The following is a 57,671-nucleotide window of genomic DNA, read 5'->3' on the forward strand; positions in this document are numbered from 1 at the left end:
CTCTAACAACATGTGGTGGATCCTGCCGACTATCGCGATCGTGGTGATTGCCGTGATGTTCTGGTGGCGTGCGAACAAGAACACCGAGCAGATGCGGCGGGTGATAGACCCCATAAAACTCAAGCTGCCGATATTCGGGAAGCTCTCCACCAAGATCGCTGTCGCGAGATTCGCGCGCAATCTTTCAATGATGCTCAATGCGGGGGTTCCGATTATCCAGGCGTTGTCGATCACCGGCCAGGCATCGAACAATTGGAAGATCGAGCAGGCTGTCCGCGAGATTCAAGAATCGATCAGGCAGGGCAAATCGTTTGCGGCGCCGCTTGCGAAGGCGGCCGTGTTCCCGCCCCTGGTACCGCAGATGGTGTCGGTCGGCGAGGAATCTGGCACGCTCGTCGACATGCTTGCGAGCATCGCTGACTTCTATGAGGACGAGGTGGAGACCGCGACCACCCAATTGTCGTCGACGATCGAACCGATTCTCATCGTCGGCGTAGGCATCATCATCGGAGGCATGGTGATTTCGCTGTATCTGCCCATCTTTACTCTTTACGGAGACCTGGCAAAGCAAGGGTAGCGATTGCGGACCAGTCCGGGTCAGGAGACTGAGTCAGACCGTAACGCGCAGTACCTCTTCGATAGTCGTCAGTCCCTGCGCGACCTTAGACCAGCCGTCCTCACGCAACGAGATCATGCCCTCCTTGAGGGCGACCTGGCGTATCTCGGTGCCGGTAGCGCGTGTCACAACGAGCGCCTCGAGCCCATCGCTGAGAGTCATTACTTCGTGGAGGGCGACGCGGCCGCGGTAGCCGGTACTGGAGCAGGCCGGGCAACCCAAAGTTGCCGCCTTGTAGAGCTGGGGGACGTCGTCGGGATCGTGCGGGAATCCCAACGCGGCGAGAACCTCGGAAGGCTCGGCGAAAGGCTCCCGACAGCGCATGCACAGGCGACGCGCAAGACGCTGGGCGATGACGGCGGTCAGTGCAGTCGCGACAAGGAATGGCTCGCAGCCGATCTCGATGAGACGGGTCAAGGCGCTCGGAGCGTCGTTCGTGTGGAGAGTGGACAGCACCAGGTGACCAGTCAAGGCCGCCTCGATCGAGATGTTCGCCGTCTCGAAGTCGCGGATCTCACCGACAAGCACCACATCGGGGTCGCTGCGAAGAATTGAGCGCAGCGCGTTGGAGAACGTGAGCCCCGCGCGATTGTTGACCTGGACTTGGTTGATGCCGGCAATACGGTACTCGACTGGGTCCTCAACCGTAATCACGTTGATCTTGGGGTTCGCGATCGCGCGAAGCGCGGTGTAAAGGCTGGTGGACTTTCCCGACCCGGTAGGACCAGTCGCGAGAATCATCCCGTGGGGTCGCGTGATGGCTTCGCGGAAACGCGTCTCATTTACCCCTGAGAAGAGGAGATCCCTCATCGTCATCACCTGACCAGTGTTGTCCAGGATTCGCATGACGATTTTTTCGCCCCACACGGTAGGGAGGGTCGCGACTCGAAGGTCGACGGATCGGCCGTCGTGGGTTACCGAAAGGCGTCCATCCTGCGGCTTGCGCTTCTCGGCGATATCGATCGAGGACATGATCTTCAAACGCGAGATGATGCCGTCCTGGATCGTTCGGTCGGCCTTCTGCATCTCATGTAGGACGCCATCGATCCGGAACCGGACAGTCAGCTGCTTCTCGCCCGGCTCGACATGGATGTCGCTGGCGCGGTCGTTGATCGCCTGCGCGATGAGCAGGTTTACGAAGCGCACGATCGGCGCGTCGTTGTCCTGCTCTTCGAGAGACTCGGTCATCGCGGACTTGCTCGACTCGCTGGACTCTTCGATCGTCGTCGAGAGCTCGTTGAGCTCCTCATCGGAGCGCAGGAACCGCTCGAACATCTGCGCCAGCGCGTCTTCGGCGACGACAACGGGCTCGACGAACAGGTCGGTGAGGCTCGCGACGTCATCCAGCGCCACGATGTCATTCGGGTCGAGGATGCCGACCGTCAGACGATTCCCGCGGCGGTCGATGGGGATGAGCCCGTACTTGCGGCACAAGTTGCCGGGCACCAGCCCGATTACGCTCGGATCGAGCGCCATATTCGACAGGTCTACATACCGATGCCCGGTGTGCAGCGCGATGGCCTCGGCGAGCTGGGCGTAGCTGACCAGCTGCTGCGCCACGAGATACGGCGCAAGCTCGGGAGTGTCACCGACCTCGGCGAGCGCGGCGGACATCTCCGGTGCACGCACCGCTCCGGTCAGCACGAGCGTCTGCGCGAGTCCCCGCATGGCATTCTCCCCACTTGGCCGACGATGGCCGTTTTCCCCTCACCGATTCTACTGGGGCTGTACGAGGTGCGTTTCGTCTCGGTCGCTGGCGCTCCCGCGCTCAACGACCGGGGTGGGGGACATGCTTGCCCGCTACTCTGGCGGCATGTCCGAGCCACCGGCATCCGTCCGTCGTCCGCTCATTCCGCGACTCATCGCGTGGGCGCTCACGCTCAAGCCGACGCGGGTGTGGCTGCACTATTCCGAGCGGCGGGGGTTCATGCTCGCCGACTCGATCACGTACCGCGCCCTGTTCTCGATCTCGGCGGGTGTGCTGCTTGGGTTCACGCTCGCGGCGCGCTGGCTGGGCGACAACCCGCAGGCATGGCAGGCGCTGATCGACGCGGTGGATGCCGTCATTCCGGGATTGGTCGGCGAAGACGGCGTTTTCGACGTGTCGACCATCGAGGCGCCGGCGAGCTTCACGATCGCCGGCATCGTCGCGCTCGTGTTCCTCGTCCTTTCGGCGATCGGCGCGATCGGGTCGCTGCGGGCAGCGCTGCGCACCCTCTCGGACGAGGTGCACGACGACGCGTTCTGGATCTGGGTGATGGTGCGCAACTTTCTGCTCGCCCTCGCGATCGGCGCCGGGTTTCTGCTGTCGGCCATTGCGGCGCTGTTCGGCAGCGCCTTCCTCCAGGTGATCGAGCAGTGGACCGGCATCGACGCGACTGCCTACTCGGGCCTGCTCACCGGGTTCGGCGCGGTCGCGGTCGTCTTCGTGCTCGACACCGCGCTGTTCGCGCTCGTGTTCATCTCACTGAGCGGGTTGCACGTACGGGCACGCACTCTGTGGGTTGGAGCCCTGCTCGCGGGCGTAGGGCTGACGGTGCTGCAGCAGCTCTCCGGCCTGTTCGTGCAGGGGGCCGACAACAACCCGCTGCTGGCCTCGTTCGCGGTGCTCATCGCCCTGCTGCTGTGGGTCAACCTGTCGGCCCAGGTGATTCTGATCGCCGCGACCTGGATCATCATCGGCGCGCGCGAAGACCAGGATCGCATCCGCGCGCGCTTTGGCGCGCCGACCTTCGAGATGCGGCGCGTGCGCAAGGCGGAGGACCGGGTGCGGGCGGCAACGACCGAACTGCAGCGGGCTCGCGAGGTGGAGCGCAAAGCGCGCGAGGCGTCGGGTGGGTCGCCGGACGCTTCGACAGGCTCAGCGACCGGCGCGGGCTCAGCGACCGGCGCAGGCTCAGCGACCGGCGGCAATGACTGAGCGGGTTCCGGTCTACCTCGCCGGCCAGGTGCGGGCGGCGGAGCGGCCGCTGCTCGCCGCGGGGGAGCCCCTCATGGATCGCGCGGCAGCTGCGCTCGCCGCGGTGATCCGCGAGGAGTTTCCGGACGCTTCGACAAGCTCAGCGACCGGAAGCGGCTCAGCGACCGGAAGCGGGTCACCGACCGGAAGCGGCTCAGCGACCGGGAATGGCTCAGCGACCGGGACGACCTCAGCGACCGGATCGCCGCGCATCCTCGTGCTCGCGGGCTCCGGGGACAACGGCGGCGACGCTCTGCTGGCCGCGGCAGCGCTCGCCGACACCTTCGACGTCGAGGTGCTGTGCGTGGGCTCCCGGGTGCACGAGCGCGGCCTGGCCGCGGCCACGGCGGCTGGAGCGCGGGTGGTCGAGGCCGTCGGGGACTACGCCCTCGTGATCGACGGCATCCTCGGGATCGGTACGAGCGGCGACCCGGCGCTGCGCGGCACGGCAAGAGTCGCAGTCGAGGCTCTTCTTCCCGCGGTGCGGGCCGGACGCACGCGGGTGATCGCGGTCGACCTGCCGAGCGGACTCCACCCCGACACCGGGCTCACGGGCGACGACGTCGTGCTGCCGGCGAACGTCACGGTGACCTTCGGCGCGGTGAAGGCCGGGCTCGTGCGGGGGAGAGGGCCCGAGCTTGCGGGCCGGATCGTGTTCGTCGACCTCGGGCTGGGGCCCGGATTTGTCGGCGACGCTTCGACAAGCTCAGCGACCGCGACAGGCTCAGCGACCGGGGGGCTGGGCGAGGCATCCGTCTTCCGCGTCGTTCAGGGCTGAGACTGGCGCTGCGACACTCACTTGAGCACGTGCCCGCTCAACGGCCGGGTCCCCACACCCGGCCGTTGAGCCCCCAGTCTGACAAGCCCCCAGTCTGACGAGCCCGTGAAATGCCGCCAGCCAAGTCGCGAGCGTACCAAGCGCGAAGGCGGCGCAGACTTGCCTTTTGCTCAGGTTGAGTCCAGTTTTTGGGGTGGTCAACGCGATTCCGGTTGCGGCGGTGAGTTGCGTGGCGGGCTCGGAGGGCGAGGCATTCGTTTTGCGAGTCATCGGGTGACGGGGCGCAACCGACGGAGAAGTGACGACGATGTAAACTCTCGCCCCTCAGACCCCGTTCGGAGGGAAGAGCCGAACAACATTCGGTAACGTCGTAGGGTGCCCGAAGACAACAAAGCCGCTGCCACTGCCTCGACCAGCCTGATCGGCGCGACGCATCCGCTTGCTCTCGCCCCGGTGACGGCACCGCCCGCCAGCGTCGATGGGTTCGTCAAGGAGTTCCTGCAGAACCTCAACTTCGAGCAGGGCGTCGCGCTGTCATCGTCGAGCGCAAACGACCGCTACCTGGCGCTCGCCTACACGGTGCGCGACTACCTCATGGCGCGCTGGCTCGAAGACCAGCGCCGTCAGCGTGTGGCCCAGGCCAAGGGCGTCTGCTACCTGTCCGCCGAGTACCTGCTCGGCCGCCAGCTCGACAACAACCTGCTCGCGTCACGCCTCACCGACATCGCGACCGAAGCGATGGCCGCGTGCGGCATCGACATCGAAGAGCTGCGGCAGCAGGAGGTCGAGCCGGGGCTCGGCAACGGCGGCCTCGGGCGGCTCGCGGCCTGCTTCATCGATTCGCTCGCGACCATGAGCGTCCCGAGCATCGGCTACGGCATCCGCTATGAATACGGAATCTTCCGCCAGACCTTCGAGGGCGGCCAGCAGGTCGAGCAGCCCGACGCGTGGCTCACGCTCGGCTCGCCGTGGGAGTTCCCGCACCCCGAAGCCGCCCAGATGATCTCGTTCGGCGGCCACACCGAGCACTACGACGACGACGGCGTGACCCGCAACCGCTGGATCCCGGGCTGGAACGTCAAGGCCGTGCCCTACAACTACATGGTCCCCGGCTACCACAACGGGCGCGTCAATACTCTCCGGCTGTGGCGCGCGGTCGCGACCGACTCGTTCGATCTGCGCGTCTTCAACTCGGGCGACTACGAAGAGGCCGTTCGCGCGCAGACCTACGCCGAGAACATCTCGAAGGTGCTGTACCCCGAGGACTCAACCCCCCAGGGCAAGGAGCTGCGCCTGCAGCAGCAGTACTTCTTCGTCGCAGCGTCGATCGCCGACTTCCTCAGCTCGCAGCTCACCCCGGACTTCGACCTCACGAAGCTTCCCGACCGGGTGATCTTCCAGCTCAACGACACGCATCCCGTCATCGCCGTCCCCGAGCTCATGCGCGTGCTCACCGACGAGAAGAAGATGGACTGGGATGCCGCGTGGGCGATCACGCAGAAGTGCTTCGCGTACACCTGCCACACGCTTCTTCCCGAGGCCCTCGAGGTGTGGTCGGTCGACCTGCTCGGCCGGCTGCTGCCCCGCCACCTCGAGATCATCTACAAGATCAACGAGGACTTCATCGACGAGGTGCGCGAGCGCTTCGGCGACGACGAGCTGCGCATCCGCGACATGTCGATCATCGGCGAGCACCCCTACCGCTCGGTGCGGATGGCGTACCTCGCCACCGTCGCGGGCTCGAAGGTCAACGGCGTCGCGGAGCTGCACTCCCAGCTGCTGCGCGACAAGGTGCTGCCCGACTTCGACGAGTTCTTCCCGGGCAAGTTCACCAACGTCACCAACGGCGTCACGCCCCGCCGGTTCGTGCGGCTCGCGAACCCGGGGCTCGCTTCGCTCATCACCGAGACGCTCGGTGCGGGCTGGACCGTCGACCTGGAGCGGCTGCGCGGGCTCGAGGCCTTCGCCGAAGACCCCGAGTTCCGCGAGCGATTCGCCGCCGTCAAGACGGCCAATAAGACGCGCCTCGCCGACGTGCTGCGCGCCCGCGACGGGTTCGAGCTCGCCGAGGACCACATGCTCGACGTCATGGTCAAGCGCCTCCACGAGTACAAGCGGCAGATGCTCAAGCTCCTGCACATCGTGACGCTGTACGAGGGCGTTGCGTCCGGGCGGGTTGCGGCATCCGAGATCCAGCCGCGCACGTTCGTCTTCGGCGCGAAGGCGGCGCCCGGCTACGTGAACGCCAAGCGCATCATCCACCTCATCAACGCCGTCGGCTCGGTCGTCAACGACGACCCGCGCGTCGAGGGCCGGCTGAAGGTGCTGTTCCCGCCGAACTACAACGTGACGCTCGCCGAGCGCCTCGTGCCCGCGGCCGACCTCTCCGAGCAGATCTCGCTCGCCGGCAAGGAGGCGTCCGGCACCGGCAACATGAAGTTCGCCCTCAACGGCGCTCTCACGATCGGGACGGATGACGGCGCCAACGTCGAGATCCGCCAGCTCGTCGGCGACGACCACTTCTTCCTCTTCGGCATGACCGAGCCCGAGGTCGAGGAGCTGTGGGCGAAGGGCTACAAGCCCGCGGACTACTACCAGCAGGACGACAGCCTGCGCCGGGCGATGGACATGATCGCGTCGGGCGCGTTCTCGGACGGCGACCGCTCGGTGTTCGAGCCGGTCATCTCGAACCTGCTGTACGACGACCGGTTCATGGTGCTCGCCGACTACGCGACCTACATCGAGGCGCAGGCGAAGGTCGACGCCGCGTACGCCGACCAGGATGCGTGGACGCGCTCGGCGATCCTCAACGTCGCCCGCTCGGGGTTCTTCTCGTCCGACCGGTCGATCCGCGACTACATCGACAGGATCTGGCACACCCCGCCGATGCTGTGAGGCGGGGCGCCCGCATTGCGAGCCTCGCGGGGCGCACAACTCCTGCAATCTCGCGCGCTCCGGGCGCGTTGGACGCGGAATCCCGGGCGGGCTCCCGCGTGACGGTCGCGGATTGCAGGAGTTATGCGCCGCCGTTGGAGCGACCCGCGGCGGGTTGGCGGGTCGGTTAGCGCGCGTAGCGCTGGGCGAACGCCCGCAGGATGCTGCCCGTGTGCGTGACCGGAAGGCGACGCACCGCGGCGAGGGTCGCCGAGAGTTCGTGGGGCGCGAAATAGCCGTGCCCGGCATACGCGTGGATGCGCGTCGTGATGCCGTCGACGTCGAGCTCGGGGTGGAACTGGGTCGCGTACACATTGCGGCCGACCCGGAACATCTGCACCGGACACGCCTCGCCTGACGCGAGCAGCGTCGCCGACCGGGGGAGCGCCGACACCGCCTCCTTGTGGCCGACGAACGCCGTGAAGCTGTCGGGCACGTCCGCCAGCAGGGGATCGGATGCCCCGGCCTCGGTGCGCGAGAGCTCGACGACGCTGATCGGCTCGCGGTACGTGCGGTCGATGACGGCGCCCTGGTGCACGCCGAGCGTGCCGATGCCGTAGCAGGCGCCGAGGAACGGGAAGTCGCGGGCGACGACTTCGTCGAGCAGAGTCTGGAACTCCGCCTCGACGCGGCGCTGCACGGGCGACTTGTTCGCATACGGGTCCGAGGCGTTGAACGGCCCGCCGCCGACGAAGATCCCGGAGTAGTCGTCGAGGTCCACCGCCGGCAGGGGCGTGGCCTCCAGGCGCACGCGCACGAGGTCGCGCTCGTCGAGACCGCTGTAGCGGAGGAAGAGCGCGTACTCCTCGTCGGCCGGTCCGTCCTCGGAGCGGGTGGCAAGGAGCAGGAAGGGCTTCACTGGCCTGATTCTAGGGGACCTTCCCTGGGGGTCGGCCCCGCGCGCGCAGGCGTGCTTTCCCGCCTATCGTGGAGGGGAAGTCACCTTCGACGACGCAGGGAGAACTGACATGTCCACGATCGCCTGGATCGGTCTCGGCCATATGGGGGCGCCGATGTCGGCCCACCTCGTCTCGGCAGGGCACACCGTGCGCGGGGTCGACCTCAACCCGGCCGCGGCGGAGGCTGCGGCATCCCGCGGTGTCACGATCGTGGGCTCGATCCGCGAGGCCCTCGACGGCGCCGATGTCTGCTTCACGTCGCTGCCGATGCCGCAGCACGTGCGCGCGGTCTTCGACGGCCCCGACGGGATCTGGGCGCACGCTGCGCCGGCGACGCTGCTGCTCGACACCTCGACGGTCGACATCGAGACCTCACGGTGGTGCCACGCGGAATCGGATGCCCGCGGCTTCGTGTTCGTCGATGCCCCGATCTCCGGCGGCACCGCGGGAGCAGAGGCGCACAGCCTGACCTTCATGCTCGGCGGGGCTCCGGCCGACGTCGCGCGGGTGCGCGCGATTGTCGAGCCGATGGCCGGCTCGGTCATCTCGTGCGGTGAGGCGACCGCCGGGATCGCGGCCAAGCTCGTCAACAACATGATGCTGTTCATCGGGGTCATGGCCGTCGCCGAAGGGTCGCAGCTCGCCGAGCAGCTCGGCCTGGATCCGCAGGTGTTCTGGGAGGTCGCGAACGTGTCGTCCGGTTCGTCCTGGCCGCAGCGCACCTGGTACCCCGTGCCGGGCGTGGTGGAGAAGGCGGCAGCGAACCGCAACTTCGACGCGACGTTCTCGGTGGACCTCGCCCGCAAGGACTGCGGCCTCGCCGTGCAGGCGGGGGAGGCGACCGGCGTGCACCTGCCTGCGGCGCACCTCGCGCTCGCGCAGCTCGAGGAGCTCACCGCGCGCGGCCTCGGCCACAAGGACTGCACGCTCGTGACCCTGCTCGCCACCCCCGACGGAACCCTGCGCGGCTACGACCCGGCGGCGGGCTGACCCAGCGGGCGCGTTCTCGTCGCGGCATCCCGATCCGTCGCTCACTGCGGTCTAGGCTGAGCGCCAGGAGGAATACATGGCCATCGCACACCTTCACGGCGGACCGCTCGACGGGCAGCTGCTCCCGCTGGAGAAGCCCGAACTCGACTCGCTCATCGTTCCCTACGGCGAGGGGCAGATCGTGTACCAGCGTGCGGGCGGACTGGAGCGCACCGGTCAGGGCGACGGACCCACCGAGGCGGAGTTCTGGTTCGTCGAGGCGACGGACGAAATCGGCCCGTCGAACGACGACTGATCGTGGGCGCGCCAGCGCAGGACGACGGGCGGACCCACTCCTTCGAGGTCGAGGCGAAGTTCGACGTCGACGAAGCGACACCGCTGCCTGACCTCTCGGGGCTGCCCGGAGTTGCGCGCATGGGCGCACCGGAGCCGCGCGACCTCGACGCCCGCTACCTCGACACCGAGGACTACGCCCTCGGGCGTGCCGGCTACGCGCTGCGTCGCCGCACCGGCGGACCCGACGCGGGCTGGCACATCAAGGGCCCCCTCCAGGACGGCGCCCGCCTCGAGACGCACTGGCCCTTGACCGACGACGACGGCATCCCCGAGGTGGTGCGGACAGCCGTTTCGGAGTTGACGGATGCCGCGCTCTACTCGATCGCGCGCATCCGCAATGACCGCACGGCCTATGCGCTGCTCTCGGCCGACGACGGCGTCGTCGTGGAGTTCGTCGACGATCACGTCATCGGGCGCGATGAGCGGCGCGGCGTGGAGCAGTCCTGGCGCGAATGGGAGTTCGAGCTCGGACCGGCGGCGCCGGATGATCCCGAGGAGCGCACCGCGCTCTTCGCGTCGATCAGGGACGCCGTGGAGGCTGCCGGTGGCCGGCCCGCGGCATCCGCGTCGAAGCTCGCCCGCACCCTCGGGGTCTGAACCTTGACTAGACGCGCACCCCTCGGAATCGTGGGGGTGCTCGTCGCAGTCGGGGTCGGCGCAGTTCTCGCCGGCTGCACATCTGGGAACGGGACGGCGCAAGCGCCGAGCCCGAGCGCCACACCGATCGTGCTGATCGGAGACTCGATCCCGTACAACTCGCCGGACGACTGTCCGGGATGCGATGGCTTCGCAGACGCCTACGCGGCGGCCCTGACCGAGGCGCGGGGCGAGTCGTACATCGCCGACAACCACTCCCGGCATGACGGGGCGAAGACCACCGACATCCTCGAGCAGGTCGAGTCGGGGGGGCTCGATGAGGCACTTGGGCAGGCGGCCATCGTCATCGTCTCCGCGGGGTTCAACGATCAGGCGCCCTTCGGTCCGGGGGCGCCGTGCTACGACTCGGGCATCGACCTCGACTCCATCGACGGCGCGGCGCAGGCACTCGCCGGGACGACCTCGAAATGCTTCGCCACCCAGAACGCGGCTACTGGCGCAGACCTCCATGACCTCCTCCAGGGCGTGCGTTCGCGGGCACCGGAGGCGGTGGTCCTCGCGCTCACGTCGTACAACTCGTGGACCGGATGGGCCGACTTGGACGCAGCGGGCCCCAGGACTGCGGCGCTCGTGACCTCGAAGGTGGCGGAGGGGCTGGCCTCGTGGCGGACGATCGTCTGCGACGAAGTCGCGGCCATCGACGGCGAGTGCGTCGATCTCCTCGGCTCGTTCAACGGGGCCGAAGGCACGGACCCGGCGGGGGACCTGCTCGCGGCGGACTACACCCACCCCTCGCAGGCCGGCAACGACCGCATCCTCGAGGAACTGCTTGCCGTCGAAGGCTGAAATGCCGCTTCGAAGCTCGCCCGCTCGCCCGCTCGCCCGCTCGCTCGCGCGCCCGAAACCGCCATTCGCGGCCGTTTGTCGCGGTAGCGGATGGCGGTTTCGGCAGCGCGTGCGCGACCAGGCGCCGGAAGGCCCCGGGAACGACGAAGGCCCGGGCGAACCCGGGCCTTCGACAACCAGATCTACAGGTTGATCATGTGGCCGGCGAGGCCGTGGAAGGCCTCCTGCACGGCTTCGGACAGCGTCGGGTGCGTGTGCACGTTGCGCGCGGCCTCGAGGGCGGTGAGGTCCCACTTCTGCGCGAGCGTGAGCTCGGGAAGCAGTTCCGACACGTCGGGCCCGATCAGGTGCCCGCCGAGGAGCTCGAGGTGCTCGCCGTCCGCGATGAGCTTGACGAAGCCGATCGGCTCGCCCAGGCCGTTCGCCTTGCCGTTGGCCGAGAACGGGAACTTCGCGACCTTCACGTCGTAGCCCGCGTCGCGCGCCTGCTGCTCGGTGAGCCCGAACGAAGCGACCTGCGGCGAGCAGAACGTCGCGCGCGGCATCATGCGGTAGTCGCCGAGCGCCATGGTCTCGGCCTTGCCGATCGTCTCGGCGGCGACGACGCCCTGCGCCTCGGCGACGTGCGCGAGCTGGAGCTTCGCGGTGACATCGCCGATCGCGTAGATATGGGGGACCGACGTGTGCATGAAGTCGTCGATCTCGATCGCGCCGCGATCGGTGAGCTTGACGCCGGTGTTCTCGAGTCCGAAGTTCTCGACGTTCGGAGCGAAGCCGATCGACATCATGACCTTGTCGGCGTCGATCGACGCCTGCGCGCCGTCCTTCGGCGTGTAGGTCACGGTGACGCGATCACCGTGGTCGACGACCGTCTCGACCTTGGTGGAGGTGAGGATGTCGACGCCGTACTTCTTGTACTGGCGGGCGAGCTCCTTCGAGACGTCTTCGTCCTCCATCGGCAGGACCCGGTCGAGGAACTCGATGATCGTGACCTTGACGCCGTAGTTGACGAGCACGAAGGCGAACTCCATGCCGATCGCGCCGGCGCCGACGACCACGATCGACTTCGGCAGGTCGCGCGCGAGGATCTGCTCCTCGTACGTGACGACGTTGCCGCCGAGCTCGACGCCCGGCAGGAGCCGGACCTTTGAGCCGGTCGCGATGATCGCGTTGTCGAAGGTGACGCGCTCCGACGAGCCGTCGGCCTTCTTGACGTCGATGGTGTTGGCGTCCACGAACCAGCCGCGGCCGTCGTACTCGGTCACCTTGTTCTTCTTCATCAAGAAGTGGATGCCCTTGACGTGCGTCTCCGCGACCTTGCGGCTGCGATCCCACGCCACCCCGAAGTCGAAGGTCACGTCGCCAGAGATGCCGAACAGGTCGGCCTTGTGGTTGAACGTGTGCGCGAGGTCGGCGTTCTTGAGGAGAGCCTTGGAGGGGATGCAGCCGACGTTGAGGCAGACACCGCCCCAGTACTTCTCCTCGATGACCGCGACGGAGAGGCCGAGCTGAGCGCTTCGGACGGCCGCGACATAGCCGCCGGGACCGGCACCGAGGATGACGACGTCGTAGTGAGGCATACTTCCAGCCTATCGGTCGGTGGACGGCGACGAGCCCTCGTCAGAGGGCGCCGGCGGCAGGGCGGTGGCGGCCTCGAGGGCGCGCTTGCGACGGGCACTCGACACCAGGAGATACGTGACGGCGCCTGCGATCGCGACCAGCAGAATCGCCCCGACGATCCACGGCCAGGAGTCGTCGGCGTCCGCGTCCTCGTCGGTCACCGGAACGGCCGACTCGGTCGCGCTGGGCGATTCGGTCGGGGCCGACGAGACAGTCGCGCTCGGAGTAGGAGTGGGGGTCGGGGTGGGCGCCGGTGCGGTAACCGTGAAGGTGTACTCGCCGGAGATCGGGTGGCCGTCGCTGGAGACCACCTTCCACAGCACCGTAATCGCGCCGCTCGCCGTGCCGGCGAGCGGCTGGGTGACAGTCGTGTCGGCGATGACCGGATCGCCGTTCGCGAGGGATGTGCCCGCAGCATCCGTCACCTGCAATTCGGTCGCTCCCGGATCGGTCGCGAGCTCGCCCGAGAAGGTCAGCGTCAGCTGCGCCGGCAGCGCCTCGACGGCCGCACCCGCGACCGGATCGGTGGAGACCAGCTCATCGTGCGCGCTCGCGGGGGCGGCGATGAGGAAGACGGATGCCCCGGCAAATGCGATGGCGGCGATCAGAGCGAGCAGGGAGCGGCGTTTGTGAATTCTGTGTGACGACACTCGTCCGAGCCTACCGGGGGCTTCAATCGCCGCCGGGGCAGGCTTACCATGGCGGCAGGCGGGTGCACCTGCCCCGCTCTCAGTGCGACGTCGGAAAGTGGTGCGGGAATGGACTCGATGATGATGGACATGATGTCGAAGGACATGATGTCGATGCCCGGTATGGACATGATGGACATGTCGGTGATGCAGGCCTGTATGGACGCCTGCTCGGCCTGCGAGCAGGCCTGTGTGGTGTGTTCGACCCAGGGAATGTCGTGCGCCTCGGTGTGCATGAACTGCGCGGACATGTGCAACACGATGATGCGCACCATGATGCGGATGCAGGGCATGACCCCGGCCGCCATGATGTCGATGCTCGACGCGTGCATGGCGATGTGCATGAACTGCATGGACGAGTGCATGAAGCACGCCGACCACAGCGAGGTCTGCAAGATGTGCGCTCAGGCCTGCAAGGCCTGCATGGACGCCTGCATGGCCATGAAGAACATGATGATGGCAGCGGCCTGACGCCCTGCCGAATTCAAGAAGCGCTGCGGCCTAGCGGTCGCGGAAGATGTTGAATCGCCGGGTGCCGACCGCAAGCACGTCGTAACGGTCGTGCAGCGCGACCGGGGCACCCGGATGCACCTGCCCGTCTGCTCCGGCGCCGTTCCACACGGTCAGACCCGAGCCGTCCAGGCTGCGCAGGGCGATGGTCCCGTCGGCGTGCACTTCTTCGACGATCGCATCGAGCCAGTCGGACGGCGTCGCAGCGGCCAGCCGAGACTGGATGAGGTGCAGCGCGTGACCGGGTGCGAACGTGGTGCAGGGACTGCCGTGGATGCACATGCACGCCGAACGCTCACGCACCTGAAGGGGCGGAACATGGCGGTGCGGGGTCGACACGACGGGTCTCCTGTCATTAGGTTCGATTAGTCACCAGGGTATGCAGGCGGGTCCGCCGGGGCATCTGTCGTGACACACGGCGAAACAGTCGCCGGGCCGCGATTCCGCCCGTGAACTTCCTGTGGTGGCCTGCAGGTGATCGACTAGGCTGGTTCGAACGAAGGGGAGCAGCGTGGAGGAAAGTGGCCGACCGGACGAGATCCGCCGCTCTGCCGAACCGGCGGGCGACGGAAAGTCCGAGGATCGTGCCGTCGATACGACGCAGACATTCGGGCACGACTCGGATCTGTCGTTCGTGCCGTTCGGCGCCGACCTGAGCGAGACGGAGCTCGACGCCATCGGCGCGCTCCCGTCTGGCGCGGCCATCCTCATCGTGCGCTCCGGCCCGACGGCGGGGGCCCGCTACCTGCTCGACACCGACGTGACCACGGTGGGGCGGCATCCCGAGGCCGACATCTTCTTCGACGACGTCACCGTCTCGCGCCGGCACGCCGAGATCACCCGCGAAGGCAACGCCTTCGAACTGGTCGATCAGCGGTCGCTCAACGGCACCTACATCGACGGCGAGCGGGTCGACCGCGCGCATCTGAGCAACGGCTCCGAACTTCGCATCGGCAAGTTCCGCCTCAACTTCTTCGTCTCGCCCGCCGACCTCACTCAGGCGGCGGACGGCTGATGCCGGCAGCATCAGCCCGCGAACGATCCTCGTCCGCGGGGCTTCTGAGCATCGGACAGGTCCTCGCGCGGCTCGCTCCGGAGTTTCCGACGCTCACCTCGAGCAAGCTCAGGTTCCTCGAGGTGCAGGGCATCGTCACGCCGGTGCGCACCGAATCGGGCTACCGCAAGTTCTCTCCCGACGACCTCGAGCGGCTGCGCCTCGCGCTGACGCTCCAGCGCGATCACTACCTGCCGCTCGTCGTCATCCGGGAGTACCTGGAAGACGTGGATGCCGGCCGCAACCCCGCACCGCCCGCCTCGGCGGCGCCGCCGTCGATCGTGCCAGCCCCACGCCGCTATCGCCGCGAAGAGCTGCTGTCGGCGGCAGGGGCCGCCCCGCAGCTGCTCAACGACGCCATCAGCACCGGTGTCATCGTCGGCGCCGAGACCTACACCGATCAGCAGCTGGCCATGCTGCGATCGCTCGTCGCGCTCGACCGGCACGGCATCGAGCCCCGCCATGTGCGGACGCTGCGGCAGAGCGCCGAGCGCGATGTCGCCCTCGTGGAATCCGCACTCTCGCCCCTGCTCCGGCGGACGGATGCCGGGTCTCGGGCTCGTGCGAGCGAACTGGCGCCGGAGCTGGCCAAGCGCCTCGAGGACGTGCGCGCGATGTTCGTCCGCGGCGCCCTGGACCGTCTCATGTCCTGAGCCGCCATCGCGACACGCCGACCCCTTCGGGGCCGATGTCGTTGCCCCCGGAGGGGGCCTGATCTAGCGTTGAAGTATCGGACGAACGGGGGAGGATCCGCATGACTGACCGCGATGCCGACGAACCCCGATTCGACGCCGATCTGCTCTTCACCGATGGTCTCCCGCAGATGGACGACGAGGTGGGCTACCGCGGTGCGGTCGCCGCCCGCGCCGCCGGGATCACCTACCGGCAGCTGGACTACTGGGCCCGCACCGAGCTCGTCGAGCCCACGGTGCGCGGTGCGAGCGGGTCGGGATCGCAGCGACTGTACGGGTTCCGCGACATCCTGGTTCTGAAGCTCGTCAAGCGCCTGCTCGACACCGGAATCTCCCTGCAGCAGATCCGCACGGCCGTCGACCAGCTTCGGGCTTCCGGCATCCGCGATCTCGCCGGCACCACGCTCATGAGCGATGGGGCGTCCGTGTATCTCTGCACCTCGAACGACGAGGTCATCGACCTCGTGAGCCGCGGTCAGGGTGTGTTCGGTATCGCCGTCGGCAAGGTGCTGAGCGAGGTGGAGTCGACGCTCGTCGACTTCGACGCCCAGTCGCCCGACCCGGTCGACGAGCTCGCGGCACGCCGCACCGTCCGCACCGCGTAAGCCGCGGCATCCGGTACCTGAGCCTGTCGAAGGGCCGCCGGACGCTTCGACAAGCTCAGCGACCGGCGACGAAGCGCGGAGCGACCGGCGGCGAAGCGCGGGGCGACCGGCGACGAAGCGCGGAGTGTCAGGCGCGGGCGTCGCCCGGGACCGGAATCCGGCCGGTGCGCATCACGCGGTCGAGCAGCGCGTCGAAGTCGGCCGCGAGCTCCTGTGCGGAATCGCCGGGCCAGATGTGCAGCGGCTTGGCGGCACCCTGAGCCTGCTGGAGCGAGGTGCGCTCGGGCAGCTGCGGCGAGAGCACCAGCGGGCCGAACATGTCGCGCAGCTCCTTGATGCGGAACTGGTGCTCGATCGACTGCGGGCGCACCCGGTTGACGACGATGCCGAGGGGCTGCAGGCGCGGGGAGAGCCCGCGGCGGATCTCCTCGATCGCGCGCAGCGCGCGATCGGCGGCGGCGACCGAGAACAGGCCGGGCTCGGTGACGACGATGACGCGGTCGCTCGCGGCCCAGGCGGTGCGGGTGAGCGCGTTGAGCGACGGTGCGCAGTCGATCAGCACGAGGTCGTAGTCGGCCTCGATCGTCGCGAGCGCCTCCTCCAGCTTCCACACGTCGCGCACGCTCGGGTGCGGTCCGTCGAAGTTGATCGCGGAAGGGCTGCCGATCATGACATCGATCGTCCCGGGGTGGACCTTGGCCCAGCCGCTCGAGGTGATCGCCTGACGGACGACCTTCTCCTTCGGGTTTCCGAGGACGTCGGCGACGTTCAGACGGCCGGCCACCTGGATGTCCATGCCCGTTGAGACGTCGGACTGCGGGTCGAGATCGACGACGAGTGTCCGCACCCCGCGCGCGAACGCCGCTGAGGCGAGCCCGAGAGTGACGGTCGTCTTGCCGACCCCACCCTTGAGTGAGCTGACGGAGAGTACGTGCACAAGGGTCCACGTTACCTTCCCCTAGGCTGAGAACACACTCAGCCCCCCGAACTAGATCGCCCAGCGAGGTGCGCATGTTCCGAAAGATCCTGGTCGCGAACCGCGGTGAGATTGCCATTCGAGCATTCCGCGCCGCATACGAATTGGGTGCCCGCACGGTCGCGGTCTTCCCCTTCGAGGACCGTGGCTCGCTGCACAGACAGAAGGCCGACGAGTCGTACGAGATCGGCGAGCCGGGTCACCCGGTGCGGGCCTACCTCGACGTCGAGGAGATCATCCGCGTCGCGCTGCACGCAGGCGCCGACGCGATCTACCCGGGCTACGGGTTCCTCTCCGAGAATCCGGAATTGGCCGCGCGCGCGGCCGAGAACGGCATCACGTTCATCGGGCCGACGTCGGACGTGCTCGAGATGGCGGGCAACAAGGTGACCGCGAAGGAGCACGCGATCGCGGCGGGCGTTCCGGTGCTGCGCTCCACTCCCGCGTCCGATGACGTCGACGCCCTCGTGGCGCAGGCCGAGGCCATCGGCTTCCCGATCTTCGTCAAGGCCGTCGCCGGCGGGGGTGGGCGCGGCATGCGGCGCGTCGCGACCGCCGAGGAGCTGCCGCCCGCGATCGCCGAGGCCATGCGCGAAGCCGGCGCGGCCTTCGGCGACGAGCGAGTCTTCCTCGAGCAGGCCGTGCTTCGGCCGCGGCACATCGAGGTGCAGATCCTCGCGGATGGCGCAGGCGGCACCGTGCACCTTTTCGAGCGTGACTGCTCGGTGCAGCGGCGTCACCAGAAGGTCATCGAGATCGCGCCGGCGCCTAATCTCGACGAGGGTCTCCGCCAGCGCATCCACCGCGACGCGATCGCCTTCGCCCGGTCGATCGGCTATGTCAACGCGGGCACGGTCGAGTTCCTCGTCGACACGGCGGGTGAACGGGCAGGCGAGCATGTGTTCATCGAGATGAACCCGCGCATCCAGGTCGAGCACACCGTGACGGAGGAGGTCACCGACGTCGACCTCGTGCAATCCCAGATGCGCATCGCGGCAGGGGAGACGCTCGAGGATCTGGGCCTGACCCAGGACAGGATCGTGCTCCGAGGCGCCGCGCTGCAATGCCGGATCACCACCGAAGACCCCTCGCAGGGCTTCCGGCCAGACACCGGACGCATCACGACCTACCGGTCTCCGGGCGGCGCCGGCATCCGACTCGACGGCGGCACGACGGCGGCGGGCTCGCAGATCAGCCCCCATTTCGACTCGATGCTCGCGAAGCTCACCTGCCGCGCCCGCGACTTCCCCTCTGCTGTCGCGCGCGCCAAGCGCGCGCTCGCCGAGTATCGGATCCGCGGCGTCGCCACCAACATCCCGTTCCTGCGGTCGGTGCTCGACGATCCGGCGTTCGTCGCCGGCGATCTGAGCACGTCGTTCATCGACGATCGTCCCGAGCTTCTGAAGGCCAATCCTTCGCGAGACCGCGCGACGAAGCTGCTCAACTGGCTCGCCGACGTCACCGTGAACCGGCCCTACGGCGAGAAGCCGGTGTCCATCTCGCCGGGAAGCAAGCTGCCCGATATCGACCTGTTCGCCCCGCCACCAGCCGGCAACCGGCAGCGACTGCAGGAGCTCGGACCGGCCGGCTTCGCCCGGTCGCTGCGCGAGCAGACCGCGCTCGCCGTGACCGAGACGACGTTCCGGGACGCGCACCAGTCGCTGCTGGCCACGCGCGTCCGCACGCGCGATCTCGTCCGCGTCGGGCCGCACGTGGCGCGCATGACACCGCAGCTGCTGTCGATCGAGGCGTGGGGCGGGGCCACCTACGACGTGGCGCTGCGATTCCTCGCGGAGGACCCGTGGGAGCGGCTCGACGCACTGCGCGAGGCGATCCCCAACGTCCCCATCCAGATGCTTCTGCGCGGCCGCAACACGGTCGGATACACTCCTCGCCCCGTCGAGGTGACGAACGCGTTCGTGCGCGAAGCGGCCGCGACCGGCGTCGACATCTTCCGCATCTTCGACGCGCTCAACGACGTGTCGCAGATGCGCCCGGCGATCGATGCCGTGCTGGAGACGGGAACCACCGTCGCCGAGGTCGCGTTCTGCTACACCGGCGACCTGCTCAACCCGTCCGAGGATCTGTACACGCTCGACTACTACCTGCGCCTCGCGGAGCAGATCGTCGAGGCCGGCGCGCACATCATCGCGATCAAGGACATGGCGGGGCTCCTGCGGCCGGCCGCGGCATCCCGTCTCGTGAGTGCATTGCGCGACCGCTTCGACCTTCCGGTCCACGTGCACACGCACGACACCGCGGGCGGACAGCTCGCGACGCTGCTCGCCGCGAGCGAAGCCGGAGCGGATGCTGTCGACGCCGCCGCTGCCCCCCTGGCAGGCACCACCAGCCAGCCCTCGCTGTCGGCACTGGTCGCGGCTCTCGCGCATACCGAGCGCGACACCGGCCTCGATCTGCAGGCAGTCAGCGACCTCGAGCCTTACTGGGAAGGCGTGCGCCACCTTTACCGTCCCTTCGAGTCCGGTCTGCCTGGCCCCACTGGGCGCGTGTACCACCACGAGATCCCTGGTGGACAGCTGTCGAATCTGCGTCAGCAGGCGATCGCCCTCGGGCTCGCCGACGAGTTCGAGCGCATCGAGGACATGTACGCCGCGGCCGACCGGATCCTGGGACGCATCCCGAAGGTCACCCCCTCGTCGAAGGTGGTCGGTGACCTCGCACTCGCACTCGTCGCCGCGAACGCCGATCCCGCCGACTTCGAGGAGAATCCCCAGGCCTACGACATCCCCGACTCCGTCGTGGGCTTCATGGCCGGCGAGCTCGGTGACCTGCCCGGCGGGTGGCCCGAGCCGTTCCGCTCGAAGGTGCTGGCGGGCCGTGAGATCTCGATCGACGTCGTGCCGATCAGCAGCGAGGAGAACCAGGCGCTGGACGGCGATGCCCTCGAACGCCGCCGCACCTTGAACCGCCTGCTGTTTCCCGGCCCGGCGAGTGACTTCGAGCGCAACCGCGAGGCGTACGGCGACCTCTCCGCGCTCGGCACGCCGGACTACCTCTACGGGCTCAAGCCGGGCGAGGAGCATGTCGCAGAGATCGACCCAGGCGTCCAGCTGTACGTCGGGCTCGAGGCGATCGGCGAAGCCGATGCGAAGGGCATGCGCACAGTCATGACGACGCTCAACGGGCAGCTGCGCCCGGTGTTCGTTCGGGACCGCAGCATCGCCGTCGAGTCGCGTCAGGTGGAGAAGGCCGACACCTCCAAGCCCGGGCAGGTCGCCGCCCCGTTCTCGGGTGTGGTCACGCTCAAGGTCGCCGTCGGCGATGCCGTCGTCGCGGGCCAGCCGGTCGCCTCGATCGAGGCGATGAAGATGGAGGCCGCGATCACCGCCGCGGTCGACGGCGTGGTCGAACGGGTGGCGATCGGTGCCACCCAGCAGGTCGAGGCAGGCGACCTTTTGGTCGTCCTCCGTCCGGCGCAGTAGCCTGGAAGACGGGCCCCGGTGCCCGCCGACCCTCCTGGAGACCACTCAGTGACGCCTGATCGCAACGAACAGCACCCCGTCGAAGAATCCGAGAACAGCGTTCTCGGTGATACCGGTGGAATCGACACGACCGGCTTCGGCATCCTCGGAGGCGCGACGGAGCAGGTCAGCGTCGTCATGCCGACGGACTCCGACGACGATCTCGACGATGACGTGCTCGACGATGAGGTCTCGCCGTTCGAGGTCCAGGACGTGGGCGCTGAAACGTCCGACGGGTCCGCCGGGCAGGAGCCGATCAGCGAAGAGATCGTGGCCGAGATCATTCCGATGGGCGACGACACCGACAGCTACGTCGACACCTCGGCGGAGGTTCTGGAGTCGGCGGACGAGTACGCATTCGCATCCGACGTGGAGGGGGATCCCGTGAGCGACATCGAGACCGGACGTGAGTTCGACGACGAGCGGGCCGCCGAAGCGGCACCCATCGATCAGGACGAGGCGGCCGCCTGGTCGTTCGACTCCGCGTCGACGGTCGAGCCCGAGGAGCGGGTGCCGACGACCGGCGCCGTCCCGACCACGTCGGGGTCGATCCCCTCGACCCGCCGCAAAGCCCACCACGAGGCATCCGACCGCGCGACCGCCGTCGAGCGCGTGCCGGCGCGCACCGACCTGAGCCTCAGCTCCAAGCGGCTCGGCGAGCTCGGCGCGAGCCGCGAGTCCGCCGATCTGCTGACGGCCGACCGCCTGCTCGACCCCCACCAGGTGGTGCGCTCCGAGCCCGAAGGCGCGTGGCAGAACTTCCTGTACACGATCACCGGGCACCGCGTGAACCTCGGCGACGGCAAGCGCGCACGCGCGCGCAAGGAGCTCGACCAGCGGATCGCGGCGCCCATCAGCGGCGGCGCGCGGTTCGTGCCGGTGCTCTCGCGCAAGGGCGGCGTCGGCAAGACCACGGTCACGACCCTGCTGGGCATGGCCCTCGCGGATGCCCGCGACGACCGGGTCATCGCGGTGGACGCCAACCCCGACCGCGGCACCCTCGCCGACCGCGTCGCCCGCACCAGCGGCAAGACCGTTCGCGACCTGGTGCGCGCCCGTGGCGAGATCACCGGCTACGCGCAGGTGTCCGCGATCGTCGCCCGCGACGAGACTCGGCTGGACGTGCTCGCATCGGATGCCGATCCCCGCGTGTCCGAGGCCTTCAGCGATCGCGACTACAACGATGTCGCCTCGCTCGCCGCGCACTACTACTCGTTCGTCCTGACCGACACCGGCACCGGGATCGTGCACTCTGTCATGGCGGCGACGCTCGACCGCGCCGACCAACTCGTGGTGGTCTCCGGCCTCAGCGTCGACGAGGCGCGGCTGGCGTCCGAGACGCTCACCTGGCTCGAGACGAACGGCTACGCCGAGCAGGTCCGCGGCGCCGTGGTCGTGCTCAACAACGCCCGGCCCGGCCTGCCGCTCGTGCAGCAGGACGAGTTGGAGACGCACTTCAAGACGCGGGTGCGCGCGGTCGTTCGGGTGCCGTACGACCCGCACATCGCGGCAGGCAGCGCCATCACCTTCCGCGATCTGCGTCCCGAGACGCGCCTGGCGGCCCGCGAACTGGCGGCCACCGTCGTCGAGGGTCTGCGCGCTCTGGCACCCGCGGCCTGACCGTGGCAGTCCGGCCGATCCGGCTGTTCGGCGACCCCGTCCTCCGGACGCCGAGCGCTGCCATCACCGACATCGACGAGGGCATCCGAGCGCTCGTGCAGGACCTCATCGACACGGTGGAGCTGCCCGGCCGCGCGGGCGTCGCCGCACCGCAGATCGGTGTGGGGCTGCGCGCGTTCAGCTACAACATCGACGGCGACATCGGCTACATCCTCAACCCCGAGGTGGTGGAGGTGTCCGGGGAGCCTGAGCCCACCGGCGAAGGCTGCCTGTCGGTGCCCGGCCTCTGGCACGACGCGCTGCGGCATCCGTGGGCGAAGGTCGTCGGCATCGACCTAGACGGCAACGAGGTCGTCCTGGAGGGTGAGGGTCTGCTCGCGCAGGCGCTCCAGCACGAGACCGACCACCTGGACGGCAAGCTCTACCTCGACCGGCTTCCGCCGGAGACACGGCGCATCGCGATGCGCGAGATCCGCGAGAGCGACTGGATGTGAGAATGGCCCGGGGCGCTGCCCCGGGCCATTCCGTTCCGCTCGGTCAGCCGATCGACACGTTGGTCGTCGACACCGGCACGTCGTAGATCGCGTCGACGTCGGACGCGAAGTCGGTCATGATGACGTTCCGCTTGATGCTGAGCTTCGGGGTCAGGTGACCGCTGGCCTCGGTCCATTCCGTCGGCAGGATCGTGAACTTGCGGATCGACTCGGCGCGCGAGACCGCCTTGTTCGCGTGATCTATGGCCTTCTGAACTTCAGCCCGCACGGCGCTGTTCTTGGATGCTTCTTCGAGGGTCATGTTCTTGTCGAGGCCGTTGTTGCCGAGCCACGTCGGGAGCATCTCGCTGTCGAGCGTGATGAGCGCCGCGATGAACGGCTTCTGGTCGCCGACCACGACGACCTGCCCGACGATCGGGTTCGCGCGGATCGGATCTTCGAGCACCGCCGGGGCGACGTTCTTGCCGCCTGCGGTGACGATGATCTCCTTCTTGCGTCCGGTGATCGTGAGGAAGCCCTCCTCGTCGAACGAGCCCAGGTCGCCGGTCTTGAACCAGTCGCCGTCGAACGCCTCGGCCGTGGCCTCGGGATTGCGCCAGTACTCCTTGAAGACGTCGATGCCGCGCACCTGGATCTCGCCGTCGTCGGCGATGCGCACGCCGACGCCCGGCAGAGCCGGACCGACCGAGCCGATCTTGGACTTCGTGGCCAGGTTGATCGTGGCGGGAGCCGTCGTCTCGGTGAGGCCGTAGCCCTCGAGGATGACGAGCCCGAGGCTGTGGAAGAAGTGGCCGAGTCGCGAGCCCAGCGGGGCGGATCCCGACACGGCGAACACCACGCGGCCGCCCATCGCCTCGCGCAGCTTGCTGTAGACGAGCCGATCGAACAGCGCGAATTTGATCTTCGTGAAGACGGGGATCTTCTTGCCGGCCTGGAGCAGCTTGGAGTGCTCGACGGCGGTGTGCGCGGCGGCGCGGAAGATCTTGCCCTTGCCGCCCGCCTCTGCCTTCTGCTCGGCGGAGTTGTACACCTTCTCGAACACGCGCGGCACGGCCAGCAGGAAGGACGGCTTGAACGAGCCGAGCGAGGGGAGGAGCTGCCTGGTGTCGGGCTGGTGCCCGGTCTTCACGCCGGAGTGGATCGCGAGGATGGAGATGAACCGGGCGAAGACGTGCGCGGTCGTGATGAACAGCAGGGTGGATGCGCCGGGCGCTTCGACGACCTCGCTCATCGCCTTCGCGGAGTTGCGGGACAGCTCGACGAAGTTGCTGTGGGTCAGCACGCACCCCTTCGGGCGACCGGTCGATCCGGAGGTGTAGATGAGCGTGGCGATGTCCGCACCGACCGCGAGGTTGCGGCGCCGCTCGATCTCGGCATCCGGGACTTCCTTGCCCCGGGTGATGAGCTTGTCGAGGTCGCCGCTGTGCATCGACCAGGTGTGCTGCAGGAGCGGAACCTCGTCGCGGATCTCGTCGAGACGTGCGCTGTGCTCCGGCGACTCGACGATGCTGGCGATCGCTCCGGAGTCGGTGAGGATCCAGGAGATCTGGGCGGGTGAGCTCGTCTCGAAGATCGGGACCATGACCGCGCCCGCATAGAACAGCGCGAAGTCGACGAGCGTCCAGTCATACGTGGTGCGCGCCAGGAACGACACTTTGTCACCCGGCGCGAGCCCGGCCGCGACGAAGCCCTTCGCGAGGGCGATCACCTGACGCTGGAACTCCGCGGCGGTCACATCACGCCAGCCCTCGCCCTCGGGCACTGCGAACAGCGCCAGCTGCGGGGTCTTCTTCACCCGCTCTGCGAGCAGGTCGGTGATGTTCGCCTGGGGATCCGCGGGAACGATGGGGGGGACTTCGAACTGGACCACGGCGACTCCTTCGTAACCGGCACTTAACTCCGGTGCTGTGTGCCTGAAGTCTATCTCCGAGGGGCCTCCTCCTCCCGGTATGCGGTGGTGCTCCCGGATAGACTTCGAGGCGCCGCTGCGCCCCGCTGCGGTCTGAAGGGAACGGCGTGCTCAAGGTCGGAATCGACATCGGTGGAACCAAGATCGCGGGCGGCGTGGTCGACGAGGAAGGGCATATCGTCGAGCAGCTGCGGGTCGAGACGCCTACCGACACGTCGGCGCTCGAAGACGCCGTCGTCGACATGGTGCGTCACCTCGATCGCGGGCATGAGATCGCCGCTGTGGGCGTCGCCGCCGCCGGGTTCGTCGACCGTGCCGGCACCACCGTGATCCATGCGCCGAACATCGACTGGCACAACGAGCCCCTCAAGGCGAAGCTCGAGTCGCGCCTCGAGATGCCGGTGACGATCGAGAATGATGCGAATGCGGCCGGCTGGGCGGAGTTCCGCTTCGGAGCCGGGCGCGGCTACCAGGACGTCGCCATGCTGACCCTCGGCACCGGAGTCGGAGGCGCCGTCATCTCCGGTGGCGCGCTCTACCGCGGCGGCCACGGCATCGCCGGCGAACTCGGGCACACCCGGTTCGTTCGGGAGGGGCGACCGTGCGGCTGCGGACAGAACGGATGCCTCGAGCAGTATGCGTCGGGACGCGCACTGCAGCGCGAGGCCAACGCCATCGCCGACGAGGGCGGAGTGGGCGCGGCACTTGCCGCGGTCCGCGCGTCGAAGGGGACCATCGGAGGGCCCGCGATCTCTCGTCTCGTGCTCGCCGGAGACCCGGGCGCCCTCGAGGCGCTGCGCCGCGTGGCCACCGCGCTCGGTGAGGCTTGCGGCGGTTTCCAGGCCGTGCTCGACCCCGAGCTGTTCATCATCGGCGGGGGAGTGGCGCAGCTCGCAGATGTGCTGCTGGAACCGGTCCGCATCGCGTATGAGACGTCGCTGCCCGGCTACGGCGATCGGCCGATCGCGGAATTCGCGATCGCTCACCTCGGCAACGATGCCGGAATCATCGGCGCCGCAGACCTCGCGGGGAACGGGTAGCGATGTTCTACTGGCTGATGAAGTACGTGGTGATCGGACCGATCGTGAAGGCGATCTTCCGACCGTGGATCGTCGGCCGCCGCAACATCCCGCAGACCGGCGCCGCGATCCTCGCGAGCAACCACCTGTCGTTCGTCGACTCGGTGTTCCTGCCGCTCATGATCGACCGTCCGGTGGCGTTCCTCGCCAAGAGCGACTACTTCACCGGCAAGGGCCTCAAGGGGTGGGCGACTCGCGTGTTCTTCAAGGGCACCGGGATGATCCCGATCGACCGTTCGGGCGGCAAGGCCTCCGAGGCATCCCTCAACACCGGACTGCAGGTGCTGGGTCACGGCGATCTGCTGGGCATCTACCCCGAGGGCACGCGCAGCCCCGACGGCCGGCTGTACCGCGGCCGGACCGGCATCGCCCGGATGGCCCTCGAGGCGCACGTGCCGGTCGTGCCGGTCGTAATGGTCGACACCGACACGATGATGCCGATCGGGCGCAGGATGCCGCGCATCGCACGGGTCGGAGTGGTGATCGGCGAGCCCCTCGACTTCTCGCGCTTCGAGGGGATGGCCGGCGATCGCTACATCCTCCGGTCGGTCACCGACGAGATCATGGTCGCGCTCCATCGCATCGGGTCGCAGGAGTACGACGACGTGTACGCCAGCACGGTGAAGGACCGGCTCAAGAGCAGGCCGGCCGCGTCATAGCGATCCGGTGCAGACGGGCGCGCCGATAGACTTGGCGGATGCCCTCGCAGCTCGACTCCCTGGACCACTGGCGCACGCTCCCGATCAAGCAGCAGCCGAACTGGCCCGACGCCGACGCCGTTTCGGCGATGTCCGCCGAAATCGCCACGTTGCCGCCGCTCGTCTTCGCCGGTGAGGTGGATCAGCTGCGCGAGCGACTGGCTCGTGCCGCGGCCGGACGCGCCTTCCTGCTGCAGGGCGGGGACTGCGCCGAGACGTTCGCCGGCGCCACCGCGGAGCAGATCCGCAACCGGGTCAAGACCGTGCTGCAGATGGCGGTCGTGCTGACGTACGGCGCATCGATGCCCATCGTGAAGATGGGACGGATGGCGGGGCAGTTCGCGAAGCCGCGCTCGAGCGACACCGAGACCCGCGGGGAGGTCACCCTTCCCGCCTACCGCGGCGACATCGTCAACGGATTCGACTTCACCGAGGGCTCCCGCACGGCCGACCCGCAGCGTCTGCTGAAGGGCTACCACACGGCCGCGTCGACCATCAATCTCGTGCGCGCGTTCACGCAGGGTGGCTTCGCGGATCTCCGCGAGGTGCACTCCTGGAACAAGGGCTTCGCACAGAACCCCGCGAACCAGCAGTACGAGCGCCTCGCTCAGGAGATCGATCGGGCGATCAAGTTCATGGAGGCCGCCGGCGCCGACTTCGACGAGCTGCGCCGCGTCGAGTTCTACACGGGCCACGAGGGTCTGCTGATGGACTACGAGCGCCCGATGACGCGCATCGACTCGCGCACCGGCACGCCGTACAACACGTCGGCGCACTTCGTCTGGATCGGCGAGCGCACGCGCGACCTCGATGGCGCCCACATCGACTACTTCTCGAAGATCCGCAACCCCATCGGGGTCAAGCTCGGACCCTCGACGACCGCGAGCGACGTGCTCGAGCTGATCGACAAGCTCGACCCCGAGCGCGAGCCCGGCCGGCTGACTTTCATCACCCGGATGGGCGCGGGCAAGATCCGCGATGCCCTGCCGCCGCTGCTGGAGGCCGTCCGCGACTCGGACGCACTGCCGCTGTGGGTGACCGACCCGATGCACGGCAACGGCATCACCACCCCGACCGGCTACAAGACCCGCCGGTTCGACGATGTGGTGGACGAGGTGCGCGGCTTCTTCGAGGCCCACCGGGTGGTCGGCACGTTCCCCGGCGGCATCCACGTCGAGCTCACCGGCGACGATGTCACCGAGTGCCTCGGCGGCTCCGAGGAGATCGACGAGGCCGCCCTCGCGACGCGCTACGAGTCGCTGTGCGACCCGCGCCTGAACCACATGCAGAGCCTCGAGCTCGCGTTCCTCGTCGCCGAGGAGCTCGAGAAGCTCTGACCCTCAGCGGCGAGGCTTACAGCGCGGCTTTGATCCGGAACGTGACGACGGTGCCCTTGGTGTGCTTGGAGTCCGCGGGCGGATCCTGCGCCTCGACCTGCGTGACGGGGTCGGGGAAGAGGTCCCAGCTGCTGTTGTAGTCGTACTTGAACCCGGCGTTCTCGAGCTCAGCCTTGGCCTGATCCCGGGTCATGCCGACGATGTTCGGCACCGGGAACAGCGGCGGACCGGACGAGATGACGAGCGTCACGGCGTCGTTCGGCTGCCAGGGCGCGCCACCGTCCTTCGGGTCCATCCGGATCACGAGACCCTCGTCGATCGACTCGTTCGTCTCCTCGTAGGTCCCGGCGATCTGCAGGCCCTTGGCGTTGAGCGCCGCGGTCGCGTCGCCGACGCTCTTGCCGGTGACGTCCGGCACGGGGCCGACCGAGACCGAGAGCACCGCCGAGTCGCCCTCATGAAGAGTGCAGCCCGGGGTGCAGTCGATGGCCGGCTCACCCGAGCGGGGAGTGACGGATGCCGCGGTGACGCTGTTCTCCGCGGCATCCGTGAAGAACAGCAGATCGTCGCCGACCTGCACGAGAGCCGCTTCCAGAGTCGCGCGCGCCTGATCCGCCGGGAGCCCCCCGAGGGCCGGGACCACATGGTCCTGCGGGCCCTTCGAGACCAGGACCGTCACGGTGGACTCCTTGTCGACCGGCAGTCCGGCGCCGGGCTCGGAGCCGGTCGTCGTTCCGGCGGGGATGTCGAAGTCGAAGACGTCTTTCTGGACCCCCGTCAGCCCCTCCTCCTGCAGCACCGCCTGCGCGTCCGCGAAAGTCATCTTCGAGACATCCGGCACCATCACCATCGACCCGGGTCCGGAGCCGAACCACCACCCGATCAGGGCGGCGAGGGCGGCGAGCAGGATCACCACGGCGATCAGCCACCCGCCACGGCGCGCGCGCCGCCTCGTCATCAGGCGCAGCTGGGCGGCGTTGTCGACGTCGTCGATGGTGGCCATCGGCCCGGTGACGGCGGACGGGATGACCTTGGTCAGCTCGGTCTGGGCACCGCCCTCATCGTGGATGACCCCGATGGGCACCGCGCGGGCGACCTGCGGATGGATGCCGAGCTCGCGCTCGATCTCGCGGAACCGATCGAGCATCGCCCGTGCGTCGACCGGGCGGTCGTCGGGGTTCTTCTCGGTCGACCAGAGCACGAGCTCGTCCAGCTGCTCGGGGACGCCGGGGTTCTTGACGCTCGGCCGCGGGACCGAGTCGGTGGCATGTTGGAAGGCGATCTGCATCGGCTGCTCGCCCTTGTACGGCTGTTCGCCCGTGAGCATCTCGTAGAGCATGATGCCGAGCGCGTAGATGTCGCTGCGGGCATCGGCCGTCCCACGGGTGACGAGCTCGGGGGCGAGGTAGGCGATCGTGCCGAGCAGCTGCGCTCCGGTCGCGGTGTTCGCGCTCGTGGCGCGCGCAAGCCCGAAGTCGCCGATCTTGATGCGCCCGTCGTCGGCGAGCAGGATGTTCTCCGGCTTGACGTCCCGATGCACGATTCCGGATCGGTGCGCGGCGGCGAGGCCGGCGAGCACGGCATCCATGATCGTGATCGTCTGCGGGATCGTGAGCCGGCGCTGCTCGCGCAGCAGCTCGCGCAGGGTGATGCCCGGCAGGTACTCCATGACCAGGTAGGCCATGTCGCCGTCCTGGCCCTGATCGAACACGTTGACGACGTGCGGATCGGCCAGTCGCGCGGCCGCCCGCGCCTCCTGGATGAACCGGCTCTGGAACACGGTGTCGTCGCTGAGATGGCCGTGCATGACCTTGAGCGCGATCCTGCGCTCGAGCCGCAGGTCGGTCGCGACGTACACGGTCGCCATGCCGCCGCGCGCGATGCGCGCGCGGACCCGGTATCGGCCGTCAACCAGACGGCCGATCAGCGGGTCGGCCTGCTGACTCGTGCTCACGCTGAGAGTCTACGGACGCGGGGCCGTGAGGCCCGGGAGCGCCTCACCCGCGGGACCTTCGCCGGAGCGGGGTCAGCCGAGTGATGCGAGCCACGCGAGCGCGGCAGGCTCCCACTGTCCATAGAGCTCCGGGTGTGCGGAGATCTGCACCGCCTGGGCCGCCTGGGTGAACGACAGACCCTGCCAGCCGGGGATGTCGAGGAGTCCGCGCGTGTTCCACCCATTGGGGTCGGAGGGGCCTCCGAAGAAGGCCCGCGTCGCCCGTTCGGCGTTGCCGACTTCGGCGGCGGTGCCCCAGCCCGCGCTGGGGCGCTGCTGGAAGAGACCGATCGAGTCACGATCGCCCGCCGCGAGGTTGCGCAGCGATGACTCCTGCATCGCCGCACCGAGCGCGATCGCGAGCCCGCGGTCGGGAACGCCGAGCTCGCGGCCGACGCGGATGATGAGCTGCGCGTTCGCCCGCTGCTCGGCGTCTAGCGTCGGGATGGGCTTCGGGGCAGGGGGAGCCGCCGCGACCGCAGCGGGCGGCACGTTGAGCGCGATCTTCTGCCCGGGGTAGATGATCGAGCCCCAGCCCAGGCGGTTCGCGGCGAACAGCGTCTGCACGGTCACGCCGTTGCGCTGGGCGATCGAGCTGAGCGTGTCGCCCTTCTGGACCGTGTAGACACCGGATGCCGCGACCGGAGCCTGCGGCGCAGGCGCCGGCGCCGCCGGCTGGACCGCCGGTGCCTGGCCGCCCGGGAGCGTGAGCTTCTGGCCGGGGTAGATGATGGACGCCCAGCCGAGCCCGTTGGCGGCGAACAGGGCCTTGATCGTCACGCCGTGCCGGCCGGCGATGGCACTCAGGGTGTCGCCCTTCTGCACGGTGTACGTGCCGGCCGATGCGACCGGTGCCGTCGGGGCCGGGGCTGCCGGGGTCGCGCCGGTGAGGCGGAGCACCTGGCCGGGGCGGATGATCGATGTGGACGTGAGCCCGTTGAGGGCGAGGACGTCGGCGGTGCGCAGACCGTAGCGGGCCGCGATCCCGAAGACCGTGTCGCCGCGCTGCACCGTGTAGGTCGCGGGTGAGGCTGCCGTCGGCACGCGAGAGGTCGACGTCGCTGCGGGGGAGTCGCTGCCTGGTGCGCGCGGCGATCGGTGGTGATCGGCGGCGCTTTCCACGGCCATCGCGGGAGATGGTGCGGCGCCCAGGAGAAGAGCGATCGACCCCGCAACAGCGGCCGGCATGAGTGCGGGCGCACCGCGGAGTCGGGAACTGTCCACCTGTTGTCGCACGAGTCTCCCCCTCTGTGACTGACCAAAACCGTGTCACGGAAGTTAATTCGTGTCAACTGATGCTAAAGAAGTGACTGTTGTGACTGAAGGGACGGAAGTGAGCATGACGGCGCGATTCGCAGAGCGATCTTCGCGTGAGATAGTGGCACGGTGACCGCTGAGCCCGCGCCGCTTTTCGAGACCGACTGGCTGACCCTCCCCGAACTGGTGGATGTGCTCGGCGAACCGCTGGGCCGCGTCAAGCGGTTCCTCGACGAGTCGCATCTCGTCGGGGCCCGCCAGGAGGACGGCGTCTTCAAGGTGCCCGCCGCCTTCATCCTCGACGGGCATCCGCTGGCATCGCTGCACGGAACGCTCATCGTGCTGCACGATCGCGGTTTCACCGACGATGAGACGATCGAGTGGCTCCTCACCCCCGAGGAGTCCATCGGGCTCGCGCCGATCGAGGCCCTCCGTGCCGGCCGCAAGAGCGAGGTCCGGCGCGTAGCCCAGTCGCTGGGCTGAGCCCTCGACCGGTATTCCCCGCCTGAGCGATCAGGTGGTCCGGACAGTCGCGGCCCGTGCCAGGTCACGCAGCTCGCCGACCGCGGCGTTGCCGAGGCGTGCGCCTGACAGCGACCGCTCCGCCTCACGGGCATAGTCCGCGATGAGCGACTCGACGCGCTCCAGGGCTCCGGTCTCGACGATCGTGCGCTGCAGCGCAGCGATCTGCGGGCCATCGAGGTCGGGGTCTCCGATCAGCTCGTCGACGATCCGCCTCGGCGACGCGGCGAGACCCTCCCGGGCGAACGCGATCAGCACCGTGCGCTTGCCCTCACGGAGGTCGTCACCGGAGGGCTTGCCGGTCTGCGCCTCGTCACCGAAGACGCCCAGGACGTCGTCGCGCAGCTGAAAGGCCATGCCGAGCGGATGCCCGAACGCGGCCAGCGCGGCCTGCTGCGCGGCATCCGCTCCCGCGATTGCTGCGCCGATGGCGAGCGGCTGCTGCACGCTGTACCGCGCCGACTTGAACGACGCGACGCGCAGCGCGCGCGCCGCGTGCCGGTCGTCCGGCTCGGTGCGGAAGGCGGACTCCTCGGCGACGTCGAGGAACTGCCCGATGGTGACGTCGCGCCGCATCCTCGCGTACTCCGCACGCGGTGCGGCGGGGGAGACGGATGCCGCGGCCAGCCCGTCTTCGAAGAGGTCGTCGCTCCACGCCAGCAGCAGGTCGCCGAGGAGCACGGCGGCCGACCGGCCGAAGGCGGCGGCATCGCCCTCCCAGCCTGCGGCCCGGTGCGCCGCCTCGAGCGACCGGTGGGCCGCCGGCCGCCCTCGGCGCGTATCGGAGTTGTCGATGAGATCGTCGTGGACGAGCGCCGCCGCGTGAAAGACCTCGAGCGACGCGGCGGCGGCGATCACTTCAGCGGGCAGCGCTCCGGAGCGATCGGAGAGCTCCGCCACGGCCCGGAATCCGGCGACGCAGAAGCGCCCGCGCAGCCGCTTGCCGCCACGGAGAGCGTCGGCTGCCGCGCCGACGAAGAGGGCCGCTTCGGTGCCGAGACCGTCTGACTCATCGCGCTGGATGGCGACGAAGTTGTCCAGTCGCTGAGAAATAGCCGCGACGGGATCCACAGGGGCTGACACGGGCCTAGCCTAGTGATCCAAGGCACGCGTAGAATTGACGCGTTCGAGTGTGTAGAGGGGGAAGCATGCCACTCTCCGAACAGGAGCAGCGCCTGCTTGATGAGATGGAACGCCATCTCATGCGGAACGACGCGGATGTCGTGAGCGCGCCCACAGATGGCCGCACGTTGAGTTATCGCAACATCGTCTACGGCACGATCCTGGTTCTGGTGGGCCTCGGCGGTCTGATCTTCGGGGTATCGACGAGCTTCGTGGTCGTCGGCGTCATCGGCTTCGTGGTCATGCTGGGCGGTGTGATCCTCGCGGTCACGCCGACGAAGGGCCTCGGCGCGGTGCCGCTCGAGACCGAACCGCAGGCCGCCAAGCCGCACCGATCGACTTCGTTCATGGATCGCATGAACGATCGCTGGGACCGCCGCCAGGAAGACCGCTGACAGCCGCCTGACCTTTCAAGAGCATCGACCTTCGGGTCGGTGCTCTTTTTTTTTGCCCGGACGCAGACGGCAGCGCGCGTCATCTCGTGCCGGATTCCGGACGAGTGGAGGACGGGCCCAACTGCGCCGTGATTCGCATAGCCATGTGGAGGGAAGTGGAGTAAAGTGGCGGACATACCCGTCGGGGGGCCGAACAGAGGGGGGTGATCCGCCGATGCTTCTGGGCACGCACACTCCCAAGCTCGATGACAAAGGGCGCGTCATCCTTCCCTCGAAGTTCCGTGACGACCTCGGTGCCGGCATCGTGGTCACCCGCGGACAGGACCGCTGCCTGTACGTCTTCAGCGCGGCGGAGTTCGAGCGCATCCACGAGCGGATCCGCGAGACCCCCCTGACCAACCGGGACGCCCGGAACTTCCTGCGGATGTTCCTTTCCGGGGCAAGCGCCGAAAAGCCCGACAGCCAGAACCGCATCACGATCCCCCCTCCGCTGCGCGCCTATGCCGGCCTGGAGCGAGACCTCGTCGTCACCGGCGTGGGCGCCCATGCCGAGATCTGGAACGCCGACGCGTGGAACACCTACGCGGAAGGCAACGAAGAGAGCTATGCCGAGCTGGAGCAGGAGGTGATTCCGGGCCTGTTCTGAGCCCCCCGGCCGTGACTCCCAGCCGCTCCCGCCCTGACGCACTTCCCCGGCGCCAGGTCAGAGCGGATGGGGATCAGGGCCGGGGGACCAGTGCCCAGACATCATGAACCTCCGCGACATCCACACTCCCGTGCTGCTCGACCGCTGCGTCGAACTGCTCACCCCCGCCGTCGAGCCCGAAGGCGCGGTGCTCGTCGATGCGACGCTCGGCATGGGCGGCCATGCCGAGGCGTTCCTCGAGCGCTTTCCCAGGCTCCATCTCATCGGCCTCGACCGCGACCGCGACGCTCTGGCCATCGCCCGGGAGCGGCTCGCGCCGTTCGGCGACCGGGTGACGCTCGTGCACACCGTGTACGACGGCATCGCCGAGGCCGTCACATCGACCGGGCGATCATCGGTCGACGGCATCCTCTTCGATCTCGGCGTCTCTTCGCTCCAGCTCGACGAGGCCGACCGCGGCTTCGCGTACGCGCGGGATGCGCCGCTCGACATGCGCATGGATCAGACCTCCGGCACGACGGCCGCCGACATCCTTGCCACCTACGGCGAAGGCGACCTGCGTCGCATCTTCGAGCGGTACGGCGAGGAGAAGCTGTCCGGCCGCTACGCCCGAGCCATCATCCGCGCTCGACAGGAGGCGCCGATCGAACGGTCCGGCCGACTGGTCTCGATCCTCCACGACGCGACGCCCGCGGCGCTGCAGCGGACGGGACATCCGGCCAAGCGGGTCTTCCAGGCGCTGCGGATCGAAGTCAACCGCGAGCTCTCCGTTCTCGAACGCGCGATTCCGGCGGGGCTCGATCTGCTCCGGGTGGGCGGGCGGATGGTGGTCATGTCGTACCAGTCCCTGGAAGACCGCATCGTCAAGCACGACTTCGCCGATGCGACCGCCTCCACGGCTCCGGCGGGGCTCCCGGTCGAGCTCCCCGAGCACACCCCGCGCTTCCGGCTGCTCGTCAAGGGCGCCGAGCTCGCGTCTGCCGAGGAGATCGCGCGCAATCCCAGAGCGACTCCGGTGCGCCTTCGCGCGGCCGAGCGCATCAAGGAGGCGCGATGAGCGTTCCCCTGCGCACCGCGCCGGCCCCATCCCGCTGGGACGAGGCGCGACGGCGACTGCGGCTGCTGGATGCTCCGGCGCGCCGCCGTCCTCGGCTGCTCTACGCGATGATCGCACTGGGCGGGGCGATCACGATCGGCGCCGCTCAGATGTGGCTCTCGGTGCTGACCACCCAGGGCTCGTATGAGCTCTCCGCCCTCCGCAGCACGCAGCGCGAACTCGGCTGGCAGAGTCAGATGCTGTACGACGACGTCGCCGGGCTCAGCTCGCCGCAGTATCTCGCGGCGAACGCCTCCGCCCTCGGCATGGTGATCAACGAGTCGCCGAACTATCTGCGGCTCAGCGATGGGGCCATCCTCGGTGCGGGGCAGGTGGCGCTCGGCGCGTCATCGGTCGACGCCATCGGCCGCGCCGGCGTGCCCAACGCCCTCATCACCGACACCCCGCTCGTGACCGAGCCGGACGCGACGATCGCGGGAGCGCCCGTGATCGCTGCGGAGACGAACCCCGACGGCACCACGGCCGACGGAGTCCCGGCGGATGGTGTCGCGATCGCGAACACTCCGCCGGCGCTCACCGACGGACTGCCCACCCCGAGCACACACTGAGGTCATGACCACCAAGAGCACCCGCAGCCCGCGCCGTCGCACCGTGGTCGCCCTCGCCGTCGTGCTCGTGGTGCTCGCCGGATTCATCGTGCGACTCGTCGACATCCAGGTCGTGAGCGCGGCCGAGCACATCGAGGACTCGCTCGCCAACGCGCTCGGCGGCGGCAGGCCGGTGTACGGCACCAGGGGAAGCATCGTCGACGAGTCCGGGCAGACGCTCGCCGGCAGCATCCTGCTGTACGACGCGCAGCTCGACCCCTCGAACGTGGGACCGCTCAAGCGGAAGAACGACAAGGGCAAGGTCGTCGAAGTCCCGTGGACCGAAGTCGCCGCCGAGATCGCCGAGATCACCGGCCAGACGGCCGAAGAGGTCCAGAAGGTCGTCGACGATGCCCGTGCGGCCGACCCGGACTCGCAGTACGCGCTGCTCAAGCGCGGGCTCACCACCGAGCAGTTCCGCACCCTGGCCGATCTCGGCATCCCGTTCCTGTACTTCGAGCCCCACCCCGCGCGCACCTACCCGGACGGCGCAGTGGCCGGCAACGTGGTGGGCTACATGGGGATCGACGGGGCACCGCTCGGCGGGCTCGAGCAGAGCGAGAACGACTGCCTCACCGCGACGGACGGCACCCTCGCCTACGAGAAGGGCAAGGACGGGGTCATCATCCCCGGGACCGAGGTCGAGGATCCTGCTGTCGACGGCGGGACGCTGACGCTCACGATCAACCGCGACCTGCAGTGGTACCTCCAGCAGCTGATCGCCGAGCAGGTGCAGGACGAGCAGGCGCTGTCCGGCACGATCACCGTCGTCGAGGTGGCCACGGGCAAGATCCGGGCCGCCGCCGAGTACCCGACCGTCGACCCCAACGACGTCGCGGCGTCGAAGGTCGACGATCGCGGGAGCCGGATCTTCACCAACTCCTTCGAGCCCGGATCGACCTTCAAGGCGCTCACCGCAGCGACGCTCATCGACGCCGGCGGGCAGACCCCGCGCTCGAGCGTCACCGTCTCCGGCGACGAGACCTTCGCCAATGGGGCACGCGTGAGCGACGCCTTCGACCACCCGACGTACGACTACACGCTGACCGGCGTGCTCATCGACTCGTCCAATGCGGGCATCTCGAAGTTCTCCGAGCGGGTGAGCGCCCAGACCCGATACGACTACTTCAAGCGGTTCGGCATCGGCGATGGAAGCAGCATCCCGTTCTACGGCCAGTCCAACGGCTGGCTCTCCAAGCCCGACACGTGGGACTACCAGACGCTCTACAACACCGCGTTCGGGCAGGGTGTCTCGACGACCGTGCCTGAGCTGGCGGGGGCGTACCAGGCCATCGCGAACGACGGGGTCAAGGTGCCGCTGTCGATCGTCGAGTCGTGCACCCAACCTGATGGCACCGTGGAGAAGCCGCAGCTGCCCGAGCCCTCGCGGATCCTCAGCGAGCAGACCGCCACCGACGTGCAGCAGATGCTCGAGAACGTCTTCGTGCAGGGGCAGCTCGCTCCGCAGGTCGCCATTCCCGGATACCGTGTGGCGGGCAAGACCGGCACGGGCGAGAAGTCCGACGGCAACGGCGGCTACAAGCGTGGCGTGTACTTCACGACGATGATCGGATTCGCGCCTGCCGACGACCCGCAGTACCTCGTCGTCGTCACGCTCGACGAGCCGACCAGGGTAAAGTCATCTGCGGCCAATGCGCCGGCATGGCAGAAGGCCATGACCCAGGTGCTCAAGACCTATCGCATCATGCCGGCGACGTCAGCACCCACACTGCTCCCCAAGTTCGCTCAGTGACGTCGGTCCGGCCGGAGAACCGATGATCGACTTCACTCTCAGCAGGCTCGCCCACGTCGTCTCCGGTGAACTGCGCCTCGCGGCATCCGACACCCCGGACACCGTCGTATCCGGCGCGGTCGACACCGACTCCCGGCTGATCGGCCCCGGCGACATCTTCGTGGCGAAGCCCGGCGAGGTGACCGACGGGCACCTCTTCGTCGACACCGCTGTGGCGGCCGGTGCGGTCCTCGCGCTCGTCGAGCGACCGGTCGACGCCGCGGTCTCGCAGATCGTCGTGCCCGACGTCGTCGCCGCACTGGCCGATCTCGCGCGCGCCACCGTCGCGCGCGTGCGGGCCGAGGGCGAGCTGCGCGTCGTGGGCATCACCGGCTCGAACGGCAAGACCACGACCAAGAACCTCCTCGCCCGCATCCTCGAGTCCGAGGGCGAGACCGTGTCGCCGCGCGCGTCTTTCAACAACGAGGTCGGCGCGCCGCTGACCATGCTGCGCGTGACGGCCACGACGCGATTCCTGGTCAGCGAGTTCGGTGCGAGCGCGCCCGGCGAGATCGCTCGCCTCGCCGGCCTCGTCGAACCGGATCTCGGGGTCGTCCTGATGGTGGGCATGGCCCACGCGGGCGGCTTCGGCGGCATCGATGCGACGCTCGCGGCCAAGTCCGAGCTCGTGCGGGCCGTGCGCCCCGGGGGGCTCGCGGTGCTCAACGCCGATGACGGGCGGGTCGCGTCCATGGCGTCGATCGCCGCTGAGCGCGATGCCGCGGTCCGCTGGTTCGGCCGAGGCGGCGGTGCGACCCACGTGCGCGCCGACGACGTCGAGGTCACGGCATCCGGTACCCGCTCCACGATCACCGCCGACGGTGTCACTCTGCCCCTGAACTTGAAGGTCCTCGGCGAGCACCACGTCATGAACGCGCTCGCGGCGATCGCCGCGGCGACCGCCCTCGGGGTGTCGCTGCAGGACTGCATCACCCGCCTCGAGACCGTCGAACTGGCCGAGCGGTGGCGCATGCAGCCGATGGGGTCCGACCGCGTGCGGATCATCAACGACGCCTACAACGCCAGCCCCGACTCGATGTCGGCGGCGCTGCGCACCCTCGCACAGATCACGGGGCCGGGCGAGCGGACCGTCGCGGTGCTCGGCGCGATGAGCGAACTGGGGGAGTACGCCGGCGAGGAGCACGACCGCATCGGCCTGCAGGCGGTGCGGCTGGGCATCCAGCGCATCGTCGTGATCGGACCCGAGGCGCGGCGGCTGTTCCTCGCCGTCGTCGGCGAGGGCTCGTGGGACGGCGAGGGGGTCTACTTCGCCACCGCCGACGAGGCCTACGACTATCTCCTCACCGAACTGCGGGACGGCGATCGGGTGCTGGTCAAGTCCTCCAACTCGGCAGGTCTGCGGCACCTGGGCGATCGTCTGGGAGAATCGTTCTCGTGAGATCCCTCCTTACTGCTGCGTCGATCTCGCTGGCCTTCACCCTGTTCCTCACGCCGGTGTTCCTGCGGTGGTTCCGCAAGTGGGGCTGGGGCCAGATCATCCGCACGCCTGAGGACGGGAACATCCCGCCCCACGAGGCCAAGCGGGGCACCCCCACCATGGGCGGTGTGATCTTCATCGTCGGCACGCTGGTCGGCTACTTCATCGGCACGTACGCCGGAAACTTCCCGCCCACCGTCTCGGGCCTGCTCGTGCTGTGGATGATGGTCGGATTCGGGGTGGTCGGCTTCATCGACGACTACATGAAGGTGCACCACCAGCGCAGCCTCGGACTGACCGGGTGGCGCAAGATCGTCGGGCAGGTCATCGTCGTCGTCCCCTGGGCGATCGTCTCGCTGAACTTCCCGAACGCCGCCGGGCAGACCCCGGCGTCTCCGTACGTCTCGATCTTCCGCGACATCCCACTGCTGTCCTTCATGGCGCTCGGCCTCGTGGTCGGCTGGATCCTCTACATCCTGTGGATCACGTTCATCGGGGTCGCCTGGTCGAACAGCACGAACGTGACCGATGGCCTCGACGGACTCGCGGCCGGATCGGGCATCTTCACGATCGCCGCGATGAGCCTCGTCACGTTCTGGCAGTTCCAGCAGCGCTGCGACTCCTCGGACCTGGTCGCCTCCTTCCAGACCGCGTGCTACGGCACCCGCGATCCGCTGGATCTCACGATCGTCGCTGCGGCGTTCGTCGGCGCCCTCGCCGGGTTCCTGTGGTGGAACGCGCCCAAGGCGCAGGTGTTCATGGGCGATGTCGGGTCGATGGCGATCGGCGGGGTCATCGCCGCGATGTCGATCCTGTCGCGCACCGAGGTGCTCACCGTCATCGTCGCGGGCGTCTTCATCATCGGACCCGGGTCGGTGATCCTCCAGCGCTACTACTTCAAGCTCACGCGAGGCAAGCGCCTCTTCCTGATGAGCCCGTTCCATCATCACCTCGAGATGCGCGGCTGGGCCGAGACGACGATCGTCGTGCGGATGTGGATCATCGCCGCCATGCTCGCCGTCACCGGCGTCGGGCTCTTCTACGTCGAGTGGCTCGCCCGCACATGAGCGCCGATCGCCTCAGCGCCCTCACGAGCTGGCACGCCGACTGGAAGGGGCTGCGGGTCGCTGTGCTCGGCCTCTCGGTGACCGGCTTCTCGGTCGCCGACACGCTGGCCGAGCTCGGCGCCGATGTCCTCGTCGTCACCGAGCGCGCCGACGAGGAGTACGAGCGGCTCCTCCCGGTCATGGGGGCGCGGCTCTGGGTCGGCTCACTGAGCGATGTCCCCCCTGCGCTGGCAGAGTTCGATCCCGAACTCGTCGTGGCATCGCCCGGCTTCCCGCCGGGGCATCCGGTCATCACGTGGGCGCGTGAGCGCGGCGTCGGACTCTGGGGCGACGTCGAGCTGGCCTGGCGGGTGCGCGACAAGGTCGTGCGCGCCGACGGAACACCCGCCGACTGGATCCTCATCACGGGGACCAACGGCAAGACCACCACGACCCGGCTGACTGCGACCATGCTCGTCGCGGGCGGCCTGCGGGCCGTGCCCGTCGGCAACATCGGCACTCCGGTGCTCGACGCGGTGCGCGACCCCGAGGGCTTCGACGCGCTCGTCGTCGAGCTGTCGAGCCACCAGCTCTGGTACCTCGGCCTGCAGGACGGACCCGAGCCGGTGTCGCCGTTCGCGAGCGTGTGCCTCAACCTCGCCGACGACCACCTCGAGTGGCACGGCTCGTTCGACGCGTACCGCGACGCGAAGGCGCACGTCTACGACCGCACGCGCGTCGCGTGCGTGTACAACAAGGCGGATGCCGCGACCCGCCGCATGGTCGAGGACGCCGATGTCGTCGAGGGCGCGCGCGCCATCGGATTCGACCTCGGAGTCCCGGGGCCGAGCGATCTCGGCGTGGTCGACGGGATCCTCGTCGATCGCGCCTTCCTCGACGACCGCCACACCAGCGCCCTCGAGCTCACGACGGTGGCGGATGTCGCAGCCCTTGGGCTCGGCGCACCGCACATGGTCGCGAACATCCTCGCGGCCAGCGCTCTCGCCCGTGCGCTCGATGTGCCGCCGGTGGCGATCCGCGCCGCCCTGCAGGAGTTCACGCTCGACCCGCACCGCATCCAGGTCGTGGCGATGCACGGCGGCGTCACGTGGGTCGACGATTCCAAGGCCACGAACCCGCATGCCGCCGCGTCTTCGCTCGCGGCGTATCCGGGCGCGGTGTGGGTCGTGGGCGGACTCCTCAAGGGTGTGGATGTCTCCGACCTCGTCGCCGGGCGCGGCGCCCGCGCGAAGGCCGCGATCGTGATCGGCCTCGATCGCGCGCCGGTCGTGGCGGCGTTCTCGCGACACGCGCCCGCGGTGCCCGTGTTCGAGGTGGACGGCGCTGAGACTGGGGATGTCATGGCACGGGTCGTTGAACTGGCGGCCGGGATCGCACGTGACGGGGACGTCGTGCTGCTCGCCCCCGCCGCCGCATCCTTCGATCAGTTCGCGTCCTATGCAGACCGAGGCCGGCGTTTCGCGGCAGCGGTGAGGGAACGGATCGCAGGGGGAGACGATGGCGAGCACGACCACCGCCCCGACCCGACCGGGCCAGATCCCGCCTGACCCGAAAGGCCGCCGAGGCCTGGCCGCCCGCGTGTCGCTCGGCAAGGTGTTCGCGCCGGTCCCGAGCGAGTTCCTGCTCATCACCTCGACGGCGCTGCTGCTGACCTTCTTCGGTCTCGTGATGATCCTCTCGGCGACATCGGCTACCGCGACCGCGGCGGGCCAGCCGCCCTATGAGGCCGTGCTCAAGCAGGCGATGTTCGCCGTGCTCGGCATCCCGCTGATGTTCATCGCCAGCCGCCTCCCCATCGCGTTCTGGAAGAAGGTGGCGTGGCCGGCGCTGATCGCGGCGATCCTCTTCCAGCTGCTCGTCTTCGTGCCCGGCATCGGCGTCGAGGCGAACGGCAACCGCAACTGGATCGTCGTGGCGGGCCTCCAGGCCCAGCCCTCGGAGTTCCTCAAGCTCACCCTCGCGCTGTGGGTCGGGTACGTGCTGTTCCGCAAGCAGACGCTCCTCGGGTCGTGGACCCACGTCGTGATCCCGCTCGTGCCGGTCACCGTGCTCGTGCTGGCCACCGTCATGGCCGGCCGCGACATGGGCACGGCGATGATCATCGCCCTCGTGGCCCTCGGAGCGCTCTTCTTCTCCGGGGTGAAGCTGCGGCTGTTCATCCTGCCCGCCATGCTCGGCGTGCTCGGGGCTGTCGTGTTCGCGGCGACCAGCCCCGACCGCGTGCGCCGCATCCTGAGCTTCCTCAACCCGAACTGCCTCGCCGACTACTTCGGCGACTGCTACCAGCCGCTGCACGGCATCTGGGGCCTCGCCGGGGGCGGCATCTTCGGAGTGGGCCTCGGCGGCTCGAAGGAGAAGTACGACTGGCTCCCCGCCGCCGCGAACGACTACATCTTCGCGATCGTCGGCGAAGAACTCGGCCTGATCGGCTGCATCGTCGTGCTCGGGCTCTTCGCGCTCTTCGCGGTCGGGGCGTTCCACGTCATCCGCAAGACCCACGACCCGTTCGTGCGCATCGTGGCCGGCGCCATCACGGTGTGGATCGTCGGTCAGGCCCTCATCAACATCGGCGTCGTCCTGCGGGTGTTCCCCGTGCTCGGGGTGCCGCTGCCGTTCATGTCGCAGGGCGGCACGTCGCTGCTGTCCGTCCTCCTCGCCTGCGGCGTGCTGCTGTCGTTCGCCCGCACGCTGCCCGCGAAGACGGATGCCGCGGTGCGTCGTCGCCCGCGTGCGCAAGTAGTCTCGTCCAGGTGACGACGTACCTTCTGGCCGGTGGTGGCACTGCGGGGCATGTCAATCCGCTCCTCGCCGTCGCCGATGCGCTGCGCGAGCGCGAACCTGACGCGCACGTGCTCGTCCTAGGCACGCGGGAGGGGCTCGAAGCCCGCCTGGTGCCGCTTCGCGGCTACGAGCTGCTGATCGTCGACAAGGTGCCGTTCCCGCGGCGGCCGAACCGCGCGGCCGCGTCTTTTCCGGCCCGGTTCCGGGGCGCGATCGCCCAGGTCCGGACCCACCTGACCGACCGGGCTGTCGACGTGGTCGTTGGCTTCGGCGGCTACGCGTCGGCGCCGGCCTATGTCGCGGCCGCGCGCGCGCACGTGCCGTACGTGGTGCACGAGGCCAACGCCAAGCCAGGGCTCGCCAACGTGCTGGGCGCGCGCCGGGCCGCCGCCGTCGGAGTGGCCTTCGCGGGCACCCGGCTCCGGGGCGGCACCGTGGTCGGGATGCCGCTGCGCCGTGAGATCGTCGACCTCGACCGACAGGGGCTGCGCGCCGAGGCAGCTGCCCACTTCGGGCTCGACCCTGATCGTCCGACGCTCCTCGTGTTCGGTGGGTCGCTCGGCGCCCGGCAGCTCAATGCGGCCTTCGGCGGTGCCTGGCAGGACGTGCTGGACGCCGGCTGGCAGCTTCTGCACGTCACGGGGGAGAAGTCCGAGCTCGTCGATCCGGGCGTGGCAGGCTATTGCCTGCAGCGCTACGTCGATCGGATGGACCTGGCGTTCGCGATCGCCGACTTCGTCGTGTCGCGTGCCGGAGCCGCCACCGTGAGCGAGATCAGCGCGCTCGGCATCCCGGCGGTGTACGTCCCGTACGCGGTCGGCAACGGGGAGCAGGCACTCAACGCCGCATCTGCGGTGCGCGCCGGTGCGGCGGCCGTCATCCCCGACAGCGAGTTCACGCCCGGGCGGGTGCGCACGGAGGTCATCCCGCTGCTGGCCGATGCCGCGCGGCGCACGGCGATGACCGCGGCCGCGGCATCCGTCGGAATCCGCACCGGCACCGAGAATGTCGTGGCCCTCGTCGACCGGGCCCTTCGGGGTCAGTGACCGAGGGTTCGGCGCCCGTGCCAGCGTGCCGGGGCCGAGCCCCCAGCCCGCCCGCTTAGGCTTGACAGGTCATGATCAGACCCGACCTGAGCCTTCCCATTCCCGAGTCCATCGAGGCTGCGCACTTCATCGGCATCGGCGGTTCCGGTATGTCGGGGCTTGCGCGCATGTTCCTCGAGCGTGGCATCCGCGTCTCCGGATCCGACCGCGCTGACAGCCAGGCGCTGCGCGAACTCGCCGCGCTCGGCGCCCGCGTGCACGTCGGGCACGATGCCGCGAACCTCGGCGACGCCGACACCGTGATCCACACCGGGGCCATCTGGCCGGAGAACCCCGAGTTCGTGACGGCGAAGGAGCGGGGGATGCCGGTCATCCACCGTTCGCAGGCCCTGTACTGGCTCATCGGCGGCCGCCGGCTCGTCTCGATCGCCGGCGCGCACGGCAAGACCACGTCGACCGGCATGCTCGTCACCGCTCTGCAGGCGCTCGACGCCGCGCCCACCTTCGTGAGCGGCGGCGTCATCGCCCAGCTGGGCGTCTCGAGCGGCACCGGGTCGGACGATCTCGTCGTCATCGAGGCCGACGAGTCCGACGGAACATTCCTCCTCTACGACACCTCGGTCGCGCTCATCACGAACGTCGACCCCGACCACCTCGACCACTGGGGCTCGGCCGACGCGTTCTACGACGCCTTCGCCCGATTCGCGAACGAGGCCGGCGAGGCGGTCGTGATCTCGGCCGACGATCCGGGCGCGCTCCTGGTCTCGTCGCGGATCACGCACCCGAACGTGCTGACCTTCGGGACGTCGGATGCCGCGAACCTTCGGGTCTCGGACATCCGCACCGACGGCCCGGTGGCGTTCACCCTGACCTACCGCGACGAGTCGGTGACCGCGCAGCTGATCGTCCCCGGCGAGCACAACGCGATCAACGCGGCAGGAGTCGTCGCAGCGCTCCTCACGCTCGGCTTCGGACTCGAGCCCGCGATCCGCGCCGTTGAGGGCTTCGCGGGCACGGTGCGGCGCTTCGAGCTGCATGGCGTCGAACGGGGCGTGAGCGTGTACGACGACTACGCGCACCATCCCACCGAGGTGGCCGCGGCCCTCGCCGCCGCCCGCACGGTGATCGGCGACGGCCGGATCATCGCGGTCCACCAGCCGCACACCTACTCGCGGACGCAGCACATGTTCCGCGAGTTCGCCGACGTGCTCGAGCAGTACGCCGACCACACCGTGGTCCTCGATGTCTACGGTGCGCGCGAGGATCCGGTGCCGGGCGTCACGGGCGAACTGGTCAGCGGCGCGTTCGCGGATCCCTCGCACGTGCAGTTCGTAAAGGACTGGCAGTCCGCCGCCGACTACACCGCCACGGTGGCACGGTCCGGCGACTACGTGATCACCCTCGGCTGCGGCAACGTCTACCAGATCATCCCGCAGGTGCTCGACGCGCTCTCGCGCACGGCCGCCGGGGAGTAGCCGAATGCGCCGGCCTTCGCCCCTGCCGCAGAGCCCGGCACCCCGCGAGGGCTCCGCCGACGGATCACCCGCACCGGGGATCAGCGGGTCCGTGGCGGTGCCGGCGTCTGGGTCCGGACCCGCCGGTGCGCCTGATGCCGCGCCGGCATCAGGACCGCTGGGCACAGCGACGGCCACCATGACCGGACCGCTCATCGTGGAGCCGCACGAGGTGCAGTCGGTCGCACCGGTCATCCCGCTGGGCGCACCGCACGCGCTGCCCGAGATGGCACCCGCCGGTGAGAGCGCCGATGCGGACGACGATCCGGCGATCCGCATCCGCGACGTCTGGGCGGCAGCCCGGGCGCGTCGACGGGCGCTGCGCGCCGAGGTCCGGCGGTTCACAGGCCGCCAGCGACGGCGCAGGATGCTGTGGGTCGCGGTCGCGGCATCCGTCCTGCTCCTGGTGCTGACGACGCTCGCGATGGCGTACAGCCCGCTCTTCGCCGTCGAGCGGATCCGCGTCGTCGGAGCCCAGCAGCTCGATGCGGCGGCCGTGGAGGCCGCGCTGTCGGATGAGCTCGGCACACCGCTGCCCCTGATCGACGAGAGTGCGGTGAAGGCCGCCCTGGTGACCTTCCCGCTCGTGCAGACGTACTCGCTCGAGGCGCGGCCACCGCACGAGCTCATCGTGCGGATCGTCGAGCGGATGCCGATCGGACTCATCCAGACGCGTGCGGGGTACACGCTGGTCGATGCCGCGGGGGTCATCCTGTCGACGACCGAGACGCCGGCGCCCGGTCGCCCGCTGCTCACCGTGTCGGGCGGCACGAATTCGCGTGCCTTCGCGGCGACTGCGCAGGTGATGCGCTCGCTGCCCGCGTCGATCCGCGACCAGGTCACCGCCATCTCGGCCACGACCGCCGACGACGTCACACTGACGCTCGGCGGCACGAACTCCCAGGTCGTATGGGGCAGTGCCGACCAGTCGGCCTTGAAGGCCAAGGTGCTCGAGACGACGATGCGCTCGCGCCCGCCCGCATCGGTGAGCGAATACGACGTGTCGTCCCCGGCCGCCATCGTGGTGCGCTGACCCGACCGTTCCACGCGGACCGAGCGGATTCGCGCGGCGATGTCGCGACACGCCGCCCGGCTCCGGCTCTCGTCGACGCGGCCGCATACCTTCGAGTCAGGAATTGCATACCGGGCAATTCTTTATACCTCAACATGAAGTTGAAGGTTTTTTTTCGGGGTTTCGTAGACGGAGGCCGGCATGAGCCAGAACCAGAATTACCTCGCCGTGATCAAGGTCGTCGGCGTCGGCGGCGGCGGCGTCAACGCGGTCAATCGCATGATCGACCTCGGCCTGCGCGGCGTCGAGTTCATCGCGATCAACACCGACGCACAGGCGCTGCTGATGAGCGACGCAGACGTCAAGCTCGACGTGGGACGCGAACTGACCCGCGGACTCGGTGCGGGGGCGGATCCCGAAGTGGGCCGTCGCGCAGCCGAAGACCACGCGGAGGAGATCGAAGAGGCCCTGCGCGGCGCGGACATGGTCTTCGTCACCGCGGGCGAGGGCGGTGGAACGGGCACCGGCGGCGCACCGGTCGTCGCCAAGATCGCCAAGTCGATCGGCGCACTGACCATCGGCGTCGTGACGAAGCCGTTCTCCTTCGAGGGGCGTCGTCGGCAGCAGCAGGCCGAGACCGGCGTCTCGAAGCTGAAGGAGGAGGTCGACACCCTCATCGTGGTGCCGAACGACCGACTCCTCGAGATCAGCGACCGCGGCATCTCGATGATCGAGGCATTCGCCACCGCCGACCAGGTGCTCCTCGCCGGTGTGCAGGGCATCACCGACCTCATCACGACGCCGGGTCTCATCAACCTCGACTTCGCCGACGTCAAGTCGGTCATGCAGGGTGCGGGCTCCGCCCTCATGGGCATCGGCTCGGCCCGCGGCGCGGACCGTGCGATCAAGGCGGCCGAACTGGCCGTCGAGTCGCCGCTGCTCGAAGCGTCGATCGAGGGTGCGCACGGCGTGCTGCTGTCCATCCAGGGCGGATCGAACCTCGGCATCTTCGAGATCAACGACGCCGCACAGCTCGTGAAGGAAGCGGCCCACCCCGAGGCGAACATCATCTTCGGCACCGTGATCGACGACACGCTCGGCGACGAGGTGCGGGTCACGGTCATCGCCGCCGGCTTCGACAGCGGTGAGCCGACGTCGCGCATCGAGCCGATGACGGCCGCACGGGTGGCGACACCGCCGGCCGTGCCGTCCTCGCTCCCGGAGTCGATCGAGCGCCCCGTCGAGAAGGAGCCGGTGTCGGTCGGAGCCACGATCGACTCGAGCTACGACTCGGCGTTCGGCGACGACGACCTCGACATCCCCGACTTCCTGAAGTGAGATGACCGGGCGGGAGACCGCCCGGTCCCACGGATCTACCCTCGAGAGGCTCTGAAGAACGTGGATGCACTCGAGGAGCGCCTCGCGGACGTGGACGTGCGCATCGCCGATGCCGCGCGCGCGGCCGGTCGCGATCCGCGAGCGTTGACCCGCATCGTCGTGACGAAGTTCCACCCGCCGACGATCGTGGAGCAGCTGTACACCCTCGGTGTGCGCGAGTTCGGCGAGAACCGGCAGCAGGAGCTGAGCGAGAAGGCCGCCGCCGTGGGCGAGCGAGACGGACTCGCGTGGCACTTCATCGGGCAGGCGCAGACCAACAAGGCGCGGGCGATCCGGGCCGCGGCATCCGTCGTCCACTCGGTGGACCGTGCGAAACTCGCGGACGCGCTCGATGCCGCCGGTGAACCGGGTCAGGCATTGGACGTGCTCCTGCAGGTGAATCTCACCGACGACCTCGGTCGCGGCGGCGTGGCACCGGACGATCTGCCCGCGCTGGTGGAGCATGTCGCCGGGCTGCCCACGCTGCGGGTGCGCGGAGTGATGGGGGTCGCGCCACTCGATGAGGCGCCGGCATCGGCCTTCGCGCGGCTGCACGACAGCAGTGAGCGCGTCCAGGCATTCGTGCCGGACGCGAAATGGATCTCGGCGGGCATGACCGCCGATTTCGCCGAGGCGATCGCCGCGGGTGCGACACACCTGCGGATCGGCTCGGCAATAACGGGGCCAAGGCCGGTGCCCCGTTAGCCTCGAACCAGGACGGCGAGCACACACGGAGGATGCGATGTCGAACCCGCTCAAGAAGACCATGGTGTACCTCGGTCTGGCCGACGAAGAGGAAGCCTACGAGGAGCCTGTGGCGCAGCCGACCGGACGCAAGAGTGTCCAGGCCGTCGAGAAGGACGCGACGGTGACGCCGCTGCATCGACCCACGGTCGTGCGTCAGCCCGCGCCCTCCACGATCAGTGAGATCCTCACGGTGCACCCCAAGCAGTACCGCGACGCGCAGGTGATCGCCGAGAACTTCCGCGAGGGGATCCCGGTGATCATCAACCTCTCGCAGATGAGCGACGCCGATGCGCGGCGTCTCATCGACTTCGCCAGTGGACTCTCCCTCGGGCTCTATGGACGCATCGAGCGGGTCACGAGCAAGGTCTTCCTGCTCTCGCCCGAGAACGTCGCCGTCTCCGGCGACGGCGGTGTGGCGCAGGCGGACCCTGAGTCGGTCCCCTTCGCGCCGTAGACCGTGGAAGCCATCCGCGTCATCGCGGCCGTCCTGAACACGCTTCTGCTGCTCTACATCCTTGTGCTGCTCGTGCGCATGGTGCTGGACTGGATCCCGTTCTTCAATCACGAATGGCGCCCCAAGGGCGCCGGCCTGGTAGCAGCCGAAGTGGTCTACACCGTGACCGATCCGCCACTGAAGATGTTCCGCCGCGTGATCCCGCCGCTGCGCGTCGGGCAGGTCGCGATCGACTTCGGGTTCTCGATCACGATGCTGCTGTGCCTGGTGCTGCTGTCGGTGACCCGGTCGTTCGCCGGCTGACAGCGACCTGCCAGGCAATCCTTCGACAGCCCAGAGGACCCGCGACTATGCTTGCCTGGGATGGTCTGCCGGAGACGGCAGCCGAAGCCCGAATTCTGCCGGCGACCTGAGCGCTCGAAAGAGGAACCACCATGGCATTGACCCCCGATGACGTCGTCACCAAGCAGTTCCAGCACGTCCGCTTCAAGGAGGGCTTCGACCCCGACGAGGTCGACGACTTCCTCGACGAGATCGTCGTCGAGTGGCGCAAGACGATCGCTGAGAACGACGAGCTGAAGGCCAAGGTCGCGCAGCTGGAGTCCGGCGGAGCGACCGCAGCGCCGGCTGAGGAGTCTCCCGCACCGGCTGCCGAGGCGCCTGCGCCCGCGCCGGTGTCGGCTGCGGCCCCTGCTGCCGCCACCGCGGGCATCATCGAGCTCGCCCAGCGCCTGCACGACGAGCACATCGCCGAGGGTCGCGCCCAGCGCGACCAGCTCGTCGCCGATGCGCAGGCCCAGGCCGCGTCGATTCTCTCCGATGCTGAGGCACGCGGACGCGATGAGATCGCCCGGCTCGAGCGCGAGAAGGCGAATCTCGAGACCCGCATCACCGACCTCCGCGTGTTCGAGCGCGACTACCGTGCGCAGCTGCGCAACTACATCGAGGGCCACCTGCGCGACCTCGAGACCTCGGCCAACGCGTCCGGCCCCACGCCGGTCTCGGCCATCGGTCTCTAGGCCGAGCCTTTGACAGGTCGAGCCCCGCTCCATCAGGCGGCGGCCGGCATCACGATCGCGATCCTCGCGATCCTGGTGCTGGCCGCCGACCAGTTCACCAAGTACCTGGCGATCGAGAACCTCCCCCCGGAGGAGCCGGTGCACGTCATCGGCGACTTCCTGATCTTCTATCTCGTGCGCAACCCCGGCGCCGCGTTCTCGCTCGGCGAGGGCGTCACCTGGCTCTTCACGATCGCCTTGGCCGTCGTGGCCGGCATCATCGTCTGGCTGGCCGCCACCAGGGTGCGCTCGCGGCTCTGGGCGGTCGCGCTCGGCCTGCTGCTGGGCGGAGTGCTCGGCAATCTGACCGACCGGCTCTTCCGGCCACCGGCATTCGCGGTCGGGCATGTCATCGACTTCATCCACACGCCGTGGATGATGCCGGCGATCTACAACGTCGCCGACATGTTCATCGTGACGATGATGATCGGCATCGCCCTGCTCGTCCTGGTCGGTGTGCACCTCGACGGCACGCGCCATCAGCGCGACGCCATCGTGGCCGAGGCTGAGAGTTCGTCGTCCGCCGAGGCAGAGGCCCCCGGTTCGAAGGACTGACGATGGAATCACGCAGTCTTCCGGTGCCTGACGGACTCGACGGCGTACGCGTCGATGCCGCGCTCGCGAAGATGCTCGGCTTCTCGCGGACATTCGCCGCCGAGGTCGCCGAGGCCGATGGTGTGCGCCAGGACGGCCGGGTCCTCGGCAAGTCCGACCGGCTTCGCGGCGGCGCCTGGCTCGAGGTGGAATGGCAGGCGCGTCGCGATCCCGAGGTGATCCCGATCGAGGTGCCGGATCTGGGCATCGTCTACGACGACGATGACATCGTCGTGGTCGACAAGCCGACCGGCGTCGCCGCCCACCCGTCCGTCGGGTGGGAGGGCCCGACGGTGCTCGGCGCGCTGGCCGGCAGCGGATTCCGCGTCGCCACGACGGGCGCAGCGGAGCGGCAGGGCATCGTGCATCGCCTCGATGTCGGCACGAGCGGTCTCATGGTGGTCGCCAAGACCGAGCACGCCTACACGGCCCTCAAGCGCGCCTTCAAGGAACGCGAAGTGGAGAAGATCTATCACGCGGTGGTTCAGGGGCATCCCGATCCGCTGGCCGGAACGATCGACGCGCCGATCGGGCGTCACCCGACGCACTCCTGGAAGTTCGCGGTCACCCCCACAGGCAAGGACTCCGTGACGCACTACGAGACGCTCGAGGCGTTTCCCGGCGCCTCGCTGCTGGAGATCCATCTGGAGACGGGGCGGACGCACCAGATCCGCGTGCACATGGCCGCGCACCGGCATCCGTGCGTCGGCGATCCGCTGTACGGCGCCGACCCGACGATGTCGGCCCGGCTGGATCTCACGAGGCAGTGGCTGCACGCGCACCAGCTCTCCTTCGCCCACCCGCGTTCGGGCGACTGGGTGACCTTCTCTTCCGCGTATCCCGCTGATCTCGCGCACGCGCTCGAGGTGCTGCGCGGCGACTGAGGCGCGCAGGCATGCCGCCCGCGTGCCGGTCGGCATACCTGGACGGTGTCGGATGCCGGTGGCACAGTGTTTGCCATGGCGATCGAGGTGCGTCCGGCGAATGTGTTCGAGGACGTCAGGACGATTGTCGGGCCGAAGAAGCCCGATTCGAACGTGTGCTGGTGCCTGAGCTATCGCATACCGTCGAAGGAGCATCTCGCCTTGCGCGGCCCCGAACGGGGAGAGCGCGTACGGCGCCTCATCGACGAGGTGGGAGCGATTGGCGTCCTCGCCTACGACGGGGCCGATGTCGTCGGCTGGGCGGCGGTCGCCCCGCGTACGGACACGCACTTCGCGACGTTCCGGAAGATCCCGCACGTCGACGACCTCGACGTGTGGTCGGTGTGGTGCATCCGCGTGCGTCCGGGGCACCGGGGCAAGGGCATCTCGCATGCGCTCCTCGATGGCGCCGTCGCGTTCGCGAAAGAACGCGGGGCACCTGCCATCGAGGGCTACCCCGTCGATAACCAGGGGGCGAAGGTCGACCTGACGATGGCGTACGTCGGTACGCGGTCGCTTTTTCAGAAGGCCGGGTTTCACAAGGCTGCGAACACCGACTCGGTGCTCAGCGGGTTTCCCCGCGTGCTCATGCGTCTCGACCTGCGCTGAGGGGTGGTCAGAAGAGCGACCCGAGCACGTCCAAGCGCACCTGGGCGGCGATCGCGATGATCGCGTAGTCGACGATCGTGATGAGCGGAGCCCAGGCGAGGATGAAGGCGCCCACCCGGCGAGGCGACGAGCCCCATACGCCGTCGCGCAGCGACCAGCCGAGCGTGAACCAGAACAGCGGGATCGTCACGAGCCAGATGATCATGCACCAGGGGCACAGCGACCCGTACTCGAAGACACTCCGCCAGGCGAAGAAGTGCACCAGCAGGAATCCGCCGAGCACGAACACGCTGTAGACCCGCCAATACCAGGTGCGCAGACCGGTGGGCGCGGCGAGCGCGCTGACGCCGGCGTAGACGGGACCGCAGAAGAGCACGATCCCGAGAATCGAGTTGCTGAAGCCGAGCAGGTTGCCGCCGGGGGAGAGGAGGTTCGGTCCGCACGTGACGATCGGGCTGATCGAGCACGAGATGAGCGGCTTCGCGTCGGTGAGCTGGCCGATGTATTCGAGATAGAGCAGGAAGGCGACGATACCGCCCAGGGCTCCCGCGACGATCCAGAAGATCGCGAGGCCGCGTGGAGGACGGATGAGCGTGCCTGTACCAGGGGAATGCGTGGCTGACGAAGTCGAGACCATCATGCGGCTATTCTGGCCGCGTCCCACCCCCGGCGGGGCCTCGCATCACCGGAGAAATCCAGCCGCAGGGCGCGGCGCCCGGGTGGGCGGGTTCAGCGTCCGCCCTCGAAGCGCGCGGCCACGACGGTCGCTGTGGCGGCTTCGATGCGTCGGCGCATGTCATCGGAGATGTCGGTCAGAGCATCGACCGGATGCCACGCGAGATCGCGCATCTCGCCGTCGACCGGCACGGGCTCGCCCGCGACCCAGGAGCAGCGGAACGTCAGGTCGAGGTAGTCGCTCTGGTCGCCGTTCTCGTAGGTGACCCGCGGGATCTGGTGCACCCAGGCCAGGTGCTCGGCGCGGATCTTCACCCCCGCCTCTTCGAGGGCCTCACGCACGGCGGCGTCGGCCGGCTCCTCGCCGGGGTCGACGATCCCGGTGATCGGAGTCAGTGCGCCGTTGTCGGTGCGCCGTCCGAGCAGCACCTCGTCGCCCCGCAGGATGACGGCGGTCACACCGACCAGGGGGAGTGGCGCAGTGCCGACGAGACGGCGGAGTTCGAGCACGAAGTCGGGAGTCGGCATGCCGCCACGATAGCCGGGGCTCGTCAGACCCCGACCGTAGACTCGTCGGGTGGCAGCCGACTCCTTCGTTCACCTGCACGTGCACAGCGAGTACTCGATGCTCGACGGCGCGGCGCGCATCGGTCCGATGGTGCAGGAGGCGGTCCGGCTCGGGATGCCGGCGATCGCCGTCACCGACCACGGAAACACCTTCGCCGCCTACGAGTTCTACAAGAGCGCGAAGGACGCCGGGATCACGCCGATCATCGGCATCGAGGCCTACGTGACCCCGGGCACCCACCGCGCCGACAAGGCGCGGGTGCGATGGGGCACGCCCGAGCAGAACGACGACGACGTCTCCGGCTCCGGCGCCTACACGCACATGACCCTGCTGTCGGAGACGACCGAGGGGATGCACAACCTCTTCCGCCTGTCCTCGCGCGCCAGCCTGGAGGGGTACTACTTCAAGCCCCGCATGGACCGCGAGCTGCTGCAGACGTATTCGCGCGGGCTCATCGCGACCACGGGCTGCCCGTCCGGCGAGGTGCAGACGCGCCTGCGCCTGGGGCAGTACGACGCCGCGCGTGCCGCTGCCGCGGAGTTCCAGGACATCTTCGGCAAGGACAACTACTTCGCCGAGATCATGGACCACGGGCTGTCGATCGAGCGGCGCGTGATGACCGACCTCCTGAGCATCGCGAAAGACCTGCAGATCCCGCTGGTCGGCACGAACGACCTGCACTACACACACCAGCACGATGCCGGCAGCCACGCGGCCCTCCTCTGCGTGCAGTCCGGGTCGACGCTCGACGACCCGAAGCGCTTCAAGTTCGACGGCGACGGCTACTACGTCAAGAGCGCCGCGGAGATGCGGCAGATCTTCCGCGATCACCCCGACGCGTGCGACAACACGCTCCTCATCGCCGAGCGCTGCCACGTCGAGTTCAACACCGCCGCGAACTACATGCCGCGCTACCCCGTCCCGGACGGCGAGACCGAGGAGTCCTGGTTCGTCAAAGAGGTCGACAAGGGCCTGGGCGAGCGGTATCCCGCTGGCATCCCCACCGAGGTCCGGGCGCAGGCCGATTACGAGGCCACGGTCATCGCCCAGATGGGCTTCCCTGGCTACTTCCTCGTCGTCGCCGACTTCATCAACTGGGCCAAGGAGAACGGCATCCGAGTGGGTCCGGGCCGCGGCTCCGGCGCCGGTTCGATGGCGGCCTACGCCATGAAGATCACCGACCTCGATCCGCTCAAGCACGGCCTCATCTTCGAGCGGTTCCTCAACCCCGAGCGTGTGTCGATGCCCGACTTCGACGTCGACTTCGACGACCGGCGCCGCGGCGAGGTCATCCAGTACGTCACCGAGAAGTACGGCGACGAACGCGTCGCGCAGATCGTCACCTACGGCACCATCAAGGCCAAGCAGGCGCTCAAGGACGCCGGCCGCGTGCTCGGCTTCCCCTTCAGCATGGGCGAGAAGCTCACCAAGGCGATGCCCCCCGCGGTGATGGGCAAGGACATGCCGCTGGAGGGCATGTTCGACCGTGAGCACCCGCGTTTCAAAGAGGCATCCGAATTCCGTGCCCTGATCGAGACGGATGCCGAGGCCAAGACGGTCTTCGACACCGCGGTGGGCCTGGAGAACCTGAAGCGCCAGTGGGGCGTGCACGCGGCCGGTGTGATCATGTCGAGCGAGCCCCTCATCGACATCATCCCGATCATGAAGCGGGAGCAGGACGGCCAGATCGTCACGCAGTTCGACTACCCGGCCTGCGAGTCGCTCGGACTGATCAAGATGGACTTCCTGGGGCTGCGCAACCTCACGATCATCGACGACGCGCTCGACAACATCGAGGCCAACCGCGGCGAGAAGCTCGTGCTCGAAGACCTGGAGTTGGACGACGCGGCCTCGTACGAACTGCTCACCCGCGGTGACACGCTCGGGGTCTTCCAGCTCGACGGCGGGCCGATGCGGTCGCTGCTGCGGCTGATGAAGCCCGACAACTTCGAGGACATCTCGGCCGTGCTGGCTCTCTATCGCCCAGGACCCATGGGTGTGGACTCGCACACCAACTACGCGCTGCGCAAGAACAAGCTGCAGGAGAGCGTCCCGATCCACCCCGAGCTCGAGGAGCCGCTCAGCGAGGTCCTGGGCGGAACGTACGGCCTGATCGTCTATCAGGAGCAGGTCATGGCGGCCGCGCAGAAGCTCGCCGGCTTCTCGCTCGGCCAGGCCGACATCCTCCGGCGGGCGATGGGCAAGAAGAAGAAGTCCGAGCTCGACAAGCAGCAGGAGGACTTCTTCGCGGGCATGACCGCGAACGGCTACTCGGCGGCGGCGCAGAACGCCCTGTGGAAGGTGCTCGAGTCGTTCGCCGACTACGCCTTCAACAAGGCGCACACGGCCGCCTACGGGCTGATCTCGTACTGGACCGCGTATCTGAAGGCGCACTACCCCGCGGAGTACATGGCCGCCCTCCTCACGAGCGTGGGCGACGCCAAGGACAAGCTCGCGGTGTACCTCAACGAGTGCCGCCGCATGGGCATCAGGGTGCTCCCGCCGGATGTCGGCGAATCCATCCGCTACTTCGCCGCCGTCGGCGAGGACATCCGCTTCGGACTCGGCGCCGTGCGCAACGTCGGCACGAACGTCGTGGACGCCATCGTCGCGGCGCGCGCAGAGGCATCCTTCGATTCCTTCCACGATTTTCTCGGCAAGGTTCCGATCCATGTCGCCAACAAGCGGACGGTCGAGTCCCTCATCAAGGCCGGCGCGTTCGACTCGCTCGGGTCGACCAGGCGCGCGCTCATGGAGATCCACGAGGACGCCTGCGAAGCTGCTGTCGAGGTCAAGCGGAAGGCCGCGACCGGCGCAATCGGGTTCGACTTCGACAGCCTCTACGACGATATCGAGCAGGTCGCCCCCGCCAAGGTGCCCGACCGCCCGGAGTGGACCAAGAAGGACAAGCTCGCGTTCGAGCGCGAGATGCTCGGGCTCTACGTCTCGGACCACCCGCTCGCCGGCCTGGAGATCCCGCTCGCGAAGCACGCGTCCACCAGCATCCACGACCTCTTGGTCTCCGAAGACGTGAACGACGGCGACCAGGTCACGGTCGCCGGTCTGGTCACCACCGTGCAGCACCGCGTCGCGAAATCCAGCGGAAACCCCTACGGCATGATCACCGTCGAGGACTTCGACGGCGAGGTCACCGTGATGTTCATGGGCAAGACCTACGCCGAGTTCCAGGCGTCGCTCGTGGCCGACTCGATCCTCGTGGTGCGCGGCCGGGTCTCCCGTCGCGACGACGGTCTGAACCTGCATGCCCAGTCGGCCTTCGTGCCGGATCTGGGAGCGATGGATGCCTCGGGCCCGCTGACGCTCGTGATGCCGGAGCATCGCGCCACCGAGGCGATCGTCGGCGAACTCGCCGAGGTGCTGGCACGGCACCCCGGACGCACCGAAGTGATGCTGCGCCTGCACAAAGGTTCGAGCGCGAAGGTGTTCGAGGTGCCGATGCCGGTGCAGGTGACCGCGGACCTCTACGGCGAGCTGAAGGGTCTGCTCGGCCCGCAGTGCCTGGGGTGAGTGTTCCTCATCCGGGTCTCATCGGCCGTGGGTAGTATCGGGACGGTGCGCCAGGCGTGCAGGAAGGGAACATCGTGACAGACGAACAGCTGGACGAGAATGTGACTGAGGCCGAGCCTGGGACCGAGCCCGCGAGCGTCGCCGAGACGGACCTCGAAGCTCCCGAAGAGCAGTCGGTCGACGTGGCCGCGCAGACGCCGCCGCAGTACGGCGTCGGTCCCTTCTCCATCCGCGAGGTGGCACTGACCGGGGTGTGGCTCGTCGCGTTCATCGTCTCGTTCTTCTCGGTGAGCCCGCTGCATTTCGAATCGGTCTGGACGGCGGGACTCACCTGGATCCTCACGATCGCCGTTCCGACGGCCGCCGTCTTCCTCGTGGTCCTGCGCCGCCTCTCGCCCGACGGGATCCGCCGCGTCGGATCGCTCGGAATCGATCAGTTCGCCTCGGTGGCCTTCTCGGTTTCCGCGGTCACGTGGCTCACATACATGTGGGAGACGATCGCCTTCGCGATCGACGGCGGACCCTGGATCCGCTCCTGGGTGATGTGGGTCGAGTTCGTGCTCATGTTGGCCGGCGTCGTCCTGACGGTCGGCGCCCGGTTCATCCCGGTGCTGTGCGAAGACTTCCGCCACCGCCCCGAAGTCACAGCTCACACGCACGCCCGTCCGCTTCGTCCGATCGCGCCGCGCCCTGCGCCCGCGCCCCGAGTGGCGGCCGAGGAGCCGGCGCCCGAACCGGTCGAGGACCGCGCGGATGAGGCGCCCGTTCAGCCGGAGGCCGACTACGCGGGGGAGTACGCCGGTGCGCCGGTGGCCGCTGCCGCAGCCGAGACGGCGGTGACCGCAGTCGACGCCGAATGGGCGCCGCAGACGCGCAGGTCGTACGAGCCGGCCCCCGCGCCCGAGCCGGTGCGTCAGCAGGCGTTCTGGGCGCTGGCTCCCGAGGACCGCGACGTCGTCGACGAGAACGGCATTCCGATCTTCCGCATCGGTCCGAGCGCGTGGGCACTGGCGATCGAGGATCGCGGCGAGAGCTTCGTCATCCGCGACGAGGATGGCCGGGTCGGCTACCTCCACGATCTGGCCGGCGTCACTCGGGGCTGATTCGCGGGCCGGGCACTCCGGCTCGC

53 protein-coding genes are annotated in these 57,671 nt (G+C 68.7%); 41 read left to right on the forward strand and 12 right to left on the reverse strand.

Translation table 11 applies throughout. The annotated features are described in order from the left end of the window. The coding region (locus ACXJ3V_RS00005) for a type II secretion system F family protein (RefSeq protein WP_457098205.1) at positions 1-577 on the forward strand (577 nt) is incomplete at its 5' end. A 33-nt stretch (positions 578-610) separates the two neighbouring features. Here the strand turns inward: ACXJ3V_RS00005 and ACXJ3V_RS00010 are convergent. Next, positions 611-2,284: a GspE/PulE family protein gene (locus ACXJ3V_RS00010; RefSeq protein ID WP_457098206.1), complete on the reverse strand. Its 1,674-nt coding sequence runs from the start codon at positions 2,282-2,284 to the stop codon at positions 611-613. 145 nt (positions 2,285-2,429) lie between these two features. On the opposite strand from ACXJ3V_RS00010, the gene ACXJ3V_RS00015 reads away from it, so the two are divergent. The 3 genes from ACXJ3V_RS00015 (at position 2,430) to ACXJ3V_RS00025 (ending at position 7,248) form a co-directional block, all read left to right on the forward strand. Continuing rightward, positions 2,430-3,536, forward strand: coding sequence for a YihY/virulence factor BrkB family protein (locus ACXJ3V_RS00015; RefSeq protein WP_457098207.1), 1,107 nt, complete (start codon positions 2,430-2,432; stop codon positions 3,534-3,536). After that, positions 3,529-4,353 (forward strand): NAD(P)H-hydrate epimerase, encoded by an 825-nt coding sequence (locus ACXJ3V_RS00020; protein WP_457098208.1) that lies wholly within the window; start codon positions 3,529-3,531, stop codon positions 4,351-4,353. Before ACXJ3V_RS00015 ends, ACXJ3V_RS00020 begins: the two co-directional genes overlap by 8 nt. Before the next feature lie 420 nt (positions 4,354-4,773). Further along, positions 4,774-7,248, forward strand: coding sequence for a glycogen/starch/alpha-glucan phosphorylase (locus ACXJ3V_RS00025; protein ID WP_457098840.1), 2,475 nt, complete (start codon positions 4,774-4,776; stop codon positions 7,246-7,248). Positions 7,249-7,414: 166 nt separating this feature from the next. Here the strand turns inward: ACXJ3V_RS00025 and ACXJ3V_RS00030 are convergent, their stop codons facing one another. Beyond that, the gene (locus ACXJ3V_RS00030; RefSeq protein WP_457098209.1) at positions 7,415-8,146 is read right to left on the reverse strand and encodes a glutamine amidotransferase; all 732 of its coding nucleotides are present in this window, start codon (positions 8,144-8,146) and stop codon (positions 7,415-7,417) included. A gap of 109 nt (positions 8,147-8,255) precedes the next feature. Here ACXJ3V_RS00030 and ACXJ3V_RS00035 point away from each other — a divergent pair, with 109 nt between their 5' ends. From ACXJ3V_RS00035 to ACXJ3V_RS00050, 4 genes are all read left to right on the forward strand, one after another. Next, positions 8,256-9,176, forward strand: coding sequence for an NAD(P)-dependent oxidoreductase (locus ACXJ3V_RS00035; RefSeq protein WP_457098210.1), 921 nt, complete (start codon positions 8,256-8,258; stop codon positions 9,174-9,176). A 76-nt stretch (positions 9,177-9,252) separates the two neighbouring features. Further along, on the forward strand, positions 9,253-9,471 hold the full coding sequence (locus ACXJ3V_RS00040; protein WP_457098211.1) for a response regulator: 219 nt from the start codon (positions 9,253-9,255) through the stop codon (positions 9,469-9,471). 2 nt (positions 9,472-9,473) lie between these two features. Continuing rightward, positions 9,474-10,109, forward strand: coding sequence for a CYTH domain-containing protein (locus ACXJ3V_RS00045; protein WP_457098212.1), 636 nt, complete (start codon positions 9,474-9,476; stop codon positions 10,107-10,109). A gap of 3 nt (positions 10,110-10,112) precedes the next feature. After that, complete coding sequence (locus tag ACXJ3V_RS00050) at positions 10,113-10,955, forward strand: SGNH/GDSL hydrolase family protein (RefSeq protein ID WP_457098213.1); 843 nt, start codon at positions 10,113-10,115, stop codon at positions 10,953-10,955. Positions 10,956-11,137: 182 nt separating this feature from the next. On the opposite strand, the gene lpdA is transcribed toward ACXJ3V_RS00050, so the two are convergent. Next, positions 11,138-12,535: a dihydrolipoyl dehydrogenase gene (gene lpdA / locus ACXJ3V_RS00055; protein WP_457098214.1), complete on the reverse strand. Its 1,398-nt coding sequence runs from the start codon at positions 12,533-12,535 to the stop codon at positions 11,138-11,140. Between the two features lie 9 nt (positions 12,536-12,544). Continuing rightward, complete coding sequence (locus tag ACXJ3V_RS00060) at positions 12,545-13,225, reverse strand: copper resistance CopC family protein (RefSeq protein WP_457098215.1); 681 nt, start codon at positions 13,223-13,225, stop codon at positions 12,545-12,547. Between the two features lie 129 nt (positions 13,226-13,354). On the opposite strand from ACXJ3V_RS00060, the gene ACXJ3V_RS00065 reads away from it, so the two are divergent. After that, the gene (locus ACXJ3V_RS00065) at positions 13,355-13,735 is read left to right on the forward strand and encodes a hypothetical protein (protein WP_457098216.1); all 381 of its coding nucleotides are present in this window, start codon (positions 13,355-13,357) and stop codon (positions 13,733-13,735) included. A gap of 30 nt (positions 13,736-13,765) precedes the next feature. Here the strand turns inward: ACXJ3V_RS00065 and ACXJ3V_RS00070 are convergent, their stop codons facing one another. Further along, on the reverse strand, positions 13,766-14,113 hold the full coding sequence (locus ACXJ3V_RS00070; RefSeq protein WP_457098217.1) for a hypothetical protein: 348 nt from the start codon (positions 14,111-14,113) through the stop codon (positions 13,766-13,768). A 172-nt stretch (positions 14,114-14,285) separates the two neighbouring features. On the opposite strand from ACXJ3V_RS00070, the gene ACXJ3V_RS00075 reads away from it, so the two are divergent. From ACXJ3V_RS00075 to ACXJ3V_RS00085, 3 genes are all read left to right on the forward strand, one after another. Further along, complete coding sequence (locus ACXJ3V_RS00075) at positions 14,286-14,789, forward strand: FHA domain-containing protein (protein ID WP_457098218.1); 504 nt, start codon at positions 14,286-14,288, stop codon at positions 14,787-14,789. After that, on the forward strand, positions 14,789-15,481 hold the full coding sequence (ftsR, locus tag ACXJ3V_RS00080) for a transcriptional regulator FtsR (RefSeq protein WP_457098219.1): 693 nt from the start codon (positions 14,789-14,791) through the stop codon (positions 15,479-15,481). Before ACXJ3V_RS00075 ends, ftsR begins: the two co-directional genes overlap by 1 nt. Before the next feature lie 101 nt (positions 15,482-15,582). After that, the gene (locus ACXJ3V_RS00085; protein ID WP_457098220.1) at positions 15,583-16,125 is read left to right on the forward strand and encodes a MerR family transcriptional regulator; all 543 of its coding nucleotides are present in this window, start codon (positions 15,583-15,585) and stop codon (positions 16,123-16,125) included. Positions 16,126-16,252: 127 nt separating this feature from the next. Here ACXJ3V_RS00085 and ACXJ3V_RS00090 read toward each other — a convergent pair whose 3' ends face one another. Further along, on the reverse strand, positions 16,253-17,062 hold the full coding sequence (locus ACXJ3V_RS00090; RefSeq protein ID WP_457098221.1) for a ParA family protein: 810 nt from the start codon (positions 17,060-17,062) through the stop codon (positions 16,253-16,255). A gap of 74 nt (positions 17,063-17,136) precedes the next feature. Here ACXJ3V_RS00090 and ACXJ3V_RS00095 point away from each other — a divergent pair, with 74 nt between their 5' ends. From ACXJ3V_RS00095 to def, 3 genes are read left to right on the forward strand one after another with little or no spacing between them, the layout of a single operon-like run. Then, the gene (locus ACXJ3V_RS00095) at positions 17,137-20,544 is read left to right on the forward strand and encodes a pyruvate carboxylase (protein ID WP_457098222.1); all 3,408 of its coding nucleotides are present in this window, start codon (positions 17,137-17,139) and stop codon (positions 20,542-20,544) included. 48 nt (positions 20,545-20,592) lie between these two features. Beyond that, positions 20,593-22,203, forward strand: a complete 1,611-nt coding sequence (locus ACXJ3V_RS00100) for a MinD/ParA family ATP-binding protein (RefSeq protein WP_457098223.1) — start codon at positions 20,593-20,595, stop codon at positions 22,201-22,203. Positions 22,204-22,205: 2 nt separating this feature from the next. Beyond that, the gene (gene def, locus ACXJ3V_RS00105) at positions 22,206-22,697 is read left to right on the forward strand and encodes a peptide deformylase (RefSeq protein WP_457098224.1); all 492 of its coding nucleotides are present in this window, start codon (positions 22,206-22,208) and stop codon (positions 22,695-22,697) included. Between the two features lie 43 nt (positions 22,698-22,740). Here def and ACXJ3V_RS00110 read toward each other — a convergent pair whose 3' ends face one another. Further along, positions 22,741-24,567 (reverse strand): AMP-dependent synthetase/ligase, encoded by a 1,827-nt coding sequence (locus tag ACXJ3V_RS00110; protein ID WP_457098225.1) that lies wholly within the window; start codon positions 24,565-24,567, stop codon positions 22,741-22,743. A 146-nt stretch (positions 24,568-24,713) separates the two neighbouring features. Between ACXJ3V_RS00110 and ACXJ3V_RS00115 the strand changes: the two genes are divergently transcribed. From ACXJ3V_RS00115 to ACXJ3V_RS00125, 3 genes are read left to right on the forward strand one after another with little or no spacing between them, the layout of a single operon-like run. Beyond that, a complete protein-coding gene (locus ACXJ3V_RS00115; protein ID WP_457098226.1) occupies positions 24,714-25,646 on the forward strand; it encodes an ROK family glucokinase in 933 nt (310 codons plus the stop codon). Positions 25,647-25,648: 2 nt separating this feature from the next. Beyond that, on the forward strand, positions 25,649-26,344 hold the full coding sequence (locus tag ACXJ3V_RS00120; RefSeq protein ID WP_457098227.1) for a lysophospholipid acyltransferase family protein: 696 nt from the start codon (positions 25,649-25,651) through the stop codon (positions 26,342-26,344). A gap of 38 nt (positions 26,345-26,382) precedes the next feature. Next, positions 26,383-27,720: a class II 3-deoxy-7-phosphoheptulonate synthase gene (locus ACXJ3V_RS00125; protein WP_457098228.1), complete on the forward strand. Its 1,338-nt coding sequence runs from the start codon at positions 26,383-26,385 to the stop codon at positions 27,718-27,720. Between the two features lie 16 nt (positions 27,721-27,736). On the opposite strand, the gene pknB is transcribed toward ACXJ3V_RS00125, so the two are convergent. Together pknB and ACXJ3V_RS00135 are read right to left on the reverse strand one after the other, a co-directional pair. Further along, positions 27,737-29,674, reverse strand: coding sequence for a Stk1 family PASTA domain-containing Ser/Thr kinase (gene pknB, locus ACXJ3V_RS00130; RefSeq protein ID WP_457098229.1), 1,938 nt, complete (start codon positions 29,672-29,674; stop codon positions 27,737-27,739). Between the two features lie 72 nt (positions 29,675-29,746). Next, positions 29,747-30,901: a LysM peptidoglycan-binding domain-containing protein gene (locus ACXJ3V_RS00135; protein WP_457098841.1), complete on the reverse strand. Its 1,155-nt coding sequence runs from the start codon at positions 30,899-30,901 to the stop codon at positions 29,747-29,749. A 198-nt stretch (positions 30,902-31,099) separates the two neighbouring features. Here ACXJ3V_RS00135 and ACXJ3V_RS00140 point away from each other — a divergent pair, with 198 nt between their 5' ends. Beyond that, a complete protein-coding gene (locus ACXJ3V_RS00140) occupies positions 31,100-31,453 on the forward strand; it encodes an Rv2175c family DNA-binding protein (RefSeq protein WP_457098230.1) in 354 nt (117 codons plus the stop codon). Between the two features lie 30 nt (positions 31,454-31,483). Here ACXJ3V_RS00140 and ACXJ3V_RS00145 read toward each other — a convergent pair whose 3' ends face one another. After that, entirely contained in the window at positions 31,484-32,575 is a 1,092-nt protein-coding gene (locus tag ACXJ3V_RS00145; RefSeq protein ID WP_457098231.1) for a polyprenyl synthetase family protein, read from the reverse strand. A 65-nt stretch (positions 32,576-32,640) separates the two neighbouring features. Here ACXJ3V_RS00145 and ACXJ3V_RS00150 point away from each other — a divergent pair, with 65 nt between their 5' ends. The 20 genes from ACXJ3V_RS00150 to ACXJ3V_RS00245 all read left to right on the forward strand — a co-directional run bounded on the left by ACXJ3V_RS00150 (position 32,641) and on the right by ACXJ3V_RS00245 (position 51,771). After that, the gene (locus ACXJ3V_RS00150) at positions 32,641-33,009 is read left to right on the forward strand and encodes a DUF3040 domain-containing protein (RefSeq protein WP_457098232.1); all 369 of its coding nucleotides are present in this window, start codon (positions 32,641-32,643) and stop codon (positions 33,007-33,009) included. 214 nt (positions 33,010-33,223) lie between these two features. After that, a complete protein-coding gene (mraZ, locus tag ACXJ3V_RS00155; protein WP_457098233.1) occupies positions 33,224-33,655 on the forward strand; it encodes a division/cell wall cluster transcriptional repressor MraZ in 432 nt (143 codons plus the stop codon). A gap of 103 nt (positions 33,656-33,758) precedes the next feature. Next, entirely contained in the window at positions 33,759-34,712 is a 954-nt protein-coding gene (gene rsmH / locus ACXJ3V_RS00160) for a 16S rRNA (cytosine(1402)-N(4))-methyltransferase RsmH (RefSeq protein WP_457098234.1), read from the forward strand. Then, the gene (locus ACXJ3V_RS00165) at positions 34,709-35,320 is read left to right on the forward strand and encodes a hypothetical protein (RefSeq protein ID WP_457098235.1); all 612 of its coding nucleotides are present in this window, start codon (positions 34,709-34,711) and stop codon (positions 35,318-35,320) included. Before rsmH ends, ACXJ3V_RS00165 begins: the two co-directional genes overlap by 4 nt. Before the next feature lie 4 nt (positions 35,321-35,324). Further along, the gene (locus ACXJ3V_RS00170) at positions 35,325-37,112 is read left to right on the forward strand and encodes a peptidoglycan D,D-transpeptidase FtsI family protein (RefSeq protein WP_457098236.1); all 1,788 of its coding nucleotides are present in this window, start codon (positions 35,325-35,327) and stop codon (positions 37,110-37,112) included. Between the two features lie 22 nt (positions 37,113-37,134). Beyond that, a complete protein-coding gene (locus ACXJ3V_RS00175; protein WP_457098237.1) occupies positions 37,135-38,550 on the forward strand; it encodes a UDP-N-acetylmuramoyl-tripeptide--D-alanyl-D-alanine ligase in 1,416 nt (471 codons plus the stop codon). Further along, positions 38,547-39,656: a phospho-N-acetylmuramoyl-pentapeptide-transferase gene (gene mraY / locus ACXJ3V_RS00180; protein ID WP_457098238.1), complete on the forward strand. Its 1,110-nt coding sequence runs from the start codon at positions 38,547-38,549 to the stop codon at positions 39,654-39,656. Before ACXJ3V_RS00175 ends, mraY begins: the two co-directional genes overlap by 4 nt. Then, positions 39,653-41,203 (forward strand): UDP-N-acetylmuramoyl-L-alanine--D-glutamate ligase, encoded by a 1,551-nt coding sequence (murD, locus tag ACXJ3V_RS00185; RefSeq protein ID WP_457098239.1) that lies wholly within the window; start codon positions 39,653-39,655, stop codon positions 41,201-41,203. Before mraY ends, murD begins: the two co-directional genes overlap by 4 nt. Then, a complete protein-coding gene (gene ftsW / locus ACXJ3V_RS00190; RefSeq protein WP_457098240.1) occupies positions 41,154-42,410 on the forward strand; it encodes a putative lipid II flippase FtsW in 1,257 nt (418 codons plus the stop codon). The genes murD and ftsW overlap by 50 nt, the downstream gene beginning before the upstream one ends. After that, positions 42,407-43,483, forward strand: coding sequence for a UDP-N-acetylglucosamine--N-acetylmuramyl-(pentapeptide) pyrophosphoryl-undecaprenol N-acetylglucosamine transferase (locus ACXJ3V_RS00195; RefSeq protein WP_457098241.1), 1,077 nt, complete (start codon positions 42,407-42,409; stop codon positions 43,481-43,483). Before ftsW ends, ACXJ3V_RS00195 begins: the two co-directional genes overlap by 4 nt. A 71-nt stretch (positions 43,484-43,554) precedes the next feature. Then, entirely contained in the window at positions 43,555-44,958 is a 1,404-nt protein-coding gene (gene murC / locus ACXJ3V_RS00200; RefSeq protein WP_457098242.1) for a UDP-N-acetylmuramate--L-alanine ligase, read from the forward strand. Positions 44,959-45,136: 178 nt separating this feature from the next. Continuing rightward, the gene (locus tag ACXJ3V_RS00205; protein WP_457098243.1) at positions 45,137-46,030 is read left to right on the forward strand and encodes an FtsQ-type POTRA domain-containing protein; all 894 of its coding nucleotides are present in this window, start codon (positions 45,137-45,139) and stop codon (positions 46,028-46,030) included. Between the two features lie 180 nt (positions 46,031-46,210). Continuing rightward, positions 46,211-47,347, forward strand: coding sequence for a cell division protein FtsZ (gene ftsZ / locus ACXJ3V_RS00210; RefSeq protein ID WP_457098244.1), 1,137 nt, complete (start codon positions 46,211-46,213; stop codon positions 47,345-47,347). A 60-nt stretch (positions 47,348-47,407) separates the two neighbouring features. After that, entirely contained in the window at positions 47,408-48,091 is a 684-nt protein-coding gene (locus ACXJ3V_RS00215; RefSeq protein WP_457098245.1) for a YggS family pyridoxal phosphate-dependent enzyme, read from the forward strand. A 37-nt stretch (positions 48,092-48,128) separates the two neighbouring features. Beyond that, the gene (locus ACXJ3V_RS00220; protein WP_457098246.1) at positions 48,129-48,587 is read left to right on the forward strand and encodes a cell division protein SepF; all 459 of its coding nucleotides are present in this window, start codon (positions 48,129-48,131) and stop codon (positions 48,585-48,587) included. A 3-nt stretch (positions 48,588-48,590) separates the two neighbouring features. Then, positions 48,591-48,890, forward strand: a complete 300-nt coding sequence (locus ACXJ3V_RS00225; protein WP_457098247.1) for a YggT family protein — start codon at positions 48,591-48,593, stop codon at positions 48,888-48,890. A 131-nt stretch (positions 48,891-49,021) separates the two neighbouring features. Then, on the forward strand, positions 49,022-49,606 hold the full coding sequence (locus ACXJ3V_RS00230) for a DivIVA domain-containing protein (RefSeq protein ID WP_457098248.1): 585 nt from the start codon (positions 49,022-49,024) through the stop codon (positions 49,604-49,606). 9 nt (positions 49,607-49,615) lie between these two features. Beyond that, positions 49,616-50,200, forward strand: coding sequence for a signal peptidase II (lspA, locus tag ACXJ3V_RS00235; protein WP_457098249.1), 585 nt, complete (start codon positions 49,616-49,618; stop codon positions 50,198-50,200). Between the two features lie 2 nt (positions 50,201-50,202). Next, positions 50,203-51,123 carry an RluA family pseudouridine synthase gene (locus ACXJ3V_RS00240; RefSeq protein ID WP_457098250.1) on the forward strand — a complete coding sequence of 307 codons (921 nt, stop codon included), beginning with the start codon at positions 50,203-50,205 and terminating at the stop codon, positions 51,121-51,123. Between the two features lie 75 nt (positions 51,124-51,198). Beyond that, positions 51,199-51,771 (forward strand): GNAT family N-acetyltransferase, encoded by a 573-nt coding sequence (locus tag ACXJ3V_RS00245; protein ID WP_457098251.1) that lies wholly within the window; start codon positions 51,199-51,201, stop codon positions 51,769-51,771. A 7-nt stretch (positions 51,772-51,778) separates the two neighbouring features. Here the strand turns inward: ACXJ3V_RS00245 and ACXJ3V_RS00250 are convergent, their stop codons facing one another. Then, the gene (locus tag ACXJ3V_RS00250) at positions 51,779-52,411 is read right to left on the reverse strand and encodes a vitamin K epoxide reductase family protein (protein WP_457098252.1); all 633 of its coding nucleotides are present in this window, start codon (positions 52,409-52,411) and stop codon (positions 51,779-51,781) included. 89 nt (positions 52,412-52,500) lie between these two features. Continuing rightward, complete coding sequence (locus ACXJ3V_RS00255; RefSeq protein ID WP_457098253.1) at positions 52,501-52,974, reverse strand: NUDIX hydrolase; 474 nt, start codon at positions 52,972-52,974, stop codon at positions 52,501-52,503. Between the two features lie 97 nt (positions 52,975-53,071). Between ACXJ3V_RS00255 and dnaE the strand changes: the two genes are divergently transcribed. Together dnaE and ACXJ3V_RS00265 are read left to right on the forward strand one after the other, a co-directional pair. After that, positions 53,072-56,542, forward strand: a complete 3,471-nt coding sequence (dnaE, locus tag ACXJ3V_RS00260; RefSeq protein WP_457098842.1) for a DNA polymerase III subunit alpha — start codon at positions 53,072-53,074, stop codon at positions 56,540-56,542. Positions 56,543-56,616: 74 nt separating this feature from the next. After that, entirely contained in the window at positions 56,617-57,645 is a 1,029-nt protein-coding gene (locus ACXJ3V_RS00265) for a hypothetical protein (protein ID WP_457098254.1), read from the forward strand. Positions 57,646-57,671: the final 26 nt, after the last annotated feature.

Source organism: Microbacterium sp. P5_E9 (genome assembly GCF_054049175.1).

Bases quoted from the DNA above. Each gene is read 5' to 3' on its own strand.
- dnaE (WP_457098842.1), top strand. From the start codon at position 53,072: ATGCTCGACGGCGCGGCGCGCATCGGTCCGATGGTGCAGGAGGCGGTC.
- ACXJ3V_RS00255 (WP_457098253.1), bottom strand. From the start codon at position 52,974: ATGCCGACTCCCGACTTCGTGCTCGAACTCCGCCGTCTCGTCGGCACT.
- ACXJ3V_RS00175 (WP_457098237.1), top strand. From the start codon at position 37,135: ATGATCGACTTCACTCTCAGCAGGCTCGCCCACGTCGTCTCCGGTGAA.
- ACXJ3V_RS00015 (WP_457098207.1), top strand. From the start codon at position 2,430: ATGTCCGAGCCACCGGCATCCGTCCGTCGTCCGCTCATTCCGCGACTC.
- ACXJ3V_RS00245 (WP_457098251.1), top strand. From the start codon at position 51,199: ATGGCGATCGAGGTGCGTCCGGCGAATGTGTTCGAGGACGTCAGGACG.
- ACXJ3V_RS00230 (WP_457098248.1), top strand. From the start codon at position 49,022: ATGGCATTGACCCCCGATGACGTCGTCACCAAGCAGTTCCAGCACGTC.
- rsmH (WP_457098234.1), top strand. From the start codon at position 33,759: ATGAACCTCCGCGACATCCACACTCCCGTGCTGCTCGACCGCTGCGTC.
- ACXJ3V_RS00125 (WP_457098228.1), top strand. From the start codon at position 26,383: ATGCCCTCGCAGCTCGACTCCCTGGACCACTGGCGCACGCTCCCGATC.
- ACXJ3V_RS00150 (WP_457098232.1), top strand. From the start codon at position 32,641: ATGCCACTCTCCGAACAGGAGCAGCGCCTGCTTGATGAGATGGAACGC.
- ACXJ3V_RS00040 (WP_457098211.1), top strand. From the start codon at position 9,253: ATGGCCATCGCACACCTTCACGGCGGACCGCTCGACGGGCAGCTGCTC.
- murD (WP_457098239.1), top strand. From the start codon at position 39,653: ATGAGCGCCGATCGCCTCAGCGCCCTCACGAGCTGGCACGCCGACTGG.
- ACXJ3V_RS00095 (WP_457098222.1), top strand. From the start codon at position 17,137: ATGTTCCGAAAGATCCTGGTCGCGAACCGCGGTGAGATTGCCATTCGA.
- ftsR (WP_457098219.1), top strand. From the start codon at position 14,789: ATGCCGGCAGCATCAGCCCGCGAACGATCCTCGTCCGCGGGGCTTCTG.
- ACXJ3V_RS00085 (WP_457098220.1), top strand. From the start codon at position 15,583: ATGACTGACCGCGATGCCGACGAACCCCGATTCGACGCCGATCTGCTC.
- ACXJ3V_RS00120 (WP_457098227.1), top strand. From the start codon at position 25,649: ATGTTCTACTGGCTGATGAAGTACGTGGTGATCGGACCGATCGTGAAG.
- ftsZ (WP_457098244.1), top strand. From the start codon at position 46,211: ATGAGCCAGAACCAGAATTACCTCGCCGTGATCAAGGTCGTCGGCGTC.
- ACXJ3V_RS00035 (WP_457098210.1), top strand. From the start codon at position 8,256: ATGTCCACGATCGCCTGGATCGGTCTCGGCCATATGGGGGCGCCGATG.
- lpdA (WP_457098214.1), bottom strand. From the start codon at position 12,535: ATGCCTCACTACGACGTCGTCATCCTCGGTGCCGGTCCCGGCGGCTAT.
- ACXJ3V_RS00165 (WP_457098235.1), top strand. From the start codon at position 34,709: ATGAGCGTTCCCCTGCGCACCGCGCCGGCCCCATCCCGCTGGGACGAG.
- ACXJ3V_RS00010 (WP_457098206.1), bottom strand. From the start codon at position 2,284: ATGCGGGGACTCGCGCAGACGCTCGTGCTGACCGGAGCGGTGCGTGCA.
- ACXJ3V_RS00135 (WP_457098841.1), bottom strand. From the start codon at position 30,901: ATGCCGGCCGCTGTTGCGGGGTCGATCGCTCTTCTCCTGGGCGCCGCA.
- ACXJ3V_RS00205 (WP_457098243.1), top strand. From the start codon at position 45,137: ATGACCGGACCGCTCATCGTGGAGCCGCACGAGGTGCAGTCGGTCGCA.
- ACXJ3V_RS00020 (WP_457098208.1), top strand. From the start codon at position 3,529: ATGACTGAGCGGGTTCCGGTCTACCTCGCCGGCCAGGTGCGGGCGGCG.
- ACXJ3V_RS00250 (WP_457098252.1), bottom strand. From the start codon at position 52,411: ATGATGGTCTCGACTTCGTCAGCCACGCATTCCCCTGGTACAGGCACG.
- ACXJ3V_RS00220 (WP_457098246.1), top strand. From the start codon at position 48,129: ATGTCGAACCCGCTCAAGAAGACCATGGTGTACCTCGGTCTGGCCGAC.
- mraZ (WP_457098233.1), top strand. From the start codon at position 33,224: ATGCTTCTGGGCACGCACACTCCCAAGCTCGATGACAAAGGGCGCGTC.
- ftsW (WP_457098240.1), top strand. From the start codon at position 41,154: ATGGCGAGCACGACCACCGCCCCGACCCGACCGGGCCAGATCCCGCCT.
- murC (WP_457098242.1), top strand. From the start codon at position 43,555: ATGATCAGACCCGACCTGAGCCTTCCCATTCCCGAGTCCATCGAGGCT.
- ACXJ3V_RS00065 (WP_457098216.1), top strand. From the start codon at position 13,355: ATGATGTCGAAGGACATGATGTCGATGCCCGGTATGGACATGATGGAC.
- ACXJ3V_RS00240 (WP_457098250.1), top strand. From the start codon at position 50,203: ATGGAATCACGCAGTCTTCCGGTGCCTGACGGACTCGACGGCGTACGC.
- ACXJ3V_RS00170 (WP_457098236.1), top strand. From the start codon at position 35,325: ATGACCACCAAGAGCACCCGCAGCCCGCGCCGTCGCACCGTGGTCGCC.